Below are 54,308 nucleotides of genomic sequence, written 5' to 3' on the forward strand. Positions count from 1 at the left end.
GAGATGCACCTCTTCGCAGAGCCGCCGTTCCGACCGGATGCCCATCGTATAACCGACCAGAAGCATCCGGACCATCAACTCCGGATCAACCGACGGCCTCCCGGTTGAACTATAGAAAGGGGCAAGGTGCTGGCGGATACCGGACAGGTCGACGAACCGGTCCACCGCTCGAAGCATGTGATCCTGCGGGACATGATCCTCAATCGAGAACTCGTAGAACAGTGCGCCCTGCGCTTCCTGCCGCGGTCCCATCATTGCCATGCACTCCACTTGCCTCGCGGCAAGTGAATCAGCGCGCCGCCCGCCAGACAACCAGAGCTTTTCAACGGAATAAGCTCATCAGCGACATTCGATCAGTTCGCAACAAAGCACTTCATTCGCTCGTGCGGTGGAGCGCGGCCCAGTGGCTGCTTCGCCGCGCTCTCCGGAGCAGCCGTTCAGTTTACTGGCGGCGAGCACCCGGCCTGAATAGTGGCGACGCGAGAATAACAAGTCGCTCGTCCCCGTCCTCGAAGTCGTTACTCATTACCTCCTGTAATGCAGGCCAGCTTTCGTCTCTTTTAGTCTCTGACGATTTGCTTCATCACCGCCGCACCGAGATCTTTCAATGCTGCGTTGCGGGTTCCGAAATCGGCTTCCGTGTCCGAGATCGACAGGCTGACGAAGATCGGGTCTTCGCTCGGCGGGGTCAGCATCGCGATCAGGTTGCGCGTATTGTTGCCACTGCCCGACTTGTCGACCACGTCCCACCCGTTTGGCACTGCGGGGCGGATGAGATCGCCGGTCACGCCACCGGGGCGCATCCACTCGGCCAGTTGCTCTTGATCCTGCTCGGACAGGCCGTCGCCGACAAGGATCGCGCGCAGCGTGTCGATCATCGCTTTCGGGGTGGTCGTGTCGCGCGGATCGCCAGCCGAGAAGATGTTCAGCCCCGGCTCAATACGGTCCGAGCGCGTGACATCATCCCCAATGCTGCGGAGAAATTCCGTCAGCTGCTCGGGTCCACCCAAACGGTCGAACAAGATGTTCGTCGCGGTATTGTCGCTCTGATCCAATGCAGCAAGGCACAGATCCGCAATGCTCATTTCGGTCCCGACACGCTTTTCCGTGACAGGCGCATATTCGAGGATATCCTCAGCGCGGACCGGCAAAGTTTCCGTCAGATCGATGTCGTCGCGTGACAGAATGGCGGCGCAAAGCGGCGCCTTGACCGTGCTGTTCATCAGGAAACGTTCATCTCCGCGATGCGTCCAATCGCTTCCGGTATTGCTGTCGTGAATGGCTACACCGACGCGCGCGCCGAGTTCGCTTTCGATCCGGTCAATCGTCTGATCCAGTGGCTCTGCATGGGCAGCCAGCGGCAGGACAAGCGCGGCTACAAGCAGAGCGGGAAGAGGAAATTTCATGGGGTTTCTTTCCATTGTGGTTGCCATGCGGGTGATATCGAAGGTGAAAGTTGGAGAGCAGACGACAAAGGATTGAATACAGTATAAGCTCAGCTCATGCCTGATCGCCCCGACATCCCCTTGAACGCACTACGCACCTTTGAGGTGGCCGCCCGGCAAGGCAGCTTCACCCGCGCCGCTATCGAATTGCGCGTGACACAGGCTGCCGTCAGCCATCAGATCGCGCGGCTGGAGGATATTCTGGGCGTAATCCTGTTCCATCGTACGTCGGCGGGGCTCGTGATGACTGACGCCGGACAGTCGCTGTTCCCGGTGATGGAACGGGGCTTGGACGACATCGCACGCATGTTGGACCGCGTAGCCGGCGGTCAACCGGCCGAGGTGCTGAACATCGGCGTGGTCACGACCTTCGCCGCGGGCTGGCTTATCCCCCGGCTGGAGGAGTTCGCCAAAACCCATCCCGGTATCACGCTGCGCCTGTCCACGAACAACAACCGCGTGGAGATCGCGCGCGAGGGGCTGGACGCCGCCATACGTTTCGGCACGGGAAAATGGCCAGGCACAGAGGCGCATCACATCATGGATGCGCCCATGTCGCCCCTCTGTGCCCCCGCCGTGGACCTGCGCTGCCCTGCCGACCTGCGGCGGCTCAGACTGTTTCGCAGCTATCGTGCCGACGAATGGCCCGCCTGGTTCGCGCAGACCGGCGAGACCTGCCCACCCTTGACGGGGCCGGTTCTGGACAGCTCCGTCGCTATGGCGGACCTGGCCGCCGAGGGGTTCGGCGTTGCTCTGTTGCCGGTTCCGATGTTCGAGCGGCACCTGCTATCAGGCCGCCTGAAGCGCCCCCTCAGTGCTACCGTAACACTGGGCGGCTACTGGTTGACCATTCCGAGGGATCGGCGCATGACATCCGCCCTAACAATGCTACTGGAGTGGATGCGAGGGGCCTGAGGCGAAACAAAATCCGCCACCTGCCAGATACCGTAAAACAGCCAGTCCTCGAAAAACGATGGCTCCGATCACTGGACGCCAAAGTTGGCACATTGCATCCGATACGCGCCTTCATGGGGCGTGGCAATGGCTGCTTTGTTAATGGCTGCTTTGTCCCGCATAGCTGACAGTCGGGCGCTGGCACCTATGCCGGAGTTTACTCAATCCCGATCTCAGCCCGTTCGCGGTCGATCTCCTGACCGCCGCGCAGCAGGCTCACGATGCCGACATAATGGCCTTTGGGCCAGCCGCCCGGCGGTTGCCGCTTGCCGGCGGCGGTGAACAGTTGCGCCTGGGTCTTCTTCAGCCCCTCGCTGTGGGTGATCACCTGGCCGTTGGGGCCGTTGATGGTAATCTCGATCACGTCGCCCTGCCGGCCGCCGAAGGCATAGCCGTAGAGCACCAGCGCCGGCGCCCGGGTATCGAGCGCGGTGGCGGCGGCGGTGCCGGCCTTGACGGCGTCATAGCTCGGCACGCGGGTGGCGAAACCGGCCGCGATCAACCCGCCCGGCTGGTAGGCCGGGGTGTGGCGCCACAGGTCATGGGCGGGCGGGGTCGTGCATGAGGTGCCGTCCGGCGCGAAGGGGTCGATTACCGCACCGTCATGCCGCACCGTGAGATGGACATGGGGGAACTGGGTTCGCCCGCTGAGGCCGACTTGCCCCAGGATGTCACGTTCGGCCACCTGTTGGCCCTCGCGCACGGTGATCGAGCCGGATTTCATGTGGCAATACTGGGTTTCCCACCCATCGCCGTGGTCAATCAGAACGCCGTTGCCGCATTCGCGCCCGGCGATCTGTCCGGCGGTGGCTTCGCTGGCAAGACGGTCGGGCATGCCGTCGCGCAGGGCCTTGACGCGGCCCGGGGCGGCAGCCAGCACATCGACGCCCGCCTGCATCGCCGCCAGCGAGGGCAGGGCGAAATCTGTGCCCTTGTGACCTTCGTAGCTGAGCGGGCCGCAGCGGAAATCCTGCGCCCCGGCGCCGGGGTCGTCATCGACATATTGCTGGATATGGCAAGTTTCGCCTAGGGTGCAGTCGATCGGCAGCCCTAGAACGATATCGCCCGCCAGAGCGGGCACCGACAGGCCGAAAAGCAGGGCGGCAAACGCCGCCCCGCCAAATATTTTGCGATGTTTCATTCCGCGGTCAGCAACGGCGGCTTGTTCCCGGACAGGCGCTTGTGATCGGGTCCGTCGATCTGCAGGTGGATGTCGCCATTCTTGACGCCGACCTTGACCACACCGCCCTTGGAGAGCTTGCCGAACAGCAGCTCTTCGGCCAGGGGTTTCTTGATGTATTCCTGGATCACCCGGCCCAGGGGGCGTGCGCCCATCTTGTCGTCATAGCCCTTGTCGGCCAGCCATTCGGCAGCCGGGCGGGTCAGTTCGATGGTCACACCGCGATCCATCAGTTGCGCTTCGAGCTGGAGGACGAATTTCTCGACCACCTGCAAGATCACCTCCTTCGGCAGCGGCGCGAAGGAAATCACCGCATCCAGACGGTTGCGGAATTCCGGCGTGAAGGTCCGTTCGATGGCTGCGGTATCCTCGCCCTCGCGCCGGTCGCGACCGAAGCCGATTGCGGCCTTGGCCTGATCTGCTGCACCGGCGTTCGAGGTCATGATCAGGATCACGTTGCGGAAATCCACCGTCCGACCGTTGTGATCGGTCAGCTTGCCGTGGTCCATCACCTGCAGCAGGATGTTGTAGACATCCGGGTGCGCCTTCTCGATTTCGTCCAGCAGCAGCACACAATGCGGGTGCTGGTCGACACCATCGGTCAGCATGCCTCCCTGGTCGAAGCCGACATAGCCCGGAGGTGCGCCGATCAACCGGGAGACGGCGTGTTTCTCCATGTATTCCGACATGTCGAAGCGCAACAGTTCCACCCCGAGGGTTGCCGCCAATTGCTTGGCGACCTCGGTCTTGCCGACACCGGTGGGACCGGCGAACAGATAGTTGCCGATGGGCTTTTCCGGTTCGCGCAGCCCGGCCCGCGCCAGCTTGATGGCGGAGCTGAGCGCCTCGATCGCCTTGTCCTGGCCGAAGACCACACGTTTGAGCGTCTTTTCCAGGTCCTTGAGCACTTCGGCATCGTCCTTGCTGACGCTTTTCGGTGGGATGCGGGCGATCTTGGCGACGACGGCCTCGATCTCCTTGACGCCGATGGTCTTGCGCCGCTTGCTTTCGGCGACCAGGTGCTGTGCCGCGCCGGCTTCGTCGATCACGTCGATGGCCTTGTCGGGCAGCTTGCGGTCGTGAATGTAGCGTGCCGCCAATTCCACCGCCGATTTGATCGCGTCAGAGGTGTATTTGACGCCGTGATGCTCTTCGAAATAGGGTTTCAGCCCCTTGAGGATCTTGATGGAATCCTCGATCGAGGGTTCGTTCACGTCGATCTTCTGGAACCGGCGCGACAGCGCGCGATCCTTTTCGAAATGCTGGCGGAACTCCTTGTAGGTGGTCGATCCCATGGTCCGCAGCTTGCCGCCCTGCAGTGCGGGCTTCAGCAGGTTCGACGCGTCCATCGCCCCGCCCGAGGTGGCGCCGGCGCCGATCACCGTATGGATTTCGTCGATGAACAGCACCGCGTCGGGATGTTCCTCAAGTTCGGTCACCACGGCTTTCAGTCGCTCCTCGAAATCGCCGCGATAGCGGGTCCCGGCCAAGAGCGCGCCCATATCGAGCGAATAGATGGTGGTCTTGGACAGAACCTCGGGCACCTCGCCCTTGACGATCTTGCGCGCCAGACCTTCGGCGATAGCGGTCTTGCCGACGCCCGGGTCGCCCACCAGCAGCGGGTTGTTCTTGCGCCGGCGGCACAGCACCTGGATGCAGCGTTCGACCTCCTGATCGCGACCGATCAGCGGGTCGATATCGCCTTCGCGCGATTTGGCGTTCAGATCGACGCAATACTTGGCCAGCGCGCTTTCCTTGTTGTCGGCGGGTTCGGCGGCGGCACTTTGATGCGTTTCTTCATCGTCCGAGGCGCCCTGAACCGGGCGCGCTTCGCCATAGGCGGGGTTCTTGGCCACGCCATGAGCGATGAAATTCACCGCATCATAGCGGGTCATATCCTGATTTTGCAGGAAATAGGCGGCATTCGATTCGCGTTCGGCGAAGATCGCCACCAGCACGTTGGCACCGGTCACTTCGGTGCGGCCGGAAGATTGCACGTGGATGGCGGCACGCTGGATCACCCGCTGGAAAGCGGCTGTCGGCACCGCTTCGGAGCCGTCGATATCCGTCACCAGGTTTGACAAATCCTCGTCGATGAATTCGACCAGAGTGCTGCGCAATTCGCCCAGATCGACGCTACAGGCCTTCATCACGCGGGTGGCGTCGGGTTCGTCCAGAAGCGCCAGCAGCAGATGCTCCAGCGTGGCGAATTCGTGACGACGTTCATTGGCGAGAGCCAGAGCTGCGTGGATGGCCTGTTCAAGGGTGCTCGAGAATGAAGGCACGTGGGTGCTCCTCTTGATCTGGGTCGGTGAGGGGGGAAGGGGCTGTCAGCCCAGTCCCCGCGCCAACCGTGTCGTTATATTATAGAGTTTGGTTTATCGGGCCCCAGCTTCAAGGGTTTTCTTGTCTGGAACCATCACAAATCCCGCAACCTGCTCTGTTCGGTTAACTTTTAACGCAGGGTAAGGCATCGAAACCTCAACAATTATTGGGATCGGGAGAAATTGTCGTGGGGCGATCGGGCGGGGGCTGCGGATACCCTCGCCTGGGCCTGTGCGGCTTTGCGAGGGGCTGCGGAGGCCTGTAGGCCGAAATCCGGGGATGGCTTCGCCGCATATATGGTTATCGGCCACGCCGGTAGCAAGCACTCGCCGCCGTGGCCTGAAGTTTTCGGTCCGGAACTAGAACTTGTCCTTGCGGCTGCGGATTTCGCCGAACACCTCGGCATCGCTGGCGGTTTCCATGCCCAGATGCTTGCGGATCGCTGGATCGGCGGCGCGCAGGAAGGGGTTGGTCGCAAGCTCCTGCGCCAGTGTCGAGGGCACGGTGGCCTCGCCCCTGGCGCGGGCGGCGGCGATCTCGGCAATGCGGGCGCTCAGCGCCGGGTTACCTGGATCGACGGTTTCGGCGAAACGGCCATTCGCCTGAGTGTATTCGTGGCCGGAATAGACCACCGTTTCGGGCGGCAGCGCGGCCAGTTTCGACAGCGAGGCCCACATCATCGGCAGGGTGCCTTCGAACACTCGCCCACAGCCGAGCGCCATCAGGCTGTCGGCGGTAAAGACGGCATGGCTGGCCGGAAAGAAATAGGCGATATGGCCGACCGTGTGACCGGAGACGTCGAGCACCCGGCCCTGTTCCGCGCCGATGCTGACGGTGTCGCCTTCATGGACCTGGACATCGAGCGGCGGCAGCCGGTGGGCATCAGCCGCGGCGCCTGTGACCTTGGCCTCGGGCCAGGCCTTGAGGATATCGGCCAACCCCTCGACATGATCCCAATGGTGGTGCGTCAGCAGCACCTGCGTCAGCCGCCAGCCGCTGGCGACAAGCGCCTGCAAGATGGGCGCGGCTTCGGGCGCATCGATCAGGGCGGTTTCGCCCGTTGTGGCATCATGGGCGAGGAAAGCGTAATTGTCCGACAGACAGGGGATCGTGAGGATTTCCAGCGGCATGGCCATTCTCCCTTTCATTGGAAAGCGGGCTTGTTAAACTGCCCCGAACTTGGCCGATAGAACGGACGCCCGCAATGTATCTGGACGTGCAGGATCTTCGGAATTTCTATTACCGTAGCACGCTTGGCCGTGCGGCGCAGGCCTCGGTGCGCGCGGCGATGCTGGAGCTCTGGCCCGAGGCGAAGGGGCAGACGGTGGCGGGCTTCGGGTTCGCGGTGCCGTTGCTGCGGCCCTATCTGTCAGATGCGCGGCGTGTTGTCGCACTTATGCCCGGGCCACAGGGGGTGATGCCCTGGCCGGCGGGAATGCCCAATGTCTCGGTCCTGTGCGAGGAAGGTTCTTGGCCGCTGGAGACTGGTCATGTCGACAAGCTGGTCGTGATGCACGGGCTGGAGGCGACGGAACGGCCGACGATGTTGCTGGAGGAGTGTTTTCGGGTGCTGGGCCCGGGGGGCAGGGCGCTTTTCGTGGTGCCCAACCGGGCCGGGCTGTGGTCGCGCAGCGACCGCACCCCCTTCGGCTATGGGCGTCCCTATACGGTGGGGCAGCTTGAGGCGCAGCTTCGTCAACACCTGTTTTTGCCTGAAAGATTGCGGGCGGCGCTGTATCAGCCGCCTTCGGCCAAGCGGTTCTGGTTGCGCGCCGGCCCGTTGATCGAAAAGATGGGGACCCGGCTGCCGACGGTGCTGGCCGGCGGCGTCTTCATCGTCGAGGTTTCCAAGCGGGTGCAGCCACCGCGAGGCAGCGCAGTCAAGGATCTGGCCAAGCGTCCGATCGGGGCACTTGACGGGCTGGCGAAGCCCGCATTTCCGGTTTCCGGTCGGAATTGAGTGCCGAGGAATCGGCTTGGACGGCGGTTTTTTTGTGCCCTTATTTCGCGCAATCCCCTGCACATCGGCTAACCCGGTGAAAACAGGGGCATAATGTCGATCACGGATTTCGTGATAGGTTGTTGCGAGGGGGGGGCTGCTCTGCTACATCCACGCTGATTTTGATGACCTGCGTTTTCGTGGGTTGTTTTTCACGCCCCCGGGCTCTGTTTCGGCGGAACTTCGGGGCCAACTGTCGGAAGGGTGGACGTGTCCGAACCAGCTTCGATTTCCGCAGGCATCGCTGCGCGATATGCCACTGCGATCTTTGAGATTGCGAAAGAGAACAATGACCTCGGCGGTCTTGAATCCAGCCTCAACGATCTGGCCGCCGCACTGGGCGAAAGCAGCGATCTGCGCGACCTGATCTTTTCGCCGCTTTATTCGCGCGCCGATCAGAGCGCGGCGATCACCGCTGTGGCGTCGAAGATGAACCTGGCGCCGCTGGTGGCGAATGCGCTTGGTCTGATGGCGCAAAAACGTCGCCTGTTCGTGCTGCCGCAGCTGATCGACGCTCTGCGCGATCTGATCGCGGATGACCGTGGCGAAGTGGCGGCTGAGGTCGTCTCGGCCAAGGCCCTGACCAAAGCGCAGACCGAAAAGCTGGCGAAGACCCTTACCGCGCGTGTGGGTAAGACCGTGAACGTGAATGCGACCGTCGATGAAAGTCTCATCGGCGGTCTTGTCGTTAAAGTGGGCTCGAAAATGATTGACACCTCGATCCGTTCGAAACTCGCTTCCCTTCAGAATGCAATGAAAGAGGTCGGATAAATGGGTATCCAAGCAGCAGAGATTTCTGCGATCTTGAAGGACCAGATCAAGAATTTTGGTCAAGAGGCTGAGGTGGCCGAAATCGGCCGTGTCCTCAGCGTCGGTGACGGTATCGCCCGTGTCTACGGCCTCGACAATGTCCAGGCTGGCGAGATGGTCGAATTCCCCGGCGGCATCATGGGCATGGCGCTGAACCTCGAAGCCGACAACGTCGGTATCGTGATCTTCGGCACCGACCGGGACATCAAGGAAGGTGACACCGTCAAGCGCACCAACTCGATCGTGGACGTGCCGATCGGTCCCGAGCTGCTGGGCCGCGTTGTCGACGGTCTGGGCAATCCGCTGGACGGCAAGGGCCCGATCAACACTGCCGCTCGTGGGGTTGCCGACGTCAAGGCACCGGGCATCATTCCGCGGAAATCTGTGCATGAACCGATGGCCACCGGCCTGAAATCGGTCGACGCCATGATCCCTGTCGGCCGTGGCCAGCGCGAGCTGATCATCGGTGACCGTCAGACCGGCAAGACCGCGATCGCGCTCGACGCCATCCTGAACCAGAAATCCTATAACGAAGCCGCCGGAGACGATGAAAGCAAGAAGCTTTACTGCATCTACGTCGCCGTGGGTCAGAAGCGCTCCACTGTCGCCCAGTTGGTGAAGAAGCTGGAAGAGACCGGCGCCATCGACTATTCGATCGTCGTGGCGGCAACCGCGTCCGAGCCGGCGCCGATGCAGTATCTGGCCCCCTATACCGCGACCGCGATGGCCGAATACTTCCGGGACAACGGCAAACACGCGCTGATCATCTACGATGACCTGACCAAACAGGCCGTGTCCTATCGCCAGATGTCGCTGCTGCTGCGCCGTCCGCCGGGGCGTGAAGCCTATCCGGGCGACGTGTTCTATCTGCACTCCCGCCTGCTGGAACGGTCTGCGAAGATGAACGAGGATTTCGGTGCCGGCTCGCTGACCGCGCTGCCGATCATCGAAACCCAGGCAGGCGACGTTTCGGCCTATATTCCGACCAACGTGATCTCGATCACCGACGGTCAGATCTTCCTGGAAACCGACCTGTTCTATCAAGGTATCCGTCCGGCCGTGAACACCGGTCTGTCGGTGTCGCGCGTGGGCTCCTCGGCCCAGACCAACGCGATGAAGTCGGTTGCTGGCTCGGTGAAGCTGGAACTGGCGCAATACCGCGAAATGGCGGCCTTCGCTCAGTTCGGTTCGGATCTCGATGCCGCCACTCAGCGTCTGCTGAACCGTGGTGCCCGTCTGACCGAGCTGATGAAGCAGCCGCAATATGCGCCGCTGACCAACGCGGAAATCGTCTGCGTCATCTTCTCCGGCATCAAAGGCTATCTGGACAAGCTGCCGGTGGGCGATGTCGGCCGGTTCGAAGCCGGGCTGCTGAACTTCCTGCGGACCAAGAAGGCCGATCTGCTGCAGTGGATCACCGACGAGGATCCGAAGATCAAGGGCGAGGCGGAAGACAAGCTTAAGGCTGCGCTGGACGAATTCGCCGCTGACTTCGCTTGAGGGGAACTAGGCAATGCCCAGTCTCAAGGACCTAAAAACCAGGATCGAGTCGGTCAAATCGACCCGCAAGATCACCAAGGCCATGCAGATGGTGGCCGCCGCGAAACTGCGGCGGGCACAGGAATCTGCCGAAGAGGCCCGCCCCTACGCCGAACGGTTCCATGCCGTTATGGCGGACCTGGCGGCCTCGGTCGGAGGTAGCGATACCGCGCCGCTCTTGCTGCGCGGCACCGGCAGCGACCAGGTTCATCTCCTGGTCGTGATGACGGCGGAACGCGGTCTCTGCGGTGGCTTCAACGGCAACATCGCCAAGTTGGCGCGCAATCACGCGCACCGGCTGCAGGCAGAAGGCAAGACGGTCAAGATCCTCACCGTCGGCAAGAAGGGCCGCGACGCCATCAAGCGTGACGTCGGTGACCTTTTCGTCGGCCATGTGGATCTGAGCGAGGTGAAGCGGCTGTCCTATGCGGATGCGCAGGGTATCGCCCAGCAGATCCTCAGCAGCTTCGATGCCGGCGAATTCGACGTGGCGACGATCTTCTACTCGAAGTTCGTCAACGTCGTGACGCAGGTGCCGACGGCGCAGCAAGTCATTCCCGCCCAGTTCGACCGTGGCGAGGATGAAGGCGCGGCCGGTGGGCTCTATGACTACGAGCCGAGCGAAGAAGCCATCCTGGCCGAGCTGCTGCCCAAGGGCGTGGCGACCGCCATCTTCAGCGCGCTGCTGGAGAACGGGGCCTCGGAACAAGGGGCGCGGATGTCCGCCATGGACAACGCTTCCCGTAACGCCGGTGAGATGATCGACAAGCTGACGATCGAATATAACCGTTCGCGTCAGGCCGTGATCACCAACGAGCTGATTGAAATCATTTCGGGCGCCGAAGCCCTGTAATACGAACCGGAGACGAAACAATGGCAAACAAAGAAGGCAAGATCACTCAGGTGATTGGCGCCGTTGTGGACGTTCAGTTCGACGGCCACCTGCCGCAGATTCTGAACGCCCTCGAAACCGACAACAACGGGAAGCGTCTGGTGCTGGAAGTTGCTCAGCACCTGGGCGAAGGCACCGTTCGTTGCATCGCCATGGACGCCACCGAAGGTCTGGTGCGTGGCCAGGCCGTGTCCGACAGCGGCGCACCGATCTCGATCCCGGTTGGCAACGCCACCCTGGGCCGGATCCTGAACGTCGTCGGCGAACCGGTGGATGAAAAGGGCCCGCTCGCAGCGACCGAGACCCGTGCCATCCACCAACCGGCCCCGACCTTCGCAGAACAGGCGACGGAATCGGAAATCCTGGTCACCGGCATCAAGGTCATCGACCTGCTGGCTCCCTACGCCAAGGGCGGTAAGATCGGCCTGTTCGGCGGCGCCGGCGTGGGCAAGACCGTTCTGATCATGGAACTGATCAACAACATCGCAAAGGTGCACTCGGGCTTCTCCGTGTTCGCCGGTGTTGGTGAGCGGACCCGTGAAGGGAACGACCTCTATTACGAAATGATCGAATCCAACGTTATCAAACCCGATAACTTGGAAGAGAGCCAGGTGGCCCTGGTCTACGGTCAGATGAACGAACCGCCGGGGGCCCGTATGCGCGTTGCCCTGTCGGGTCTGACCCTGGCTGAGCAGTTCCGCGACCAGTCCGGGACCGACGTTCTGTTCTTCGTCGACAACATCTTCCGCTTTACCCAAGCTGGTTCCGAAGTGTCGGCGCTGCTGGGTCGTATCCCTTCCGCTGTGGGTTACCAGCCGACGCTGGCCACCGACATGGGTGCGATGCAGGAACGCATCACCTCGACCAAAGCCGGTTCGATCACCTCGATCCAGGCCGTCTACGTTCCCGCGGACGACCTTACCGACCCGGCGCCGGCAACCACCTTCGCCCACCTCGACGCCACCACGGTGCTGTCGCGGGCGATCTCGGAACTCGGCATCTATCCGGCTGTGGACCCGCTCGATTCCTCCTCGCGTCTGCTTGACCCGCAGGTCATCGGCGAAGAGCATTATCAAGTGGCCCGCGACGTTCAGGGTATCCTCCAGCGCTACAAGTCGCTGCAGGACATCATCGCCATCCTCGGGATGGATGAACTGAGCGAAGAGGACAAGCTGACCGTGGCCCGTGCCCGGAAAATCCAGCGCTTCCTGTCGCAACCGTTCGACGTGGCGAAGGTCTTCACCGGCGCCGACGGCAAGCAGGTTCCGCTGGAAGACACCATCTCGTCGTTCAAGGCGGTTGTGGCCGGTGAATACGATCACCTGCCGGAAGCGGCCTTCTACATGGTGGGCGGCATCGACGAAGTGATCGCCAAGGCGGAAAAGCTGGCGGCTGAAGCCGCCTGAGGAGAAGCCTGATGGCAAACACGATGCAATTCGACCTCGTCAGCCCGGAGCGCCGCCTGGCGTCGCTCCCGGTCAGCGCGGTCCGGCTTCCCGGCGCGGAAGGCGAGATGACGGCGATGCCTGGCCATGCGCCTGTCATCACGACGCTTCGCCCCGGGGTGCTGCGGATCGAGAGCCCGGAGGGCACCTCCGAGTTCGTCGTGACCGGCGGCTTCGCTGAAATCGGCTTTGAGTCGATGTCGGTGCTGGCCGAAAAGGCCGTGCCGCTGGGCGAGATGACCCGTGCCCATATGGACGCGCTGATCGAGGAAGCCCGCGCTGCGCATGCTGCCGCCAAGGCGGCGCCGGAGGTGGAAGCCAACATCGTCGACGAGGCAGCCAAGCTGCTCGCCGACATGGAGGCTCTCGGGACCCATATGTCGCTCTGACCGGCCCTCGGGCCTGAGGCGAGAGACCAGAAACCGGCCCCCTTGCGGGCCGGTTTTATTTTGACAAGACGATATCGAAAATGCTTTGCTCCCCGAGTTTCGCAGGGGGCGAGAGAGAAATGAAGAAATTGCAAAACCACCTGATCGGGGTTGATCAGGGTGATGTGGCGCTATTTGCGGATTTCGAGGATGGCGGTCTGATGTGGACCGGCACCGGCCCCCGTGAAAAGCGGCGCACGGTGCAGTTTTCCGAACCGTTCCGATCAATACCGGCGGTGCATCTGACCACCTCTCTTCTGGATGCCGATACCCACTCTGCAGTTCGGGTGGAGCTGACGGCGCGGAACATAACGCCCCAGGGTTTCGACATTCTTTGCCGCACATGGCTCGACACCCGGATCGCACGGATGCGGGTGTCCTGGATGGCGATCGGATCGCTGTCGCACGAAGACGATTGGGACGTCCAGTAGGCGAACTGACCTTGCCGTGGGAGGCTTTCCTTACGGAAAGGCACCGCATCGCGGGTGGTATGGGGATTCGATCATCCATAAGGTGAGTTATCGAGACGAACCGATGGAGGACTCCCTTTGAAATTTGCCTTTTCGATCACTCTTGTCGGGGTTGCTGCGCTGTCCGCTTGTGGGGGCGTGAATCCCGTCAAAACCCCGAACTCCTTCATTTACCGGATGAATGACGGCGTCTTGCAGGGCAGCTACAACCCGTCAGGGTTCAGCACTGAGCAAGTCAAGCTCTATGCTAAACAATACTGTAGCGAGGCCAAGCTCGCCTCCTATGCCGAGTCCGCCCCGGGGGGCGATGGGCTGGTGGCATTCCGGGCAACCTGCCGGGGTGAGATGCCGAATGGGCATGCCATAATTCTGAAGCGTGAGGATGGCTCGGTGCTGCTCGAATCCACCCTGTCAAAGGACGGAGAACTCCACTTTGACCAGAAAGCGTTCTAATTGGCGGCAGGGATCAGGGCGTGGCGCCAGGCTGCTGTGCCGCGAACTGCTCGGAATGCCCTCGTAAAAAAGCCCCATGCAAGGCAATGCACGGGGCCCTTGAATCTCGCTTCGGCTAGGTGTCAGTCCATCGCGTAGAGGGATTCGTAGATCGGCGTCAGGGTGCTGTCTTCGAACAGAGACGACACGCTGGTGCCGTACCAGATGTTCAGGATCGCCTGAGAGAAGATCGGGGCGGTGGGCACGATACGGATGTTCGGTGCCGCCTTGACCGCCTCAGAGGGCTGGATCGTGTCGGTGATCACCAGCGACTTCATCACCGAGTTGGTGACCCGCGTCACGGCGGGGCCGCTCATGACCCCGTGGGTGATATAGGCGTGAACTTCCCAGGCGCCGTTCTCCAGCAGCACTTCGGCCGCCTTGCAGAGCGTGCCGGCGGTGTCGCACATGTCATCGACAATGATACAGATCTTGTCGGTCACATCGCCGATCACCGTCATCTCGGCGACTTCACCGGGCTTTTCGCGGCGTTTGTCCACGATCGAGAGGGGAGAGTTGATCCGCTTGGCCAGTTCGCGGGCGCGGGCCACGCCGCCAACGTCGGGCGACACGACCATCAGGTCATCCATCTGGCCCTTGAAGTTCGATTTGATGTCCAGCGCGAAGATCGGCGAGGCATAGAGGTTGTCGACCGGGATGTCGAAGAACCCCTGAATCTGCGCAGCGTGCAGATCCATGGTCAGAACCCGTTCGATCCCGGCCTGGGCCAGAAGGTTCGCGACAAGCTTGGCCGAAATCGGTGTGCGTGCCTTGGTGCGGCGGTCCTGACGGGCATATCCGAAATAGGGGATCACGGCGGTGATCCGCGCCGCCGACGACCGGCGCAGCGCGTCGGTCATGATCAGCAGTTCCATCAGATTGTCATTCGCCGGGTTAGACGTCGGCTGGATGATGAACATGTCCTCGCCGCGGACGTTTTCATAGACCTCGACGAAGATCTCGCCGTCATTGAATCGCTCGACGCGGGCATCGACCAGACCGAGCTGAACGCCCCGGTTCATGCTCATGCGGCGTGCGATGGCTTCGGCAAGCGGAAGGTTGGCGTTCCCAGCGATAAGCTTGGGTTCGTTCATGGTAGCCATATGCTGGTATCCCCGGGCAGCAATGTCTGTGACAGATTCGTGATGTTGACACCGCTTAACATCTCCTTACGGTCGCGCAAAGCGCAGGGCGGGAGAAAAGCTAACATGCCACATCATATCGACTATTTCTTTACGACATTGTCGCCCTATGTCTACCTTGCCGGGACCCGGCTTGAGGAGATCGCGACAAAGCATGGCGCGACGATCACATATAAGCCCGTCGACCTGCTGTCCCTGTTCGGTCGGACCGGGGGAATCAAGCCCGCCGACCGTCATCCCTCGCGGATGGAATACCGCGCACAAGAGCTGACGCGGCAGGCGAAGAAACGCGGCATGCCTTTTCACCTGAGACCGGCGCATTGGCCGGTGAACCCCGCGCCATCGGCCTATGCGATCATCGCGGCACAGGCGGCGGGCGGCGGCGATCTGGGGGCGCTGGTGCACAGTTTCGCCCGGGGCTGCTGGGCCGAGGAAAAGGATATCTCCGACGACGCAGTGATCCGCGCCTGCCTCGAGGCTGCCGGCTTTGATCCGGCGCTGGCCGACAAGGGGCTGCTGGCCGGGGCCGAGACCTATGCCGCCAACCTGGAAGAGGCCGCTGCGCGCGGGGTTTTTGGCGCGCCGTTCTACATCACCGGGGATGATGAACGGTTTTGGGGACAGGATCGGTTGGACGATCTCGACGCGTATCTGGCGGGCGGTCTGTGATGGATCTTGCAGTTTTGCCGCAACCGGTCTTTTCCCGCGACTTCGGGGAGGGCGCGCGCCGCGCGCTGGCGATCCATTGCACCCTGGCCCATTCCGGCGCCCTGCGCGGGTTGGCTGCTGCGCTGGGGGATGACCTGACGATTACCGCTTTCGATCTGCTCTCGCACGGGCAGAGCCCGGATTGGGACGGGCAGGGGGATATTTACGAGCGCCATATCGCCATCGCGGAGACGTTTCTGACCGAACCGATGGATCTGATCGGCCATTCCTTCGGCGCCACTGTCGCGCTTGGGTTGGCTGCGGCCCACCCCGAAATGGTGCGCAGCCTGACCCTGATCGAACCGGTCTATTTCGCCTTCGCCGGGCTGCAGGCGCCGGAGCTGCTGGCCCAGCATGAAGCTGATGCGCTGCCGTTTTCCGAAGCTTTGTTACGCGGTGATATCGAGACCGGCACGCGCCTGTTCAACGCCATGTGGGGCGGTGATGCAGGGCCCGGTTGGGAGGCTCTGCCAGAGCGCGCCCGCGTCGGGATGATCCGTGGCATACCGCTGGTGCCGGCCTCGCAACGGGCACTTTTCCACGATGCCGCCGGGCTCACGGCGCCGGGCGCGCTGGACGCGGTGAGCATGCCGGTGCTGTTGTTGCGGGGAAGCGACAGCCATCCGGTGGTTTCGGCGATCCACGCGGGACTCGCCGCGCGCCTTGCCGATGTGCGCTCTGAGGTGGTCGAAGGGGCGGGGCACATGCTGCCTATCACCCATCCCGAACAGGTGGCGACGCATCTGCGCGCCATGCTGGCCCGGACAGAGGCCTAGCAGAGAGGCAGGCGCGCTGTCGTCGCGAAACCGGGGAGTGTTCAGCCCTTTGCCAGTTCTATGAACTGGTCGATCAGCGCGTCGCTGATCGACCAGTCGCAGACCAGCCGGCAGCCCAGCATCTCTTCCCCGTCGCGGCCCTCGAGCGGGCCGTCTTGCAAATAGTACATCGCACCAGCCTCCAGCAGCCGTTCATGCACACGACGGGGCAGGGCGGCGAAAATGATATTGGCCTGCGGATCGTTCAGAAGCTCGGCCTCCGTCCCGCGCAGTCCCTCGGCCAGACGGGCGCAATTGGCATTAGCGCGGGTGGCCATCTCAAGCCAGAGATCATCGGCCAGATAGGCCTCCATCTGTGCCGAGAGATATCGGTGCTTGGACAGCAGGTGCGCCCCGCGCTTGCGGCGCAGTTCGAATTCCCAGGAACGTGCCGGATCGAAGAAGATCACCGCCTCGACCCCCATCAGCCCGTTCTTGGTGCCGCCGAAGGACAGCGCGTCTATGCCCGATTCCCAGGTCATTTCGGCAGGGGTGCAACCAAGGGTCACCAGCGCATTGGTGAAGCGTGCCCCGTCCATGTGGGTTTTCAAGCCGAAGTCGCGGGCCACCGCGCTCAATGCTCGGAGTTCGGCCAGATCATAGACCGATCCCCGTTCGGTGGCCTGGGTGAGCGACACCGGCCCCCGCTGCGGGCCGTGAACGCCACGGTTGCCTTCCCGCTCGATGGCGCTGCGCAGCGCTTCGGGTGTCATCTTGTCGCCACCCGGCACCAGCGTCAGCTTGGCCCCGCCCGAGAAGAACTCGGGCGCGCTGCATTCGTCTTCGTGGATATGCGCAACCGGAGAGCAGAACACCGTCTCGTAAGGCGCGGTGAGCGAGGCCAGGGCCAGGGAATTGGCGGCAGTGCCTGTGGTCACCAGATGCACCGCGGCTTCGGGTGCCTCGAACAGATCACGCAGCCGGTCGCGGACGCGATCCATCGCCGCATCGGCGCCATAGCCGGGGGCGAACCCTTCGTTGGCCTCTGCCAATGCCTCCATGACTTTCGGGTGAACGGGACCGGCGTTGTCGGAGGCAAAGAACATCAGACGGGCTCCTCTATGATATAGTCTTCCCAATCTTCCTCGGGGACTTCGAATTCGGGCACGGTTCGATGGCGGATCGACACGCCGGCGGCATGCACGCTGGCGGGATCGCCGGTGATCAGCGGGTGCCAGTCATACAATGGCCGGCCTTCCCACAGCAGCCGATAGGCGCAGGTCTCCGGCATCCAATAGGCATGCTCGTCAATGTTGTCAGGCCGCAGCACGATACATTCCGGCACGAACTGGTGGCGGATTTCATATTGCGCGCACAGGCAACTGTCGTCGTCCAGCAAGCGGCAGGCGACGCAGGTCAGGGCGACCTCGCCGGTTTCCTCGTCCTCAAGCTTGTTCAGGCAGCATTTGCCGCAGCCGTCGCACAGCGCCTCCCATTCCCTGTCGTTCAGCTTGCGCAGGGGTTTGCGTTCCCAGAACCGGGGCGACAGGTCTTTGCGGTCGATATGGTTGCTCATAGCGCGGACAGGATATCACGGGCGCGGGCACAATCGGCATTCATCTGGTCGATCAATGCCTGCAACCCGTCGAATTTCATTTCCGGGCGCAGATAATCGACCAGCGCGACCGACAGCGTTGCACCATAGAGATCGCCAGTGAAGTCGAACAGGAAGGTTTCGATATTCGGCACCTCGCCGTCGAACATCGGCCTGACCCCCAGTGAGGCGGCACCGTGATAGCTGCCCTTGTGCGGTCCGTCGAGCACATCGACCAGTGCCGCATAGACGCCGAAGGCGGGCGGGTGCAGCCCTTCGATCGACATATTGGCAGTGGGGAAGCCCAGGTCGCGGCCACGTTGTTCGCCGCCGATCACCGGCCCTTCGATCCGGTGCCAGTGGCCCAGCATGGCAGCCGCGTCACGCGGGCGGGCCTCGCTCAGCGCGGTGCGGATGGCGGTGGAGGACACCGTATGTTCGGATTGTTCCAGCAGCGGCGCGATGGTGACGCCAAAGCCCATCTCGTGACCGAAACGCACCAGATCCTCGGCATTGCCGCTGCGCTTCTTGCCGAAGCAGAAATCGGCGCCGACGACCACATGGCGCAGGCCCAGCCCGTCCGAGATCACATTGCGGGCGAATTCCTCGGGGCTGAGCCCGGCCAGGGCGGCGTTGAAGTTCAGTTCGTACAGCCGTTCCACCCCCAGCTTCTCCAGCCGGTGGGCGCGGGCGCCGCGCCGCATCAGCCGGAATGGCGGGCTTTGGGGGGCGAAGAATTCGCGCGGGTGGGGTTCGAAGGTGACAACGCCCAGGGGCGCGTCGGGGTCGGCCTGATGGGCCAGACGGATCACCGACTGGTGGCCGATATGCACGCCGTCAAAATTGCCGATCGCGGCGCTGGCGCCACGGTCCTGGGGTTCGACGAATTGGTAGTCCCGAATGATCCGCATGGGCGATGCCTAGCGCCCCGCGTCGGCGGGCGCAAGACACCTGCGCCCGCGGTTTGCGATCTCAGTCGAACTTGCGGCTGGGGGCCAGCACTGTCGCTTCGCCGATCAGCACTTTCTTTCCCTCGACCGAACAATGGCAGTCCAGCTTGACCCGGCGCTTGGCGACGTCGATGTCGATCACCTTGACCTCGGCATAGACCATATCGCCGGGGCGCACCGGGGCGAGGAACTTCAGCGACTGGCCCATGTAGATGGTGCCGTGGCCGGGAAGCTGTTCGCCGATCACCGCCGAAATCAGCCCGGCAGTCAGCATGCCGTGGGCGATGCGGCCTTCGAAGATGGTGTCCTGAGCATAGGCATCGTCCAGGTGCACCGGGTTATGATCGGTCGACACTTCGGCGAACAATTCGATATCGCGATCCGTCACCTGTTTGCGCAGGTAACGGGTCATCCCCATTTCGATGTCTTCGATGCAGATCGTTCCGCGGGGCAGATTGTCCAACATGTCGTCCTCTTGCTCTCATCGGCGCGGTAATAAAAAACCTTGAGTCGCCGCGTCATCGGCAACTTTATTACTTCGCAACCGCAGAAAATCAAGAGAATTCTTGTGTCAGCGCAACCGGCCAATGGCATAGGTGGGCGCGCGCATTTCCTTTTTGATATAAGTGCTTAGCGCCGCTTCATCCGGTTGGTGGTCGGTTTTCGTCTCGTCCGCCGCGAGGCCTCCGGTAATGAAAAGGGAATCGATATCCTCTCCCATCGCGCCGGCGACATCGGTGTGGATGCCGTCGCCGATCGCCAGAATCGAGGCTTGCGAGACCTCGACGCCCAGCGATGCCAGACGGCGGCGGGCCAGGTCATAGATCGGCGGATGCGGCTTGCCGAAATAGAGGCTTTCGCCGCCCATGTCGGTATAAAGGCTGGCCACCGCGCCGGCGCACCATTCGCGCACCTCGCCGCGGTCGACGATGATATCGGGATTGGCGCAGAGAAGCTTCATCCCCTTCTGTTTGGCGAACAGCAGTTGCGGCCGCAGGATCTCCGGGTTCTCCTCGGGGTCGAAGGGACCGCAGCAGACGATGCCCTCGGCCTCCTCCAGCTCGACCCTGGTGATCTCAAGCGGATCGTCCAACACATGGATCGGTTCGAAAAAACCCTGGTCGCGGTCCCACTCGCCCATGAACCAGACCTTCTGGCCGACCACGCCTTCGAACATCGCGGCCCGCGCGCTGTCGCCGCTGGTGGCGATGGTGTCATAGGCATCCTCGGGCACGCCGAAGACCTTGAGCTGCTCGGCCACGCCGGCACGGGGTTTCGGCGAGTTGGTGACCAGAACGACCACACCGCCGGCTTTCCGATAGGCCTGCAAGGCGGCGACCGCCTCGGGGTAGGCGGTGACGCCGTTATGCACGCAGCCCCAGAGATCGACGAACATCGCGTCGTAGTTCTGGGAAATCTTGGAAAGCGCGGTGATGATCTGGGTCATGGAAAGCCGTTTGCTGTGATCTGGAGGGGCAGAACGGGCCAGGGCGGCGGTGCGCCGGGGCCAAGGATGAGCTGCGCCTACTAACACCGGTTTGTGACAGAATGACAACGGCAAACCGTGCGACGCTGCCGTTGCGGTCGGCTTGACATCGGTCGTAATCTCATCGGTATTGCGAGGGCTTGCAATCCAGAGGAGAGCTCATGGGCCGAATTTCCCGAGCCGCCGCTGTGCTTGGCATTTGTCTTGTCGCCGCATCCTGCGGCACCAGCCGGAACTTGGTGCGGGGCAGTCGGACACTGCCGCGCGGATGTTCGCTGAGGCGCGCGCCGAAGGACCTCGGCGGACGCTGTCGGCCGCTGCGGCGGAAAGCCGGTTCCAACGGGTTGCCGCGCGGATCCAGCCGACCGGTCGCAGATATTGTGAAAGCCTGGCCGGTGAGCGCAGCAATCTGAATTGCAACGTCATGTTGCAGATTGATCGCGAGATGAAGCAGCGCAACGCCTATTTCACCTATGACGGCAAAGAGCCGGTGATCCGTATTTCGATGCCGATGCTACAGGACAGTGCCAGTGACGACGAGGTGGGGTTCATCCTCGGGCACGAATATGGCCACCTTATCGGGCGGCATATTCAGAAGCAGCAACAACAGGCGTTGGCCGGGGCGCTGCTCCTCGGGGTGATCACGGCGGCGGCGACGGTGAATTCGGCCTCCTACAATCCGAATACCGTGAGCCAGAGCATGGATGTCGGGGCGGCTGCCAGTGCGATGGCCTATTCCCAGACCTATGAGCTGGAGAGCGACACGCTGGGAACGCGGATCGCCCGTGCGGCGGGCTATGATCCGGTCAAGGGGGCGAAATTCTTCGCGCGGGCCGAGGCTGCACGGACCTCTGCCGGCAATTTGTCGTTCTGGGGTACCCATCCGCCCGACGCGAAGCGGCTGGCGACCGTGCTCGCGACGATGCAGCAGATCGACGCCAAAATCGGCTTGCAGAAAGCGCAGTAGAAAACGTCGGCACCGCGCCGCTTTGTTGCCACTGGGGGGCAGGCGCATTTACCGTCCCGTTGCCGGGCGTTAGATCAGTGTCATGCAGAATCTCGCAATCCTTCTGGCCACCGTCGCCCTTCTGGGCATCCTGATACTGCCCCGGGTATCCGAGGCGCGGCTCTGGCGCGCAACCGTCACGCCCTTGGCCTCGATCATCGGCAGCGGGTTTCTGGTTCTGGGGCCGATCCTGGATGACGCCTACGGGCGTTATGCGCCGCTTGCGATGGTGGCGCTCTGCATCGGGGCCTGGGCTTTCGGGGCGGCGGTGCGGTTCAATATCGCCGCGATCGAACACTCCAAGGGCCAGCGCAGTCTGGCCGAGGAGCGGATCGAACGGCTTGCCTCCTGGGCGCTGGCTTTCGCCTATGTGATTTCGGTGTCCTATTACCTGAACCTCTTCGGCGCCTTCGCGGTCAGCCTGACCCCGCTCAGAGGGGCGGAACATGCCAGAGAGGTGACGACAGCGGTTTTCCTGGTGGTGCTGATCGCCGGCTGGGGCCGGGGATTTGGCGCGTTGGAGCGGATGGAGCAAGTCGCGGTCAGCCTGAAGCTGGCTATCATCCTGGGGCTTCTGGTGGGGCTGGCGCAATATGTTGCGCATCATGCCGCGGCGGGCGATCTGGTGCTGAACAAGCCGGGGTTGAGCGGTTGGCCGGCGGTGACGCTGGCCTTCGGGCTGATCGTCACCGTGCAGGGGTTCGAGACCACCCGCTATCTGGGCGAGACCTATGATGCGCGGATGCGGATCCGGGCGATGCGGCTGGCGCAGGGGTTGGCGACGCTGATCTACATGATCTATATCTGCCTGCTGGCCTTCGATTTTCCTGCCGACAAGGTGGCGCTCTCGGAAACCGCGATCATCGACCTGATGCAACTGGTGGCGCCGATCCTGCCGGCGCTTCTGGTCGCCGCGGCGCTTGCCGCGCAGTTCAGCGCCGCGGTGGCCGATACCGCCGGGTCCGGCGGGCTGGTGGCGGAACTGACCGGCGGAAGGATCAGTTCACGCCAGTCCTATGCGCTGTTGGTGGCAATCGGCATCCTGCTGACCTGGAGCGCCGATGTCTTCCAGATCATCTCCTATGCCTCGCGCGCCTTCGCGGCCTATTATGCGCTGCAGGCGGCGATCGCGGCGCTGGCGGCGCGGGGCCGGCCGGGGGCCACTTGGCGGGTGCCGGTCTTTTCCGTCCTGACCCTGCTGGGGCTGGCCATCGTGATCTTCGGCACCCCGGTGGAATAGGACGGATTGTCGGGCCGCTTGTCGCGGGACATGAAAAATCCCGCCGGCAGTGCCAGCGGGATGATGAATGGCCGGGGATGTGTCCCGCGATCAGACCTTGAGGTTCGGGATGATCTGCTTCTTGCGGCTCATGATGCCGGGCAGGACCACGGTGTCGCCCTCGACGGTGGCGCCAAAGCTCTTCTCGGCGACGGTCTTGACCAGATCGTTCGGCACCAGCAGCGTGGCTTCTTCATTCAGGATGTCGATGACGAACAGCAGGACCTGATCGGCGCCGTCTTCCTTGGCGACGTCCACCATCGAGTTCATCAGGCTGTCCTTGCGGTCCAGCACGATCTTCGGCGCGGTGGTTTCCAGCACGGAGACGCGGAATTCAGTGCCGTCGATGTTGTATTCCTTCGAATCCATCCGCAGCAGCTCGGCGTCGGAGAAGGCGGAGACGTCGGATTTCGCCTCGAACAGCTCTGCGGCATAGGACGGGATGTCGATGCCCAGTTCGGTCGCCAGTTTCTGCGCCACGGCCTTGTCGTGATCGGTGGTGGTGGGGCTGCGGAATTCCAGCGTGTCGGACAGGATGCAGGACAGCGCCGCGCCCTTGATCGCCTCGGGCATCTTGTCGGCGTCATCGCCCATCAGGTCGATCAGGATGGTTGCGGTGCAGGCCAGCGGACGCACGGTGATGTCGATCGGACCCTTGGTTTCGATCCCGCCGACCAGCTTGTGGTGGTCGATGATGGCGCGGATATCGGCGGCATTGATGTCGGCCGGCAGCTCAGCCGGGTTGTTGGTGTCGACGATCACCACCGGCGCGCCGGCCTCGACGGCCGAAATGATTTCCGGTTTGTCCAGGTTCCAGCGCTTCAGCACGAAGGCGGCTTCGGTGTTGGGCTCACCCAGCAGCTTCGGCGCGGCGGCTTCGCCTTTGATCTCGTTCAGATACCAGGCCCAGACGATGGGCGAGCCGGTGGAATCTGTATCAGGGGATTTGTGGCCAAAGACTTGAATGGTCATAACGGAGTCCTGTTCAACGATGGAATTTTGCGCGCCTTATAGGCGTGACGGCTGCTCTTGTCACGGGGCCTGTCTCTGTCACAAGGGCGCAAGGGACATGCGGGCGATATTCCGCGGCGGGGCGGGACGAAAGGAGGCCGTTTGATGCGAGAGGAAGACCTTTATCCGCCCGTCAAGGCGTTACTGGAACGCCAGGGCTATGAGGTGAAGGGCGAGATCGGCGCTGCCGATGTCGTGGCCCGGCGCGGCGAGGAGCCCTTGGTGATCGTCGAACTGAAGCTGCGCTTCTCGCTGGGTCTCTATCATCAGGCGGTGGCGCGGCAGGCAATCAGCGATCTGATCTATCTGGCGGTGCCGCGTCCGGCGGGAAAGACCGCGCGGCGGGCGCTAAAGGACAATCTGGCGATGTGCCGCCGGCTGGGACTGGGGCTGATCTTGGTGCGCCTGAACGGCAAGGGCGACGCGCTGGCCGAGGTCCTGTGCGATCCCGGGCCTTATGCGCCGCGCAAGTCGAAGACAAAGCAGGCGCGGCTGCTGCGTGAATTCGACCGGCTTGTGGGTGACCCCAACAGGGGTGGCAGCACCCGCGGCGGCATCGTGACTGGATATCGCCAGGACGCGCTGCGCTGTGCGGCCTATCTGTCGGGGCGCGATCAGGCGCGTGGGGCCGAGGTGGCGCGCGAGACCGGGGTGATCCATGCGACGCGGCTGATGCGGGACAATCATTATAGCTGGTTCGACCGGCTGGGCACGGGGGTCTATGCCCTGACCGAAGCCGGGCGCCACGGGTTGGCACATTGGGGCGGCGGTTGACAGGGCAGGGCGGGGGCGGCACCGTGCCGGGGCTGTCCTGCCCTGGTTCTCCAAGATGATTTCGCACCCGCTCAAGACGCTTTTCGTCCATATCCCCAAGACTGGCGGGCAGAGCATCGAATCGGTTTTCCTGAAAGATGCAGGCCTCTCCTGGGCCGAGCGCGGGCAGCTTTGTCTGGGGCGGAACCGTGATCCGGCGCGGGGGCCGACGCGGCTGGCACATCTTTATGCGGACGAATATGTTCGCTGCGGCCATATTTCCGGCGCGGCGTTTGATGCCTATCTGAAATTCGCCATCGTCCGGCATCCCTATGAGCGGGTGCTTTCCGAATACCGTTATCGTGCGGCGGCGCGGCGCAAACGGGGCGATCCGCCGGTGTCCTTCGATGCGTTCATCCGCTTGCGGCCAGAGGACGAGCGGCTTGATCTGGCGCGTCATCTGGTGCCGCAAAACCGCTATGTCAGCGATGCCGGCGGGCGCCTTCTGGTCGATAGGGTGCTGCATCTGGAGCGTCTGGAGGAGGAGGTCGCGCCGCTTTTTCAGAAGATTTTTCGCCGCATGGTGCAGTTGCCGCATCAAAACGCCTCTGCCGCCGGGGATGGGCCGCGCCGCGCCGATCTGAGTACGGATCAGAAGCGATACCTGCAGGAGCGCTATGCCGAGGATTTTGCCGCTTTCGGCTATGAGGGCTGAGCAAAAAAAACTGACGGGAGAATCGCAAGAGAACGGTTGACAGGTCTGGCGGCTCTGCCTAGCTAACTGCCGTTATCACTCGCTTGGTGTGAGTGATAATGCTCCCCCGGAGGAGGGGGAGGGATGAATGAAAACGAACTTTGAGCCTCAAGGAGCTGCAAAGATGGCATTCAAACCGCTTCATGACCGTGTGCTGGTCAAGCGCGTCGAAAGCGAAGAGAAAACCGCCGGTGGGCTGATCATCCCTGACAGCGCGAAAGAAAAGCCGAGCGAAGGCGAAGTCATCGCCTGCGGTGAAGGCGCACGCAAAGACAGCGGCGAGCTGATCCCGATGGCCGTCAAAGCCGGGGACAAGGTCCTGTTCGGCAAATGGTCGGGCACCGAGGTCACCGTCGAAGGTCAGGAACTGCTGATCATGAAGGAAAGCGACATCATGGGCATCATCGAGTAAGCGCCAGGCGCTTCTCTGATCCCAAGACACGCTGACTTCACGCAAAAATTCTCAAGGAGAAACTGACATGTCTGCTAAGGACGTCAAATTCAACACCGAGGCCCGCAACAAGATGCTCAAGGGTGTGAACATCCTGGCTGATGCGGTGAAAGTGACCCTGGGCCCCAAAGGCCGCAACGTGGTCCTGGAAAAATCCTTCGGCGCCCCCCGGATCACCAAGGATGGTGTCTCGGTTGCCAAGGAAATCGAACTGGAAGACAAGTTCGAGAACATGGGCGCGCAAATGGTGAAAGAAGTCGCCTCGCGCACCAATGACGAGGCCGGCGACGGCACCACCACCGCGACCGTTCTGGCCCAGGCCATCGTGCGCGAAGGTCTGAAATCGGTTGCCGCCGGCATGAACCCGATGGACCTGAAGCGCGGCATCGACCTGGCAACCGCCAAGGTCGTCGAAGCCATCAAGGCTGCAGCCCGTCCGGTGAACGACAGCAACGAAGTTGCACAAGTCGGCACCATTTCGGCCAACGGCGAAGCCGAAATCGGCCGTCAGATCGCTGACGCGATGCAAAAGGTCGGCAACGAGGGTGTGATCACCGTCGAAGAAAACAAAGGCCTGGAAACCGAGACCGACGTGGTCGAGGGGATGCAGTTCGACCGTGGCTACCTGTCGCCCTACTTCGTGACCAACGCTGACAAGATGATTGCGGATCTGGAAGACTGCATGATCCTGCTGCACGAGAAGAAACTCTCGTCGCTGCAGCCGATGGTGCCGCTGCTCGAGCAAGTGATCCAGTCGCAAAAACCGCTGCTGATCATCGCCGAGGACGTCGAAGGCGAAGCGCTGGCGACCCTGGTTGTCAACAAACTGCGTGGCGGCCTGAAGATCGCTGCGGTCAAGGCTCCGGGCTTCGGCGATCGCCGCAAGGCCATGCTGCAGGACATCGCCATCCTGACCGGCGGTCAGGTGATCAGCGAAGATCTGGGCATGAAGCTCGAGTCCGTCACCATGGACATGCTGGGCACCGCCAAGAAAGTCACCATCACCAAAGATGAGACCACCGTGGTCGACGGTGCTGGCGACAAGGCCGAGATCGAAGCCCGCGTGGCCCAGATCCGCACCCAGATCGAAGAAACCACCAGCGACTACGACCGTGAAAAGCTGCAAGAGCGTGTTGCGAAACTCGCCGGCGGTGTGGCCGTTATCCGCGTTGGCGGCATGACCGAAGTCGAAGTGAAAGAGCGTAAGGACCGCGTCGACGACGCCCTGAACGCAACCCGCGCTGCCGTGCAAGAAGGCATCGTAGTCGGCGGCGGTGTCGCCCTGGTGCAAGGCGCCAAGGCTCTGGTGGGTCTGGAAGGCGAAAACAGCGACCAGAACGCCGGCATCAACATCGTCCGCAAGGCGCTGGAAGCTCCGCTGCGTCAGATCGCTGAAAACGCTGGTGTCGATGGTTCGGTCGTGGCCGGCAAGGTGCGCGAATCCGACGACCTGAAATTCGGCTACAACGCGCAGTCGGACGAATATGGTGACATGTTCGCCTTCGGCGTGATCGACCCGGCCAAGGTGACCCGGACCGCTCTGGAAGATGCGGCCTCGATCGCCGGTCTGCTGATCACCACCGAAGCCATGGTTGCCGACAAGCCCGCCAAGGAAGGCGCGGCCGCAGGCGGCATGCCCGACATGGGCGGCATGGGCGGCATGGGCGGCATGATGTAAGACGCCGACTTCGCTGCGGCGAAGTCTGGCCGGGGGCCAAGCGGCCCCCACATCAGACCCAAGGCTTTTGCAAAGGCGTCCTCCGGGGCGCCTTTGTTTCGTTGGGCGGGTCCCCTCTAGGCACAGTTCCATCCGCGCTGTAGCATTCGGGAAATCAATCCCGGCGTGTGGAGAGTGGAAATGCGGTTTCTCTTTGGGCTGATGATCACGTCCCTTCTGGCAACGGTCGCCGTCGCCGAAGAGGATGACGGCTGGTTCTCGATCGGCTCCGACATCTTTCGTGCCAGCCAGAGTGTCAGCGTGGATGCCGCGGGACTATCGGATCTCTTCCTCGCGGGGGAGACGGTAGTATCGACGGCCGATATCGTCGGCACGGCCCATGTTGCCGGTCGCTTTCTGACGCTCTCGGGCCGGATCGGTGGCAATGCCTATGCCATGGGCCAGAAAGTGGCCCTGACCGGGCCGGTGGCGGGCAATGTCACGCTCCTCGGGCAGGAGGTCACGGTGGAGGCGCCGGTGATGGGAAACCTGCGCGCCACCGCCTCGGAACTGGCGGTGACGGGGGATATCGGCGGCTATGCGCTGCTTGTCGGTGAGAAGGTCGCGCTTGACGGACCGGTCGACGGAGATGTGACCCTGACTGCGCGCGAGGTCGATTTCGGCACCAAGGCGCGGATCGGTGGCAAGCTGATCCTCTACGAAAGCTCTCCGGGCAGTGTGACGGTGCCGGCGGCGGTGGTGCCTGCCGAGCGGGTCGAGCGGCATCTTTCCGACGGCTGGGATCAGGATCGCGGCTATGGGATGCGTATCTTTTCCTGGCGCGCCGCGCTGGGGGGCTTTGTGGCGGGCGTTCTGGTGATTGCGGGGATTGCGGCGCTGATCGCATTGCTCGCCCCCGAGATGCTGGCGGCGATGCGGCGGCGCATTCTCGACCGGCCCGGGCGGACGCTGGGCCTGGGCTTTGTTTCCCTGTCGGCGATCTGCGGTGCCGGGCTGGTGGTGGCGCTGACCGGCATCGGCATCCTGCTGACCCCGGCTTTCTTGGTTCTGGCCTTGCTGGCCGGGTTCTTCGGCTATGTCATCGGCGCCTATGCCCTGGGGGTAGCGGTGCTGCGCGCCGCCGGACGGCATCTGCCCGAGGCGATTGGCGACCGGGCGCTGGCGGCCGGGGTCGGCGCCACGCTTGCCGGGGTGATCGCGATGGTGCCCTTGCTGGGTTGGCTCTTCGTATTGGCTCTGGTGTTGACCGGTCTGGGGGCGCTGGCTGCCCGATTGCTGCCCGATCACCTCTCTGGCACACCGCGATACTGAGGACGGCGGATGCCGTTTCTTGTCGCGCTGACCATGATTGCCTTCGCGGCGAATTCGCTGCTGACCCGGTGGGCGGTGGAGAGCGGCGCGATTTCGCCAGTGGGCTTTGCCGCGATCCGGGTGGCGGCGGCGGCGGCGATACTGGTGCCCTTGGCCTGGTTGCGCGGGTACCATCTGCCGCTGACGCAGCGGTACCGCTGGATCGGAGTTCTGTCGCTGGCGGCCTATATGATCGGGTTTTCACTGGCTTACCGCACGCTTGACGCCGGGGTCGGGGCGCTGGTCCTGTTCGGTGTGGTGCAGATTGCCATCTTTGCGGGGGCGGCGCTGATCGGGGCGCCACTGGGGATGCGCCAGATGCTGGGGGCGGTGGTGGCTTTTGGCGGGTTGTTGTGGGTTCTGTGGCCGGCGGGCGGCGCCGGGGTGTCGCTGGCCGGTGCGGCGGCGATGATCGTGGCAGGGCTCGGCTGGGGGGTCTACACATTGGCCGGTCGCGCCGAGGCTCAGCCGCTGGCCGGAACTGCGGCGAATTTCCTGTTGGCGCTGCCGCTTTGCCTGCTGCCGTTGGCACTGGGGCTGGGCGGGGCGTCGCTGGCGCCACTGGGTATCGTGCTGGCAGTGATCTCGGGCGCGGTGACCTCGGGGTTGGGCTATGCGCTCTGGTATGCGCTGCTGCCGCGGCTGGCGGCAAGCACGGCGGCGACGGTTCAGCTTTCGGTGCCTGTGATCGCGCTGATCGCGGGCGCCGCCCTGTTGGGCGAGGTGCCGGGGTTGCGGTTGCTGCTGGGCGCCTCGGTGGTGCTGGGCGGTATCGCGCTGGGGCTGCCGCGCCAGGCCCGGCAACGGCCCTGAGCGGGCTTTCCCGGCGCGGGAAAACCGCTTATCTGCCGGGTATGAGCGTTGCATTCCTCTTCCGATGGGCGGCCCTGCGAGGCGGAGCATGATTGAATTCGATCTGGTCGGGGCAAAGGTCTTGCTGCCGGAAGGTGAGCCGGTGCCGGCGCGGCTGTCCGTCTCCGGCGGGCGGATCGTCACCGCGCCGGTGGGGCGGCCGGTCGATCTGTCGGGCTGTCTGATCCTGCCGGGGATCGTCGATCTGCATGGAGACGGGTTCGAACGTCACGTGGCGCCAAGGCGCGGAGCGATGACCGACCCGGAAGAGGGGATCGTCACCGCGGCCTCGGAACTGGCGGTCAATGGCATCACCACCGGGGTCCTGGCGCAATTCTATAGCTGGGAGGGCGGTCTGCGCGGCCCGGAGTTCGCGGCCCGGGTATTCGGGGCCATTGCCGCGGCCCGGCCCCGGGTGGTGCCGGATCTGATCCCGCAGCTACGATTCGAGATCGCGATGCTCGACGATTACGGCACCTTGCCGGCAAAGCTGGCGGCCTGGGAAATTCCCTATGTCGTCTTCAACGATCATCTGGCGCATGACCGGCTGGCCGCCGGGCGCAAACCGCCCCGGCTGACCGGACAGGCGTTGAAGGCGGGCTGCAATCCCGAGGTCTATTTCCAGCGCATGCTGGCGCTGGAGGCGCGTATGCCGGAGGTGTCGGCAGCCCTTGACGGCCTGTGCGCAACCCTGGCCGGGCAGGGGGTGCGAATGGGCAGCCATGATGATCGTACGCAGCGCGGGCGGGAAGAATGGCGCGGGCGCGGTGTGCGGATTGCCGAATTCCCCGAAACGCTGGTGGCGGCCGAAGCCGCGCGGGCCGGGGGCGACGCGGTGGTCATGGGGGCGCCGAACGTGATGCGCGGCGGTTCGCACAACGGCAATGTCTCGGCCCGCGATCTGGTCACTGCGGGGCTCTGTGATGCGCTGGCCTCGGATTATCATTACCCCTCGCTGTGCCGCGCTGCGCTGAGCCTTGCGCGGGAGATCGGGATGGCGGCGGCCTGGCGGCTGGTCTCTTCCGGACCTGCGGAGCTGCTGGGGTTGACGGATCGCGGCAGGCTGACGCCGGGGCGGCGCGCCGACATATTGGTGCTGGAGCAGGCGACGGGGAGGATCGTCGCGGTTTTCGCTGCTGGCCGGGTGGCACATCTGAACGGCGATCTGGCCGGGCGTTTCCTGATGGCCTGAGGCCGACCGCAGGGCCCGGTTCTGCGGGCCGGGCGCCGGAGACCTGTGTCGGAGCCTCCGGCGGGGATATTTTAGCCAGAAAAAGGCGCGGGTCAGGAGAAGAGGGCGGCCCGGATCAGCGCGGCGCGCGGATCACCCGGTTGACATGGCCCATCTTGCGGCCCGGCTTGACTTCGGACTTGCCATAGAGATGCAGTGCCGTGTCGGGCTGGCGGGCCAGATCGGGCACCCGGTCCATGTCGTCGCCGATCAGGTTCTCCATCACCACATCGGCATGGCGCTGCCCGTCGGCCAACGGCCAGCCGGTCACGGCGCGGATGTGTTGTTCGAACTGGTCGACGGCGCAGCCGTTCTGGGTCCAGTGACCCGAATTGTGGACGCGCGGCGCGATCTCGTTGACCAGGAGGCCTTGGGGGGTCACGAAAAGCTCCACCCCCATGACGCCAACGTAATCCAGCGCATTGAGGATCTTGGCGGCCAGCAGCACGGCGTCCATCCGCTGTGCTTCGCTCAGCCGTGCCGGCACGGTGGTGCGGCGCAGGATGCCAGCCTCATGCATGTTTTCGCCGGGATCGAAACAGGCGATGTCGCCCGAGAGGCCGCGGGCGGCGATGACCGAGATTTCATGGCTGAAGGTCACGAAGCCTTCGAGGATCGAAGGGGCGCCGGCCATATCGGCAAGCGCCTGGGGGGCGTCCTCGGCAGACATGATGCGGGCCTGGCCCTTGCCGTCATAGCCGAAGCGGCGGGTCTTGAGGATCGCCGGGGCGCCGATTTCTTCCAGCGCTTCGGCCAGGTCGATGTCGTCGTCGACGGCGGCGAAGGGGGCGGTGCGGAGACCCAGGTCGGTGAGAAAGGCCTTTTCGGTCAGCCGGTCCTGGCTGACCTTCAGCGCCTTGCGATTGGGCCGGATCGGGCGCAGCGGTTCGAGAATGTCGAGCGCTTCGGCCGGGATATTTTCGAATTCATAAGTGATGACATCGACGGTTTCGGCAAAGGCGCGCAGTGCCTCGACGTCGTCATAGCCGGCCGTGGTTACCCGTGCAGCCACCTGGCCGGCGGGCGGGTTGGCGCCGGGTTCGTAGATATGGGTGCTGAAGCCCAGTCGGCTGGCGGCGACCGAAAGCATGCGGCCCAGCTGGCCGCCGCCGAGAATGCCGATCACGGCGCCGGGGGCGAGAGGGGCATCAGTCATCGACGGGTTCCTCCGGGATCGAGGCAGAAAGCGCAGTGCGCCAGTCGTCCAGCCGCTTTGCCAGCGCCGGGTCCTGCAGTGCCAGGATAGCCGCAGCCATCAGCCCGGCATTGGCGCCTCCGGCGGCGCCGATCGCCATGGTGGCCACCGGGAACCCCTTGGGCATCTGCACGATGGAATAAAGCGAATCGACACCCGACAACGTGCGCGTCTGGATCGGGACGCCAATCACCGGCACCCGGGTTTTCGACGCCATCATGCCGGGCAGATGCGCGGCCCCGCCGGCGCCCGCGATAATCACCTGCAGCCCGCGCGCCACGGCGCTTTTGCCGTAGTCCCACAGCCGGTCCGGTGTGCGGTGGGCCGAGACGATCCTGGCCTCATAGGGGATTTCGAGGGTGTCGAGGATTTCCGCGGCGAGTTTCATGGTGGGCCAGTCGGACTGGCTGCCCATGATGATACCGACGGGCGGGTTGGCGGGATTGTTCATAAGCTGAGCGCCCCAAGCTGTGCCGTAAGCGGCGGAGGAGCGCGCACTATAGCCAAATCGGTCCTGCAGGCAATGTGTCTTGCCGGCCACTGTGGCCGGAGGTCCGCAAAGGCCCGCAGAGGCGTGATCAGGCGATGATATCGGGGGTCAGCCGGTCCTCGATCAGCGCGATCATGTCCTTGAGCCGCAGCTTCTGCTTTTTCAGGCGCTGCACGGTAAGCTGGTCGGCGGTGCCACGGTCGACAAGGGCGATGATCGCCTCATCCAGGTCGCGGTGCTGGCGGCGAAACACCTCGAGTTCGACCCGCAGAACCTCATCTGTTTTCATGGAGATATCGCTGCGGGCGTTCATGGCGACTCACGTGGCTGGGAAAGTGATTGTCAAAAAACACAATACGATGCCCGGCGGTTTTCGCCTAGCCCTTGTTAATGATCGGCATTCTGCCCATATTCAATACAGTAGCGGCCGCCGGAACGGGACCGCATGCTCCGTCGCTTTGGTAAAAGGACGAAAGACGTGTCGAAACTTACCTTGGGATCCTACCCGCATCTGCTGGGGTTCGAGCAGCTTGAACAATTGCTGCAACGCTCGGCCAAGTCGGGAAATGAGGGATACCCGCCGTATAACATCGAACAGACTTCCGATTACTCCTATCGCATCACTCTGGCAGTGGCCGGGTTTGGCGAGGATGATCTGTCCATCACGGTCGAGGATCGCCAATTGGTGATCCGCGGCCGCCAGAGAGATGACAGCGATGGGCGCGTGTTCCTTCATCGTGGTATCGCCAGCCGTCAGTTCCAGCGCATGTTCGTGCTGGCCGATGGGGTCGAAGTGGGCGAAGCCGTCATGGAGAACGGTCTGCTGCATGTGGACCTGACCCGTGCTCTCCCGGAAACCGTGGTGCAGACCATCAACATCAGAAAGGGGTAATGCACATGAACACGCCTTTTGATTTCAACCAGGACGCCCGCCGGATCGTTTACGTGAAGGCGGTGGATGTCGCCGATCTGCCGGCCGAGGTTCAGGCCGGGGCGCAGGGGCTGGATCACCTCTATGCGGTGCACGATGCCCAGGGCCAGCAACTGGCGCTGGTGGCCGATCGGCGGATGGCCTTCATTCTGGCCCGTCAGAACGATCTCGAACCGGTCACCGTGCATTGAGCCGCTTCGCCTTCGACTGGGTGGATGCCTTCACCGACCGTGCCTTTGGCGGCAACGGATGTGTCGTTGCCCACCAGGCCGATGGTCTGAGCGTCGCGGAGCGGCTGGCGCTGGTCCGCGAGACATCGCTTTCCGAATGCGCTTTCGTGGTGGCCTCGGAGATCGCTGACTTCGGTGCGCGCTATTACCTCGCCGACAAGGAAATCCTGATGGCGGGCCACCCGACGGTGGCGACTGTGGTGTCGCTGGTCGATCGCGGGCTGGTGACGTTGGAGGATGGCCGGACCGAGTTCACGCTGGAGGTCGGCGCCGGGGTTCTGCCGATTACCGTCACGCGGCACGACGGCAAGCTGAACGTCGTCATGACCCAGGCTGCGCCGCAGTTCGGCCTGGCCTTCGATCCGGCTGAAATCGCGGCGATGATGTCGCTGGCGCCTGAGGATATCCTGGGCACCCCGCAGGTGGTCTCTACCGGGTCGCCCTTCTGCATCACCGTGCTCGAGAACAAGGATGCGCTGCGGCGGGCCCGGCTCGATACCGATCTGTTTTATGCGATGAACCCGCCAGGCACCCCCCGGGCCGAGGTGGTCGAACCCTTTCTGGTTACCCTGGGCGGCGAGACCGAGGCGGGGGATACCTTTTCGCGCCTGCTGCTGCCGCCGCCGATGCCGGCGGAGGATCCCTTTACCGGCTCGGCCACGGGATGTATGGCCGGTTACCTGTGGCATCACAATCTGATCGACAGGTCACGCTTCCGCGCCGAGCAGGGGCATTGGATGGGCCGCCCCGGTCTGGCCGAGGTCGAGGTTCTGGGGCCGCGATCCGCGCCCACCGGCGTCAAGGTCGGCGGTCAGGGCTATGTGTTGATGCGCGGAGAGCTGGAGCTGCCGGCGGCCTGATCCGGGCCGTCGCAAGAAAGACAGGACTGCCCGATGACCGAGCCCGCAATCGCCATCCTGCCCTACGGGCGTCGTCTGGGGCCGGCGCTGTCGGCCCTGCCGGTTACCGATCTGATCTGGCCTCTTGGCTGTCCGGATCGGTTGAAGGGCGGCACCGTCGGCGATCTGGGGCCACAGGATCATCTGCTGGTCTATCCCCGCACCGACATCCATTTCCGCCTGCGCCGCGGCACCAAGGCACGGATTTCGCTGATCATGGCGGAACCCGAGGTGATCCATCGCAAGCACCTGCGCCTGCTGCGGCTGAGCTGGCGGCGATTCTATCGCATCCTCACCTTCAACGAGGGGCTGCTGAACGCGGTGCCCAACGCGGTGCTGTTCCCTCTGGGCACCACCTGGGTGCCGGAATGGCGCGATCTGCCGCTGGACAAGACCGCGATGTGTTCGCTGATCGCCTCGGCCAAGCGGGATTCCGAAGGCCACAAGCTGCGCCATGCGATGGTCGACTGGTCGCGCGTCAGCGGGCAGGACGTAACGGTTCTGGGGCGTGGCTATACCCCTTTCGAGGCCAAGGCCGAGGGGCTCGCCCCCTATCGTTATTCCATCGTCATCGAGAATGTGCAGGAGACCAACTATTTCTCGGAAAAACTGATGGACGCGGTGCTGTGCAATACGGTGCCGATCTATTGGGGCTGTCCCAATCTGGACCGCTTCATGAACCCCGAGGGCATCATCCAATGTCAAACCGAAGCCGATCTGCGCGCGGCGGTCGCCGCCATGTCGGTTGAGGATTTCGAGGCGCGCCTGCCGCAGCTTCGCCGTCTGCAGGGCGAGCTGGAGCAATATATCGACATCGACGTCCGCGCCGCCGAGGTCATTCGTCAGAGCCTTTGAGCCAGGTTTCGCGGCGAATGGTCCGCCGCCTTGCTTTTGCTGGGGCAAAGCTGTAAGTCCCCCGCCACACCGGTCGCAGCCTACCCGGTTATCAAAACAAGGACTGAAACGATGAAAACTGCTGTTGTCTGCTCTGGCGGACTTGATTCCGTGTCGCTGGCTCATGTGCTGGCGGCGGAAAACTCTCTCACACGACTGATCTCTTTCGACTATGGCCAGAGGCACCGGAAAGAGCTGGACTTCGCCGCCGCCTGTGCGGCGCGTCTCGGGGTGCCGCATCATGTGATCGACCTGCGGTCTGTCGGGGCGGCTCTGACCGGCTCGGCGCTGACCGACGGGCTGGATGTGCCCGATGGGCATTATGCGGAAGAGACCATGCGCATCACCGTGGTCCCGAACCGCAACGCCATCATGTTGACCATCGCCTTCGGCATTGCCGCGGCGCAGGGGGATGATGCGGTGGCCACCGCCGTGCATGGCGGCGATCACTTCATCTATCCCGATTGCCGCCCGGCCTTTACCGAGGCCTTCGACGCGATGCAGCGGGCGGCGCTCGACGGTTATGCCGATGTGCGCCTGTCGACCCCCTTCGTGCACCGCAGCAAGGCCGATATCGTCTCCGCCGGCGCCAAGGCCGGCACACCCTTTGAACAGACCTGGTCCTGTTACAAGGGCGGAGAGGTGCATTGCGGCCGATGCGGCACCTGTGTCGAGCGGCGCGAGGCCTTCGATCTCGCCGGGGTCGAAGACCCGACCACCTATGCCGATCCCGATTTCTGGCGTGCGGCCGTCGCCGCGCGGGGGGAGGCGTGATGTATCGGATCAGCAAGGAGTTCCACTTCTCCGCCTCGCATCAGCTTTCTCACCTCGCTCCCGATCACCAATGTGCCAGGCTGCATGGGCATAATTACATCGTGGTGGTCGAGCTGGCGGCGGCTGAGTTGAACGCGGACGGTTTCGTGCGTGATTATCACGAGCTGGCGCCGCTGAAGACCTATATCGACGATGCCTTCGATCATCGTCACCTGAATGATGTGTTGCCGATGGCCTCCACCGCCGAGAACATGGCACGGCATTTCTTCGACTGGTGCCGCGCGCGCTGGCCCGAGGTGGCGGCGGTCAAGGTTTCCGAGACGCCCAAGACCTGGGCCGAGTACCGGCCATGACCCTGCGGATATCCGAGATTTTCGGCCCCACCATCCAGGGCGAGGGGGCACTGATCGGCGTGCCCACGGTTTTCGTGCGGGCGGGGGGCTGCGATTACCGCTGTGTCTGGTGCGACAGCCTGCATGCGGTCGACAGCGCCTATCGAAGGGATTGGGCGCCGATGACGCCTGACGCGATCTGGGCCGAGGTGAAACGGCTGTCCTCCGGTCAGCCGCTGGTGGTCTCGATCTCCGGTGGCAATCCGGCGATCCAGGACTTCGGGCCGCTGATCGCGCTGGGGCGGGCCGAGGGCTATGGCTTTGCCTGCGAAACCCAAGGCTCGGTTGCGCGCGACTGGTTCGCCGATCTCGATACGCTGGTCCTGAGCCCCAAGCCGCCGTCGTCGTACCAGGTGGTCGATTGGGCCGCTTTTGACGCCTGTCTCGCGGCGGCGGGGCTGGGGCCGCAGGTGGGGATGAAGATCGTGATCTTCGACGAGGCGGATTATCTCTGGGCCCGCGAGGTGGCGGAGCGTTACCCCGACCTGCCGCTCTATCTGCAACCCGGCAACCCCGAGGTCGACCCGGATCGCCCGGTCGATCTGACTGCGGCGCTGGCCCGGCTGGAAGGGCTGATCGACCGGGTCACCGCCGATGGATGGTTCCGCCCGCGTGTGCTGCCGCAGCTTCACATGCTGGTCTGGGGCAACAAGCGCGGCGTTTGACGACAGTTCAGGAGACAGATCATGACCAATTCGATCTACAAGGACCTCAAGCAATTGGGCGGCGCCACCGTGCTGCCCGCCAATCCCGATGCGGCGGAGCTGGAGCGGGTGCAGAACCCGCAGGCCGACGTGGCCTATAACGTGCGCTTCACCGCGCCCGAGTTCACCTCGCTCTGCCCGATGACGGGGCAGCCCGATTTCGCCCATCTGGTGATCGACTATGTGCCAGGTGATTGGCTGGTGGAAAGCAAATCGCTGAAGCTTTACCTCGGTGCCTTCCGCAACCATGGAGCCTTTCACGAGGATTGCACCGTGTCGATCGGCCGGCGGCTGGTGGAATTCCTGGCGCCGCAATGGTTGCGCATCGGTGGTTACTGGTATCCGCGCGGAGGTATCCCGATTGATGTCTTCTGGCAGACCGGGCCGATGCCCGAAGGCGTCTGGATTCCCGATCAGGGCGTGCCGCCCTATCGTGGCCGGGGATAAACAGGGCCGCCCTTCCTCAAGAAAAAAGGCCCGGAGCAGTGCTCCGGGCCTTTTCTCTTTCTTCAGGGAACCGCGATCAGCTCAGGCCGATCAGCCCCATGCTTTCCAGTTTCAGCAGCACCTGATGCGCGCAATTATCGACATCGGTGCCTTCGGTTTCAAGCCGCAGCTCGGGGTTCTCGGGGGCTTCGTAAGGGTCGGAGATCCCCGTGAATTCCTTGATCTTGCCTTCGCGGGCGAGCTTGTAGAGCCCCTTGCGGTCGCGACGTTCGCATTCCTCGATCGAGGTGGCGACATGCACCTCGACGAAGGCGCCATAGGCTTCGATCATCTCGCGCACGGCGCGGCGGGTCGCGGTATAGGGCGCGATCGGTGCACAGATGGCGATACCGCCATTCTTGGTGATCTCGGACGCGACATAGCCGATCCGTTTGATGTTGATGTCGCGGTGCTCTTTCGAGAAGCCCAGCTCGGAGCTGAGGTGTTTACGCACCACATCGCCATCGAGCAGGGTGACGGGGCGGCCGCCCATCTCCATCAGCTTGACCATCAGCGCGTTGGCAACCGTCGATTTCCCCGAACCGGAGAAACCGGTGAAGAACACGGTAAAGCCCTGCTTGGCGCGCGGCGGCTTGGTCTTGCGCAGCTCGGTCACCACCTCGGGGAAGGAGAACCACTCGGGAATTTCCAGGCCTTCGGCCAGGCGGCGGCGCAGTTCGGTGCCCGAGATGTTCAGGATGGTGACGTTGTCGCGATCCTCGATCTCGTCATTCGGCTCGTACTGGGCGCGCTCTTGCACATAGACCATGTGCTTGAAGTCGACCATTTCGATGCCGATCTCGTCCTGATGCGTGCGGAACAGCTCCTGTGCATCATAGGGGCCATAGAAGTCCTCGCCGGCGGAGTTCTTGCCGGGGCCGGCGTGGTCGCGGCCGACGATCATATGGGTGCAACCGTGGTTCTTGCGGATCAGACCGTGCCACACGGCCTCGCGCGGGCCGGCCATGCGCATCGCCAGGTTCAGCAGCGACATGGTGGTGGTGGATTGCGGATATTTGTCCAGCACTGCCTCATAGCAGCGCACGCGGGTGAAGTGATCGACGTCGCCCGGCTTGGTCATGCCGACCACCGGGTGGATCAGCAGGTTGGCCTGCGCCTCTTTCGCGGCGCGGAAGGTCAGCTCTTGGTGGGCGCGGTGCAGCGGGTTGCGGGTCTGGAAGGCGACGATGCGGCGCCAGCCCAGCTTGCGGAAGTAGGCGCGCAGTTCGTTCGGGGTGTCGCGGCGGGCCTTGAAGTCATAATGCACCGGTTGCTGGATGCCGGTCACCGGGCCGCCAAGGTAGATCTTGCCGGCGGTGTTGTGCAGGTAGTTGACGGCCGGATGCGCCAGATCGTCGGCACCGAACACCATTTCGGCCTCGCGCGATTTGTTCGGCTCCCAACGGTCGGTGACGGTCATGGTCGCCAGGATCACGCCTTCCTGATCGCGCAGCGCGATGTCTTCGCCCAGCTCGAGCCCGGCAGCGAATTCTTCCGACACGTCCAGCGTGATCGGCATCGGCCAAAGCGCGCCGTCGGCGGTGCGCATGTTTTCGACGACGCCGTTATAGTCGGCTTCGCTCAGAAACCCCTTGAGAGGGAAGAAGCCACCATTCATCAGCAGTTCGAGATCGCAGATCTGGCGCGGGGTAAGATCGAAGCTTTTCAAGTTGGCTGCTTCGAATTTCAATTTTTGGGCGGAATCATAGGATACGTAAAGCTCGGGGATAGGAGCCAAATTGCTAAGCATCGTCATTTCAAATCTCTCGACTTCGGTTGTTCGGGCCGGCCCGCGCTCGGGTCGTCGGCGGCATAGCCTTGCTCTTTATGAGATGTCCAGTGGCCGCAGGGGATTTATACCGGGAATGGAAAATTCTGGCACAGTTTTCGCGGCTTTTCGCCAGTTTTCCATGGGGTGATGTGGGAAGGACGCGTGATTTGCGCCCTGGTTTGGCCCTGGCTTGGCCCGGGGGGCTAGCCGTCGGTGTCTTGTATCAGCCGTTTCAGCGCGGCCCCGTCGGCCAGGGGCAGCGCCTTCAGCGGCAGCGGCCTGCCGCGCAGACGCAGCTCCATCAGGGGCAGCGGAGCGATGTCGATCCCGGCCGCCTCCAGCAGTGGCGCCGATATCAGCAGCTCAACCCCCAGATCCTTGGTGCGCCCTTCCAGCCGGCTGGCCGTATTGACCGCATCGCCGATGATGGTGCGCGGCGCATTGCCGGCGGCGCCGATTTCCCCCAGAACGAGGTCGCCCAGATGCAGCCCGGCACCGATGCGCACCGGGGGAATGCCCTCGGTTGCGAGCGTGGCGTTGAAGGCAGCGAGCGCATCGCTCAGCCCGCTTGCAGCGGTCAGCGCCTCTCGGGCGGATGTCTGGGCGTCTTCGGCCTCGAACACCGCCATCAGCCCGTCGCCCAGGTATTTGTCGACGCTGCCGCCGGCATCCTGGATCGGTGGCACGATGGCATCGAAGAAGCGGTTCAGCAGGAATACCACGTCATAGGGAAGTTGTCCGGTGGTGCGGGCGGTGAAGCCGCGCATATCGAGAAACATGATCGCCAGCCGCCGTTCCTGTCCGCGACTGGCATGGGCCCGGTCACGCCGTCCGTCGGGGCGGAACACGCGAAACACCGTCAAGGGGTCTGTCGGGCGGATCTGGCAGGCCAGCCGGGTATTGGGGCCGGCATTCACCGCCCTCAGGCTGCTGGTCTCGGACGGGCTGGGCGGCGGCAGCGTTTCGCCGCCCTCTTCGACGACGACGCGGCAGGTGGTGCAGCGACCGCGCCCGCCGCACAGCGAGATATGCGGCACGCCATGCAACTGCGACATTTCCAAAAGCGTCAGCCCGCGCGGCGAGACGATTTCCGGGCCATTGACATAACGGACGCGCACCGAGCTGCGCCGGCGGTTCAGCCTGCGTAGCAGGTGAATAGCCAGGGTCAGCAGGAGCAGGGCCAGAAAAATCAGCTCTCCGCGTTGCGTGATCTCGCTCAGACGCTGCAGACTCTGCGGATTGGGCCAGTGAAATCGGGCCATTTCAACCTGTCGGGCAGAGGGATCGGCGAAGACGGCGGAGATCCGGCGCCCTTCGATCATGAAGCCGGCAAGAGCGAAGGCCGGGATCAGCACCGCCAAGCCGCTCCACAATGGGGCCAGAGGCGACCACCAGGTCTTGGACCGCAACCAGAAATGTAGCCCGACGCAACCATGAAACCAGACCGTCAGCAGCAGCAGCGCCTGGAACCAGCCGTCGGGGGTGTTCCAGATCAGCGCGATCAGATAGTCCATCTGGTCGTTCACGCCATAAAGCGTGTGGGCCAGCCGGGTGTGGATGATATGCTGGATGAGCAGAAGGGGGATCGCCAGGCCCGAGACGAATTGCAGCCAGTTCCACCAGGGCATTCGCAGGGTGCGCCGTGAGGCGAGGGAAAAAAGCGCCAGCGCGGCGTGGACGCTGAAGGCGGCATAGAGGATCACGGTGCCGGGCAGGCTGCGGCTGATGGCCAGGCGCAGTTGCTGCGCCTGATCCATCCAATATGGAGAAAACAGCCCCAGACCGATATTGAGGAAATGGAGCAGGGCGAAGATGAAAAGTACCAGACCGCTGACGATCCGTGCCTTTGTCATCCAGTTGCCCCGCCAGAGCTGTGCGGTCACCGGGTCTCTCCGTGGCTTTTGCGACTGCAGAAAACACTGCGTGTGGCGGAACGCAGGGTCAACTGCCGGGATCGCACAGAGGCCGTGCGGGATGCAAAGACCGCAACGGCCGGCTCCTCAACCCTGCTGGGGCGATCGAAATACATCGTTCGGATAGGCTTCGTCCTGAATGCGGAAATGGGTGGTGCCCAGCCGTTCGAACCCCTGGGACAGATAGAAGCCGATGGCGGGCGTATTCTCGGAATTCGTGGCGAGCCAGAGCGACGGGCCTCCGACGGCACGGGCATGATCCAGAGCGGCACCCAGCAGGGCCTTGCCGATCCCTTTGCCATGGTGGCGCGGCTGAACGTAGAGGGTGGAAAGCTCAATCGTTGAACCGCCGGCGACCGGTGCCGGGCGGTCCCGGGTGACGCGAGCGAACCCGTCGATGCCATCCTCGTTCTGGGAGACAATGAAATGCTCGTCGGGATCGTTCAGAAGCGCCCTGAATTTCTCGGCGGTGAATTCACTCAGGGCGAAATCGGCGAAAAAGGCATTCACGCCGCGGCGGATATAGGTCTCCAGCCAGACCTGGATCGAAATGGCGGCGAGACTGGAGGCATCGGAGAGGTGGGCGATTCGCAGGGTCATTTGATCTCCGATCCGTTGGGTCTGGTCACGGGCAATCGAAGGACCCCCGCGATGGGGACGGGCAGGCAGTCGCGCCCGTGGGCGTCCCTGCCTGCGCTTTCTCTCTCCGGATGAACCCCGCCGGAGGTGGGGCGCACAAGTGCCCCATCGCGTCGGGATCAGTCGTCCTGTGCCGCCAACCAATGTTCGGCGTCGAGCGCGGCCATGCAGCCCATGCCGGCCGAGGTCACCGCCTGGCGGTATTTATGATCGGTCAGATCACCGGCGGCGAAGACACCGGGCACCGAGGTGGCCGTGGAACCTGGCAGGACCTTGACATAGCCGCCGTTGTGCAGCTCGAGCTGGTCCTTCACCAATTCGCTGGCCGGGGCATGACCGATGGCGACGAAAACGCCCTTGCAGGGGATTTCGCTGATCTCTCCGGTCTGGACGTTCTTCACCTTGATGCCGGTGACGCCCTTGGGATCGTTTTCGCCCACGACCTCTTCCAGCTCGTGATGCCACAGCGGGTGGATCTTCTCGTTCTTCATCAACCGGTCGATCAGGATCTTTTCCGCCCGCAACTCGTCCCGGCGATGGATCAGGGTCACTTTCGAGGCGAAGTTGGTCAGGAACAGTGCCTCTTCCACGGCGGTGTTGCCGCCGCCGATCACCACGATCTCCTGACCGCGATAGAAGAAGCCGTCACAGGTGGCGCAGGCAGAGACACCGAAGCCCTTGTAAGCCTCTTCCGAAGGCAGCCCCAGCCATTTGGCGCGGGCGCCGGTGGCCAGGATCACGGCGTCGGCGGTATAGGCGGTGCCGCTGTCACCCTTGGCGGTGAAGGGACGTTTCGACAGATCCAGATCGGTGATGATGTCTCCGATGATCTCGCAGCCCATGGCCTGGGCATGCTCCTGCATCTTCACCATCAGATCGGGGCCCTGCACCTCGGTGAAGCCGGGGAAGTTCTCGACCTCGGTGGTGGTGGTGAGCTGGCCGCCGGGTTCCAGCCCCTGCACGAGAATCGGCGAGAGCATGGCGCGGCTCGCATAGATGCCGGCGGTATAGCCCGCCGGGCCCGAACCAATGATCAGAACCCGGGTGTGGCGTGAGTCAGTCATGATATCCCCATAGATTTCCGCGCGGCGCTCTGGCCGCCACCGTTGTCTTGGGATATAGCCGCGCCGGCAGCACGCTTAAAGCCCCCACGGGCAACGCCTTTTGATCACGCCGGGCCGGGCCCGGGTGGGCAGCGTGCACAGCTTCGCGGCAATGATCCTTCAGAACCATGGCGCAATTCGGCGTTATGGCGAAATATTATTGCGCGCAGCCGGCGCGCTGCTATAAGAAACGCAACTTCAGGGGAGCATTTCATGGCGACCACACGACTCGATCCGATTGATCGCAAGATCCTATCGGAACTTCAGGCCGATGGCCGGATGACCAATGTTGAGCTGGCCAAACGCGTCGGCATTTCGGCGCCGCCCTGCCTGCGGCGGGTACGCACGCTCGAGGAATCGGGGCTGATCCGCGGCTATCACGCCGAGGTCAATGCCCGCGAGCTGGGGTTTGAGGTTCAGGTCTTTGCCATGGTCGGGCTCGACAGCCAGGCCGAGGTCGAGCTCAGCGCTTTCGAGGAACGCTGCCGTAACTGGCCGCTGGTCAGGGAGTGTCACATGCTGAATGGCGAGGTCGATTTCATCCTGAAATGCGTCGCCCCCGATCTGAGCAGTTTCCAGAGCTTCCTGACCGGTGAACTGCTGACCACGCCGAACGTGGCCAGTGTCAAGACATCGCTGGTGATCCGGGGCGCCAAGGATGAACCTGGCGTCCCTTTTGACGTTCTCGAAGAACGGCTGAGCCGCAGCGCCTGAGGCTGGCTCAGCCGGTGATCGTGCTAAGCTCGCCATCACCGATGCGTGCGAAGGCCTGCGGGCCGAAATCACGCAGTTCGCGCAGATGCGGGAACAGGGACAGGAAGATGTCGCGCATCGCCGGGCTGGTGGTGCGGAAGGCGTTGGTTCCAGGGTGGTAGGTTTCGAATTCAAGCCCGCCGACGCGGATCACCGCATGGCGCGGCAGCAGCAGGTGATAGACTTGCACCGGGGTGGGTGGCGCGGTCTCGATCACATTCATCCCGTCGACGAATTCCTGCACCGGGGTCAGCAGCGGATTGCCCCCCGCCAGGGTGCGCAGATGAAACGGGGTCTTCAGAATGCGAGCGGCAGGGCCGATCAGCACGTCGGTCATCGGCGCCTGCATGCCGAAGCTGTCGGCCATGATGCGCATCAGCCGGTGATAGCGGCCCTTGGCGTCGGGGCGGCCGGGAACGATGGTGGTACACCCTTTCCACATCAGCGGCTGGGCGCCGTTGTCACGGGTGACGATACGGTCGCCGGGCAACAGATCCTCGACCGCGACGGTCCCACAGTCGGTTTCGACCATCGAGTGGCGGGTAAAGGCGCAAAAGGCATTCTCGAACAGGGACAGCGCGGGGGCGATATGATTGCTGTCTACGATGTCGCCGTTCGGTGCGAGCGTACTGATCTCATAGCGGCGCAGTTGCGGACGGGCGCGTGCGCGCATCGCGGCGGGATCTTGAAGCCGCGGGGAAACCTCCGTGGCGCTTTTCGCGGCGCGCGCCAGGGATTGGGGGATAATCGTCATAACTTACCGGCCCTCTTTCACAGGGTCGCATCTCTCGTCGGCCCCCACCGACAACGACAGACGGACACGAATTAACATGGTCACCATCTGTAACGGATACGTTTTTGCCAAAATTTAGATAGAATTGTCAAAGAATTGCCGACACCTCGGTTAACGCGGTGACCAATGTGTTGGATTCCTTGGAAATTGTTTCGGGGCGGGCTGCAAGTTCCGCCACATTTTCATCATGATCCGCTTTGTTGATCGATTCTGTTGCGTGGGGGCTCCCGGCCTGGCGTCTGCCGTCAGACACCGGCCTGAGGGGCGGGTCAGGCCGCACCCGCCTGCGGCGGCGTGCGGGCCCAGGGCAGCACCACATCGGTGGATTTCGACGCCTCGATGACGGATTTGATGAAGCGGGTCTTCTGTTTCATGCTTGGGTTGCTCCTGACTTGCGGCGCGTGGAGATGCGCATCCGATGGGGCAGACAGTCGCGTTTCAATCGGGCGTCGATGCGGCGGATCGGAGGAAATTTTCGTGGCAATTGCGGCAGTGCTGCCGCAATTGCCATCACAGCCGGATGGCCGAGATCAGCCGACCGTAATCAGCTTCGCCCTGATGGGTGGCGCGGCGATATGAATAGAAGCGCTCGGGGTCGGAATAGGTGCAATGACGGGTCCATTCCGCCTCTCCCACGCCGGCGTTGCGCAGCCGGTAAAGCCCGAATCCCGGCAGATCGAAGAGATATCGGTCGCCGTCGCCATTGGCGAAGAAGCGGGCGGCGTCGGGGTCTTCCATGGTGAAGGTGTCGAAGAACTCGGGCCCGACCTCATAGGCGCGCTGGGATATGGTGGGACCGATCACCGCCACGGTATCGGCACGATCGGCGCCAAGCGCCTCCATCGCGTCAAGCGTCGCTTCCAGCACCCCTTCGAGCGCCCCGCGCCAGCCGGCATGGGCGGCGCCGATGACGCCGGCCTTCCGATCGGCGAAGAGAACCGGCTGGCAATCGGCGGTCAGCACCGTCAGGGCGATGCCCGGCGTGGCGGTGACCAGCGCATCGGCGCGCGGCTTGTCGGCGCTGGGGGCGGTGACGGTGACCACATTGGCCGAATGCACCTGATGCACCGCGGCGAGCGCCAGGGGATCAAGGTCCAGCGCCTGGGCGACGCGGCTGCGGTTGATCGAGACCGCTTCGGCCAGATCGGAAGATCCGGGGCCGCAGTTCAGCCCGGCGAAAACGCCGGAAGAAGCGCCGCCACGGCGGGTAAAGAACCCATGGCGCAGCGGTTGCAGGGCAGGGGAGGTGAGAATTTCCAGGGTCATCATTCCAGTCCGGGCGGTGCAGGGCTCCGGGGCGGGAAAAGACCCAGAACTTTGAACAGGTTTCCCATTTCCTCGGGGTGCGTCAACCGGCGATGTGCGGCGACAAGCTGATCGAGCGCCGGGCCGGAACATCCGCGCGCCAGCGCTTGCGCCCGCGCGGTGATCCCCAGCCGTTCGAGGAAAACCCCCTGCGTCGTCAGGTGGCTATGGGCGGCGCCGGCGCCGGTTGCACTGCGGGCCAGGACTTCGAAATCGACATGGGCCGTCAGATCCGCATTGCCGGGATCGCTCAGGACAGAGACGGGTTCATGGGCTTTCAGCGCTTGCAGCGTATCCCCCAGCGAGCTCCAGCCGCCATAGTCGACGATCAGCGCGGCGCCGCCGTGGGCGGCGATTCGCGCTGCGATCTGCGCGGTGATCAGGGGGGCGGTCTCGCAAAGCTCGACCAGATCGCCGTCCCGGGTGTCATCCAGGCGCTCGGCCAGCGCCGGTTGCGCTGCCTGCGCGCCAAGGCCAAAGGACAGGGCCTTGTCGTCGTTCAGCCCGACCAGTCGCTCGCGCCAGCCGCCGCCGTCGCGAATGAACTGGCGGATCGGCAGGGCGTCGAAGAATTCGTTCGCGACCAGATACAGCGGTTGATCGGCGGGCAGGTCGGCCACATCGTCGGTCCAGCGGGGGGCATAGCCCGCCAGGGTTTGCGCCTGCACCTGCCGCAAAGTGGGAGAGGCCTCGACCATCATCACCCGGGCGGCGGCATGAAAGCCGGGCACGCCACGGGTGGCGCGCAGAAGATCGGCCATCAGCGTGCCGCGTCCGGGGCCCATCTCGGCCAGGGTGAAGCGCTCGGGCGATCCCTGATCCAGCCAGCATTGCGCCAGGCACAGCCCGATCAGTTCCCCGAACATCTGGCTGATTTCCGGCGCGGTGATGAAATCGCCCTTGGTGCCGAAGGGATCGCGGGTGGCGTAGTAGCCGTAATCAGGATCCAGCAGGCAATCGGCCATGTAATCCGAAATCCGGATCGGGCCGGAGGCGTGAATACGGGCGCGCAGGCGGTCTGTCAGGCTCATGCCATGCTCCGGCGGGCGCGCCAGATGAACCACAGCCCCAGCAGAATCATCGGCAGCGACAGGCATTGCCCCATGGTCAGCCCATACCCGTTCAGATGTAGCGCCAGACCCAGCGGGTTGCCGGGAGTGACGAATTGGGCATCCGGCTGGCGGAAGAATTCGACGATGAAGCGGGCGATGCCATAGCCGCCGATGAAACTGCCCAGCACCAGCCCGGGCCGCTTGAAGGCTCCGCGCCGATAGACCAGCCACAAGAGCAGCGCGCCGAGGATCAGCCCTTCGAGAGCGGCCTCATAGAGCTGTGAGGGATGGCGGGCGCAAAGGCCGGGCAGCACGCCCGGGCAATCCTGTGCCGCAACGCCGGGAAAGATCACCGCCCAGGGCAGATCCGAGGGACGGCCCCAAAGCTCGGCATTCACGAAATTGGCCAGCCGGCCCAGCATCAGCCCCGGTGGTACGCTTGAGGCGATCAGATCGGCGGCAGGCAGCCGGGCGATGCCCTGTTGCCTAGTATAAGCCCAGGCGGCGATCACCACCCCCAGGAAACCGCCATGGAACGACATGCCGCCTTGCCAGACCATCACGATCTCGACCGGGTGGGTCAGGTAATAGGCGGGCTGATAGAACAGCACGAAGCCCAGCCGTCCGCCCAGAATTACGCCCAGAATGATCCAGGTCAGCAGATCCTCGATCTGCTTCGGTGTCATCGGTGCGCCGGAGGCGGGCCAGAGTGCCGGGCGCTTCACAGCCGTCACCGCCAGACGCCAGGCGATCAGGATGCCCGCGATATAGGCCAGCGCGTACCAGCGCAGCGCGAACTCCATCCCGAAGAGCGAGATCGAGAAGACTTCGGGCGAAAGGTGCGGAAAGGGGATGACTGCCTGCATGTGCGTCTCCTTGCCTCCGGTCGCGGGGGCAAGTCAACCTTGCCGCTTGGCCGCATTCCGCCCATATAGGGGCTAACCGCGACACGGAGACAACAGATGCAAACCCGCAACAAGTTCCTGGACGATTTCTCGCAGCTCATGACCAATGCAATGGGGGTGGCCCAGGGCGCCAAGAACGAGGCCGAGACCGCGATGAAGTCGCTGATGGATCGCTGGCTGGCCGATCGCGATTTTGTGACCCGCGAGGAATTCGATGCGGTGCGGATCATGGCGCAGAAGGCCCGCGAAGAGAATGCCGCGCTCGAGGCGCGGATCGCGGCGCTGGAAGAAAAGCTGTCGAAGTAAGCGCCCATTCGGCCCCGGGATAACATAGGCCAGTTGCGTGGCGGGGCCCGGGGTCAGGCGATCGCGCGCCAGAAGGCGGGGGTGAGCAGGACCAGAACGGTCGCCATCTCCAGCCGGCCCAGATACATGCCGATCGCCAGGATCAGCTTGGATGCGTTGTCCAAGGTGGCGAAATTTCCGGCCGGGCCGATGATTTCGCCGACGCCGGGGCCGACATTGGCCACCGCCGTCAGCGCACCGCTGAGCGCGGTCAGGAAATCCAGACCCAGCATGTTCAGCATCACCGCCATGATCATCACGGTGGCGAAATAGAGGGTGAAGAAGGTGATCACCCCCGAGGTCACATCTGGCCCGATCGGCCGCCCCTCGTAACGGGGGACCACCACCTGGTGGGGCGCCCGGATCCGGGTCACCGCCGAGGCGGCGAGGCGGAAGAATACGATCCAGCGCATCATCTTGGCGCCGCCGGCGGTTGACCCGGTGCAGCCGCCCACGGCGGTGATGCCGAAGAAGACCGCCACCGCGAAGGGCCCCCACAGGGTGTAATCGGTGCTGGCATAGCCTGTGGTGGTGACCACCGAGACGACGTTGAAGGCGACCTGGCGGAAGGTCGGTTCGACCTCCATGTCATTGACCAGCACCAGCCAGGCGGTCAGCCCCAGGGTGACCGTCAGCAGGAATGCCGCCATGACCCTGACCTGTTCGCCCGCCATGTTGCCGCGCAGGATGGCACGGATGTACCAGGCGAAGGGAATGCCGCCGAGCGCCATGAAGATCGTCGCGGTATATTGCAGGAAGGGGCTGTCGAAATGGCCGAAGGAGGCATCGTAATTCGAATAGCCGCCGGTCGACAGCGTGGTCATCGCATGGGTGACGGCGTCGAACAGGCTCATCCCTCCGAACAGATAGAGCAGGAAGCAGATCGCCATCAGCCCGACATAGGCGGTCATCGTCGCCATCGCGAAACGGGCGGCGTTGGCCAGCTCCTTGTCGCCCTGTTCCGAACTTTCGGTGCGGAACAGCTGCATGCCGCCCACCTTCAGCATCGGCAGCAGCGCCACCCCGGTCACCACGAAGCCGATGCCCCCCATCCCCTGCAACAGCGCCCGCCAGAACAGGATACCCCTGGGGGTCTCGTCCAGTCCGCTCATCACGGTGGAGCCGGTGGTGGTGATGCCCGACATCGATTCGAAAAAGGCATCCATCGGCGAGAGCTGCCAGATCATCAGCGGCAGCGCGCCGCACAATGCGGCGGTCATCCAGACGCTGGCGGTCAGCAGGAACCCATGCGCGGGGGCCATGTCATGCGATGATCTTGCCCCGGCCAGTGCGGCGGCGCCGCCAAGAAGGCCGGTCAGGACAAAGGATTCGCCGAAAACGCCGGCAGTGGAAGGGAAGATCAACGCGGTCAGCGCCATCAGCCCGGCCATCGCCAGCATGGCGACGCTATTGATGAAGACGACAAAGCTCATCCGTTGCATGCCGGGCGCCATGAGCGGCCCGATGGTATCCCGCTGTCCGTTACCTGAGAATTCGGTTTTGCCAATAGCTCATTGTTGTCGTCAAATGACAAGATCGGGAAATGCGACAGACTGCGATACTGGTCGTTGTTTCTCGTTTGACGGGAGCTTGACGGGGCTTGGTCGGCTGTAGAGGGCCTCCTGCCTTTGACCGATCCAGAACTATTTCAGGCTGCCGTCGCGATTTTCGCGAATGCGTGGCACTACGCGCAACCCAGGAGGGTGCGGCGGGGCATCGGGGGCGAAGCTCCGGGGGCGCCGGTCGGATCGGCGCCCCCGGGTGAGGATCAGAATTTGACCTCGAGCCGGACATAGGCGGTGCGGCCCGGTTCGTTCACCTGGGTCACGCTGCTGTCGAAGACATTCGTGCGGCTCAGGTGGTTGGCGTAGGTCTTGTCCAGCAGGTTGTTGATGCCGCCGGTCAGCACGACGTTGTCGGCCAGATCATAACTGCCGAAAAGATCGACGGTGGCATAGCCCGGTGTCTTGCCCGGATCGCGCGAGGCGTCGATGCGGTTCTGACCTGTGGCCCAGTTCAGCCGCCCGCCGGCGCGCCAGGCATCTTGCCCGTAAGAGACGCTGATCTTGCCCTGCAGCGGCGGGATCTGTGCCAGGGGCCGGTCATCGCTGCGGTTTTGCCCATGGGTATAGGTGGCATCGCCCGACACCAGCCAGCCGCCGCGCGACCAGCTTGCCTGCAGCTCGGCCCCCGAGAGCTCGGCCGAGACGTTGCGATAATAGGTCAGCCCCGGTTTGGTGAACTGATCGCGCAGGATGAAATCCTCGACCCGGTCGTAATAGGCATTCGCCGTGAGGCTCCAGCTCGCACGGTCCAGCGCGATCCCGAGGTCGAACTGATTGTGCTTTTCGGGCGCGATATCCGGGTTGCCGACCCAGCTGGGCATCCCCATGCTGCCGCGCGCCATGGCACGTTCGTTGGCATCCGCCGTGCGGGTTGACCGCGACAGCCCGGCGAACAGCCTGGTGCCTTGGTTCAGCTCATGCTCCAGCCGGATCAGCCCGCCGAAGTTGTCTTCGGTACGCGGGTTGTCGAAGCTGGTGCCATAGACCGCGTTGTAATAGACATCCGGCACCGTGGCGGTATAGCCCGGCATTCCGTTGGCGGCGCCCGCCTTGGCCTTCACATGATCATAGCGTAGGCCCAGTTTCAGCAGGCTGCGCGGGCTCAGGTCGGTTTCGGTTTCGACATAAAGCCCGGTTTGGGCGATAGTGACATCGGGCCAGCTCAGGGTGGTGGCATTGGCGATGTTCTGGGCCGAGATCACCGGGATCATTCCCATGAACCCATAGGCCATGCGGTTGTTCGATTGGAAATCCACCCCGACCCGGGCGCGGGTGGCGCCGAATTCGAACTGGCCTTCGATCTTGCCGCCATGGGTGTCCGAGGTGGTGGGCGACAGCATCCCCATCGTGCCATGCGGGCGCAGGCTGTAGTTGTCCATCACGTGATCGACGTTCGACACGAAGAGGTTGCCCTCGATCCGCCGCAGGCTGCCCAGGTCGAGATCGAGGCCGCCACGTAGCCGATAGGTCCAGGTCTCGGACAGCGGGCTGTCCATGCCGGCGCCGGCGAACAGTACGTCCTCGGCCCGATCATGTTCGATGTCGAAGGCCAGATCGACCCCGTCCTTGGCATAGCCGAGCGTGAAGCCGGTGGTCTTCTGGTCGAAGCCGCTGCGCACCCGGTCGCCGCTGCCGTCCTTATAGTCGTTGGCGGTCTTGTACTCGGCGGAACCCTCCATGTAGAAGCCGCCGCCCAGATCGTAGGCAAAGCTGCCGGCGGTTTCGAAGCTGGGCCCGTTGCCGGTGCCGCCGATGATGAACTTGCCGGTCAGGCGCTTGTCCTCTTCGAACTCGGGAGCATCACGTTCCAGCCGCACGGTGCCGCCGGTGCCTCCGGGGCCGTTGGTGACGCTGGCATAGCCGCGCTCTACGATCACCCGATCGGCGCGGAAGAAGTTGGCGATGCTGGTCGGCGGGTCCATCCGGTTGGGGCACGCGCCATAGGTGATGCTGCCTGCGTCGATGATGTTGAGCTGATTGCCCTGCTGGCCGCGGATCACGATATCCAGCCCGTGGCCGCCCATCCGGCTGGCGGTGACGCCGGGCACCGCCGTCAGCAATGCGCCGCCGTCCAGCGCCGGGGCGATCGGCAGATCGTCGGGGCTGAATTCGAAATAGCCGGGCGCGGGGGTGCTTTGCGGTCCCTGGATCACAATGGTGTCGAGCGTGAAGGGGGTTCTGGTGTCCGCGCCGGTGTCTTGCGCCAGCGCCAGCCCGGAAATCGAGCACATCAGAAGGGCGGTCACGCCAAGGCGCGCCGTGGAAATACGGGTCATGTTCATTGTCCCAAGACTTATGAGTTCTTATGCGACGACCTCACGCAGCCGATGGGCGCGTGGAGGCCGGGATCGGCGGGCTGCGAAGGCCCGCAAGCTCAGGCGGTCAGGGGAGGGGCGCGGATTTGCCGGACCCGCGGCGCCGGGCGCGGATGCGCCTGGGTCTCATGGGTCAGCCCATAGCGGATGCGGTGATATTCAGCTTTCTGCGCCACCAGTTCGGGCAGGGCGAAACTTCCCGGCAGGCCGACGATGCAAAAAGGACATTTGCCGGTGATCTCGGCGGTGGGCCCGTTGTTCTCCTCGCCGTCCGTCACCTCGCCGTCGGAGAGGTCGATGGTCACCGTATGCAGCCCCTCGGGGCCGCAGATCACCATCTGGATCAGATCGCCATTGGCGGCCTCAAGCGTGACGGGAAAGAAGCTTTGACAGACCTGCAGGCCAAGCAGCACGACCAGACCGGCCGCGATCAAGCGGCGCATCGGGGCGAGCAGGGGCAGGGTTCCAGTCATGGGAGGTGTATCTGGACGATCCCACTGACTCTGGCAATCGCAAATGGCCGCAACGCTCCGGAGAGCGTTGCGGCAAAATGTCAGTGGGCGCCGAACCCGGGGTGGAAGGTGACGGAGCCTGTGGCCCGGGGGCCGTTCAGGACCAACCCCATGAAGTAATGGGCCGGGGCACCGTCGAACCTGAGCCCGGGCAAGGGGCCAAAGCGGGTGTAATAGGCGGGATCGCCCACCAGGACGACGCCGGCGGCGCCCTGGTCCTTCAGTTGCGCCAATCCCTCGCGCAGGAGCGCGCCTCCGATGCCCTGGCGCTGCCGGTCGGGGCGCACCGAAATCGGGCCGAGCCCGTACCAACCGCCCGGCCTGCCGTCGATCTCGACGGGGGAAAAGGCGGCATGGCCAAGGATGTCCTGCCCCTCCTCGGCCACCAGCGACAGGTGCAGCGCGCCGGCGTCGCGCAGGGCGTCGATGATCTCCGCCTCGGTTTGCTGGCTGAACGGGTGGGTGGCGAAGGCCGCCCGGGTGATTCCCCCGATGATCGCGCGATCATCGGGGCATTCGTTGCGGATCTGCATGTGGTGATCCTTTCTGTCAGCGGTTGTCGAGCTGGGCGCGCACCGTGCGCAGCCCTGTTTGCGTGATCCGATAGGGCGCTGAGGCCTGCGAGCGGATCAGCCGTTTGCGGCGCAGCCGCGCGAAGATGTCGAGCGTGCAATTGCTCAGCACATGGCCGTCGCGGGTATAGCATAGCACGTCGGTCACCCGACCGTTTGGGGCGCGATCGAAGCGGATGCAACCACCCTGAGCCAACGCGTGCAACACGCGTTGTTCGTCTTTCGAGATATTCATGAGATAGAGCCTGTTCAGGAATCAAACCGGCACCCACACCCCGACAGGCCGCAGCCTGACGGGCGGATGCAGTTCAATGCCCCGGTTGGACGGGGCATTCAGTGGTTCGAGACAAGCTCCAGCATCTACAATTCCTCAGCCCGGGAACGCCGGGTGCGTGGCTAATATGGGGGGCTTGGCGCCGGGGTCAAGCCGGGCTCAGCGGTTTGTGCCGCGCTGTGGCGCATCGCTGCGTTTCAACAGCTTGCCGCCATTCTGCAGGGTGATCACATCGCCGGGATAAAGCGCGACCGCCCGGGTATAGGCGGCCTCGGCGACGGGAAAGTCGCGACATTGGGCCAGTTCGCGAATGAACTTGCCGGCGGTGGTGTTCTGGACGACGCGGAAGGGATGGACAAAGACGGCCATGGGGCAGGGGGCATTTCCATTGGAACGGCCGGGCCCTTGGGGGACCCGGCCGCGAAATTCATCCGGGCTCTATATTCAGTTTTGCAGCCAGGTTTCCAGCTTGGTCGCATCGGGCAGCCCGCCGGCATGGACCAGCTTGCCGTCGATG

60 protein-coding genes (1 of these 60 running past the window's edge) are annotated in these 54,308 nt (G+C 63.6%); 30 read left to right on the forward strand and 30 right to left on the reverse strand.

What is annotated here, in order from left to right:
• Positions 1–255: IS5/IS1182 family transposase (locus tag G455_RS0115695; protein ID WP_028094567.1), on the reverse strand; the 255-nt coding region annotated here is incomplete at its 3' end.
• A 305-nt stretch (positions 256–560) separates the two neighbouring features.
• Entirely contained in the window at positions 561–1,406 is an 846-nt protein-coding gene (bla, locus tag G455_RS24345) for a class A beta-lactamase (protein ID WP_035366888.1), read from the reverse strand.
• A 96-nt stretch (positions 1,407–1,502) separates the two neighbouring features.
• Here bla and G455_RS0115705 point away from each other — a divergent pair, with 96 nt between their 5' ends.
• Positions 1,503–2,360, forward strand: coding sequence for a LysR family transcriptional regulator (locus G455_RS0115705; protein WP_028094568.1), 858 nt, complete (start codon positions 1,503–1,505; stop codon positions 2,358–2,360).
• Positions 2,361–2,556: 196 nt separating this feature from the next.
• On the opposite strand, the gene G455_RS0115710 is transcribed toward G455_RS0115705, so the two are convergent.
• The 3 genes from G455_RS0115710 to gloB form a co-directional block, all read right to left on the reverse strand.
• Positions 2,557–3,540, reverse strand: a complete 984-nt coding sequence (locus G455_RS0115710; RefSeq protein WP_051312564.1) for a M23 family metallopeptidase — start codon at positions 3,538–3,540, stop codon at positions 2,557–2,559.
• Entirely contained in the window at positions 3,537–5,864 is a 2,328-nt protein-coding gene (gene clpA / locus G455_RS0115715) for an ATP-dependent Clp protease ATP-binding subunit ClpA (RefSeq protein ID WP_028094570.1), read from the reverse strand. The genes G455_RS0115710 and clpA overlap by 4 nt, the downstream gene beginning before the upstream one ends.
• A gap of 399 nt (positions 5,865–6,263) precedes the next feature.
• On the reverse strand, positions 6,264–7,034 hold the full coding sequence (gene gloB, locus G455_RS0115720; RefSeq protein ID WP_028094571.1) for a hydroxyacylglutathione hydrolase: 771 nt from the start codon (positions 7,032–7,034) through the stop codon (positions 6,264–6,266).
• Between the two features lie 74 nt (positions 7,035–7,108).
• Here gloB and G455_RS0115725 point away from each other — a divergent pair, with 74 nt between their 5' ends.
• The 8 genes from G455_RS0115725 (at position 7,109) to G455_RS0115760 (ending at position 13,940) form a co-directional block, all read left to right on the forward strand.
• Complete coding sequence (locus tag G455_RS0115725) at positions 7,109–7,864, forward strand: class I SAM-dependent methyltransferase (RefSeq protein ID WP_028094572.1); 756 nt, start codon at positions 7,109–7,111, stop codon at positions 7,862–7,864.
• Between the two features lie 249 nt (positions 7,865–8,113).
• Positions 8,114–8,674 (forward strand): F0F1 ATP synthase subunit delta, encoded by a 561-nt coding sequence (locus G455_RS0115730; RefSeq protein ID WP_028094573.1) that lies wholly within the window; start codon positions 8,114–8,116, stop codon positions 8,672–8,674.
• Entirely contained in the window at positions 8,675–10,213 is a 1,539-nt protein-coding gene (gene atpA / locus G455_RS0115735; protein ID WP_028094574.1) for a F0F1 ATP synthase subunit alpha, read from the forward strand.
• A 13-nt stretch (positions 10,214–10,226) separates the two neighbouring features.
• On the forward strand, positions 10,227–11,105 hold the full coding sequence (locus G455_RS0115740; RefSeq protein ID WP_028094575.1) for a F0F1 ATP synthase subunit gamma: 879 nt from the start codon (positions 10,227–10,229) through the stop codon (positions 11,103–11,105).
• Between the two features lie 20 nt (positions 11,106–11,125).
• Positions 11,126–12,550 carry a F0F1 ATP synthase subunit beta gene (atpD, locus tag G455_RS0115745; RefSeq protein ID WP_028094576.1) on the forward strand — a complete coding sequence of 475 codons (1,425 nt, stop codon included), beginning with the start codon at positions 11,126–11,128 and terminating at the stop codon, positions 12,548–12,550.
• Positions 12,551–12,561: 11 nt separating this feature from the next.
• A complete protein-coding gene (locus G455_RS0115750) occupies positions 12,562–12,978 on the forward strand; it encodes a F0F1 ATP synthase subunit epsilon (RefSeq protein WP_028094577.1) in 417 nt (138 codons plus the stop codon).
• A gap of 119 nt (positions 12,979–13,097) precedes the next feature.
• Positions 13,098–13,448 carry an H-type lectin domain-containing protein gene (locus tag G455_RS0115755; RefSeq protein ID WP_028094578.1) on the forward strand — a complete coding sequence of 117 codons (351 nt, stop codon included), beginning with the start codon at positions 13,098–13,100 and terminating at the stop codon, positions 13,446–13,448.
• A gap of 117 nt (positions 13,449–13,565) precedes the next feature.
• Positions 13,566–13,940, forward strand: a complete 375-nt coding sequence (locus G455_RS0115760; protein WP_028094579.1) for a hypothetical protein — start codon at positions 13,566–13,568, stop codon at positions 13,938–13,940.
• Positions 13,941–14,062: 122 nt separating this feature from the next.
• Here G455_RS0115760 and G455_RS0115765 read toward each other — a convergent pair whose 3' ends face one another.
• Positions 14,063–15,082, reverse strand: coding sequence for a ribose-phosphate pyrophosphokinase (locus tag G455_RS0115765; protein WP_028094580.1), 1,020 nt, complete (start codon positions 15,080–15,082; stop codon positions 14,063–14,065).
• Between the two features lie 105 nt (positions 15,083–15,187).
• Here G455_RS0115765 and G455_RS0115770 point away from each other — a divergent pair, with 105 nt between their 5' ends.
• The gene (locus G455_RS0115770; RefSeq protein WP_028094581.1) at positions 15,188–15,790 is read left to right on the forward strand and encodes a 2-hydroxychromene-2-carboxylate isomerase; all 603 of its coding nucleotides are present in this window, start codon (positions 15,188–15,190) and stop codon (positions 15,788–15,790) included.
• Positions 15,790–16,605, forward strand: coding sequence for an alpha/beta fold hydrolase (locus G455_RS0115775; protein ID WP_028094582.1), 816 nt, complete (start codon positions 15,790–15,792; stop codon positions 16,603–16,605). The genes G455_RS0115770 and G455_RS0115775 overlap by 1 nt, the downstream gene beginning before the upstream one ends.
• Positions 16,606–16,646: 41 nt before the next feature.
• Here the strand turns inward: G455_RS0115775 and G455_RS0115780 are convergent, their stop codons facing one another.
• The 5 genes from G455_RS0115780 to G455_RS0115800 all read right to left on the reverse strand — a co-directional run bounded on the left by G455_RS0115780 (position 16,647) and on the right by G455_RS0115800 (position 20,575).
• A complete protein-coding gene (locus G455_RS0115780) occupies positions 16,647–17,690 on the reverse strand; it encodes a threonine aldolase family protein (RefSeq protein ID WP_028094583.1) in 1,044 nt (347 codons plus the stop codon).
• Positions 17,690–18,160, reverse strand: a complete 471-nt coding sequence (locus tag G455_RS0115785; RefSeq protein ID WP_028094584.1) for a YcgN family cysteine cluster protein — start codon at positions 18,158–18,160, stop codon at positions 17,690–17,692. The genes G455_RS0115780 and G455_RS0115785 overlap by 1 nt, the downstream gene beginning before the upstream one ends.
• Complete coding sequence (locus G455_RS0115790) at positions 18,157–19,089, reverse strand: bifunctional riboflavin kinase/FAD synthetase (RefSeq protein WP_028094585.1); 933 nt, start codon at positions 19,087–19,089, stop codon at positions 18,157–18,159. Before G455_RS0115790 ends, G455_RS0115785 begins: the two co-directional genes overlap by 4 nt.
• 61 nt (positions 19,090–19,150) lie before the next feature.
• Complete coding sequence (locus G455_RS0115795; RefSeq protein ID WP_028094586.1) at positions 19,151–19,594, reverse strand: MaoC family dehydratase; 444 nt, start codon at positions 19,592–19,594, stop codon at positions 19,151–19,153.
• Positions 19,595–19,699: 105 nt separating this feature from the next.
• Positions 19,700–20,575: a TIGR01459 family HAD-type hydrolase gene (locus G455_RS0115800; RefSeq protein WP_028094587.1), complete on the reverse strand. Its 876-nt coding sequence runs from the start codon at positions 20,573–20,575 to the stop codon at positions 19,700–19,702.
• A 307-nt stretch (positions 20,576–20,882) separates the two neighbouring features.
• Between G455_RS0115800 and G455_RS24350 the strand changes: the two genes are divergently transcribed.
• Entirely contained in the window at positions 20,883–21,581 is a 699-nt protein-coding gene (locus G455_RS24350) for a M48 family metalloprotease (RefSeq protein WP_154664406.1), read from the forward strand.
• 82 nt (positions 21,582–21,663) lie between these two features.
• A complete protein-coding gene (locus G455_RS0115810; protein ID WP_028094588.1) occupies positions 21,664–22,860 on the forward strand; it encodes an APC family permease in 1,197 nt (398 codons plus the stop codon).
• A 90-nt stretch (positions 22,861–22,950) separates the two neighbouring features.
• Here G455_RS0115810 and G455_RS0115815 read toward each other — a convergent pair whose 3' ends face one another.
• Positions 22,951–23,871, reverse strand: a complete 921-nt coding sequence (locus G455_RS0115815; protein ID WP_028094589.1) for a manganese-dependent inorganic pyrophosphatase — start codon at positions 23,869–23,871, stop codon at positions 22,951–22,953.
• 141 nt (positions 23,872–24,012) lie between these two features.
• Between G455_RS0115815 and G455_RS0115820 the strand changes: the two genes are divergently transcribed.
• The 7 genes from G455_RS0115820 to G455_RS0115850 all read left to right on the forward strand — a co-directional run bounded on the left by G455_RS0115820 (position 24,013) and on the right by G455_RS0115850 (position 30,940).
• Complete coding sequence (locus tag G455_RS0115820; RefSeq protein ID WP_028094590.1) at positions 24,013–24,684, forward strand: DUF2161 domain-containing phosphodiesterase; 672 nt, start codon at positions 24,013–24,015, stop codon at positions 24,682–24,684.
• Positions 24,685–24,739: 55 nt separating this feature from the next.
• Positions 24,740–25,378 (forward strand): sulfotransferase family 2 domain-containing protein, encoded by a 639-nt coding sequence (locus G455_RS24355; RefSeq protein WP_051312565.1) that lies wholly within the window; start codon positions 24,740–24,742, stop codon positions 25,376–25,378.
• Between the two features lie 163 nt (positions 25,379–25,541).
• Positions 25,542–25,829 (forward strand): co-chaperone GroES, encoded by a 288-nt coding sequence (gene groES / locus G455_RS0115830; protein WP_028094591.1) that lies wholly within the window; start codon positions 25,542–25,544, stop codon positions 25,827–25,829.
• A gap of 67 nt (positions 25,830–25,896) precedes the next feature.
• Positions 25,897–27,546: a chaperonin GroEL gene (groL, locus tag G455_RS0115835; RefSeq protein WP_028094592.1), complete on the forward strand. Its 1,650-nt coding sequence runs from the start codon at positions 25,897–25,899 to the stop codon at positions 27,544–27,546.
• A 180-nt stretch (positions 27,547–27,726) separates the two neighbouring features.
• Positions 27,727–28,857, forward strand: coding sequence for a hypothetical protein (locus G455_RS24360; protein WP_051312566.1), 1,131 nt, complete (start codon positions 27,727–27,729; stop codon positions 28,855–28,857).
• 9 nt (positions 28,858–28,866) lie between these two features.
• Positions 28,867–29,709, forward strand: coding sequence for a DMT family transporter (locus tag G455_RS0115845; RefSeq protein ID WP_028094593.1), 843 nt, complete (start codon positions 28,867–28,869; stop codon positions 29,707–29,709).
• A gap of 88 nt (positions 29,710–29,797) precedes the next feature.
• Positions 29,798–30,940, forward strand: coding sequence for an alpha-D-ribose 1-methylphosphonate 5-triphosphate diphosphatase (locus G455_RS0115850; RefSeq protein ID WP_035366891.1), 1,143 nt, complete (start codon positions 29,798–29,800; stop codon positions 30,938–30,940).
• A 115-nt stretch (positions 30,941–31,055) separates the two neighbouring features.
• Here G455_RS0115850 and G455_RS0115855 read toward each other — a convergent pair whose 3' ends face one another.
• The 3 genes from G455_RS0115855 to G455_RS0115865 form a co-directional block, all read right to left on the reverse strand.
• On the reverse strand, positions 31,056–32,135 hold the full coding sequence (locus G455_RS0115855) for a 5-(carboxyamino)imidazole ribonucleotide synthase (protein WP_028094595.1): 1,080 nt from the start codon (positions 32,133–32,135) through the stop codon (positions 31,056–31,058).
• Positions 32,128–32,625: a 5-(carboxyamino)imidazole ribonucleotide mutase gene (gene purE / locus G455_RS0115860; RefSeq protein WP_028094596.1), complete on the reverse strand. Its 498-nt coding sequence runs from the start codon at positions 32,623–32,625 to the stop codon at positions 32,128–32,130. The genes G455_RS0115855 and purE overlap by 8 nt, the downstream gene beginning before the upstream one ends.
• Positions 32,626–32,752: 127 nt before the next feature.
• Positions 32,753–32,977 (reverse strand): YdcH family protein, encoded by a 225-nt coding sequence (locus G455_RS0115865; RefSeq protein WP_028094597.1) that lies wholly within the window; start codon positions 32,975–32,977, stop codon positions 32,753–32,755.
• A 165-nt stretch (positions 32,978–33,142) separates the two neighbouring features.
• On the opposite strand from G455_RS0115865, the gene G455_RS0115870 reads away from it, so the two are divergent.
• The 8 genes from G455_RS0115870 to queF all read left to right on the forward strand — a co-directional run bounded on the left by G455_RS0115870 (position 33,143) and on the right by queF (position 37,935).
• Entirely contained in the window at positions 33,143–33,556 is a 414-nt protein-coding gene (locus G455_RS0115870) for an Hsp20 family protein (RefSeq protein ID WP_028094598.1), read from the forward strand.
• Between the two features lie 5 nt (positions 33,557–33,561).
• Positions 33,562–33,786, forward strand: coding sequence for a DUF1150 family protein (locus G455_RS0115875; protein WP_028094599.1), 225 nt, complete (start codon positions 33,562–33,564; stop codon positions 33,784–33,786).
• Positions 33,783–34,685, forward strand: coding sequence for a PhzF family phenazine biosynthesis protein (locus tag G455_RS0115880; RefSeq protein WP_028094600.1), 903 nt, complete (start codon positions 33,783–33,785; stop codon positions 34,683–34,685). The genes G455_RS0115875 and G455_RS0115880 overlap by 4 nt, the downstream gene beginning before the upstream one ends.
• Positions 34,686–34,718: 33 nt before the next feature.
• Positions 34,719–35,579: a glycosyltransferase family 10 domain-containing protein gene (locus G455_RS0115885; RefSeq protein ID WP_028094601.1), complete on the forward strand. Its 861-nt coding sequence runs from the start codon at positions 34,719–34,721 to the stop codon at positions 35,577–35,579.
• Positions 35,580–35,690: 111 nt separating this feature from the next.
• Complete coding sequence (queC, locus tag G455_RS0115890; RefSeq protein ID WP_028094602.1) at positions 35,691–36,392, forward strand: 7-cyano-7-deazaguanine synthase QueC; 702 nt, start codon at positions 35,691–35,693, stop codon at positions 36,390–36,392.
• Positions 36,392–36,745, forward strand: coding sequence for a 6-carboxytetrahydropterin synthase QueD (gene queD, locus G455_RS0115895; protein WP_028094603.1), 354 nt, complete (start codon positions 36,392–36,394; stop codon positions 36,743–36,745). Before queC ends, queD begins: the two co-directional genes overlap by 1 nt.
• A complete protein-coding gene (queE, locus tag G455_RS0115900; protein ID WP_028094604.1) occupies positions 36,742–37,449 on the forward strand; it encodes a 7-carboxy-7-deazaguanine synthase QueE in 708 nt (235 codons plus the stop codon). Before queD ends, queE begins: the two co-directional genes overlap by 4 nt.
• Positions 37,450–37,470: 21 nt before the next feature.
• Positions 37,471–37,935 carry a preQ(1) synthase gene (gene queF / locus G455_RS0115905; RefSeq protein ID WP_028094605.1) on the forward strand — a complete coding sequence of 155 codons (465 nt, stop codon included), beginning with the start codon at positions 37,471–37,473 and terminating at the stop codon, positions 37,933–37,935.
• Between the two features lie 76 nt (positions 37,936–38,011).
• On the opposite strand, the gene G455_RS0115910 is transcribed toward queF, so the two are convergent.
• From G455_RS0115910 to trxB, 4 genes are all read right to left on the reverse strand, one after another.
• Positions 38,012–39,730: a bifunctional sulfate adenylyltransferase/adenylylsulfate kinase gene (locus G455_RS0115910; protein WP_028094606.1), complete on the reverse strand. Its 1,719-nt coding sequence runs from the start codon at positions 39,728–39,730 to the stop codon at positions 38,012–38,014.
• 218 nt (positions 39,731–39,948) lie between these two features.
• Entirely contained in the window at positions 39,949–41,628 is a 1,680-nt protein-coding gene (locus G455_RS0115915) for an adenylate/guanylate cyclase domain-containing protein (protein WP_028094607.1), read from the reverse strand.
• 117 nt (positions 41,629–41,745) lie between these two features.
• Positions 41,746–42,258 carry a GNAT family N-acetyltransferase gene (locus tag G455_RS0115920; RefSeq protein WP_028094608.1) on the reverse strand — a complete coding sequence of 171 codons (513 nt, stop codon included), beginning with the start codon at positions 42,256–42,258 and terminating at the stop codon, positions 41,746–41,748.
• A 158-nt stretch (positions 42,259–42,416) separates the two neighbouring features.
• Positions 42,417–43,361 (reverse strand): thioredoxin-disulfide reductase, encoded by a 945-nt coding sequence (gene trxB, locus G455_RS0115925; protein WP_028094609.1) that lies wholly within the window; start codon positions 43,359–43,361, stop codon positions 42,417–42,419.
• Between the two features lie 252 nt (positions 43,362–43,613).
• Between trxB and G455_RS0115930 the strand changes: the two genes are divergently transcribed.
• The gene (locus G455_RS0115930; protein ID WP_028094610.1) at positions 43,614–44,114 is read left to right on the forward strand and encodes an Lrp/AsnC family transcriptional regulator; all 501 of its coding nucleotides are present in this window, start codon (positions 43,614–43,616) and stop codon (positions 44,112–44,114) included.
• A 7-nt stretch (positions 44,115–44,121) separates the two neighbouring features.
• On the opposite strand, the gene G455_RS0115935 is transcribed toward G455_RS0115930, so the two are convergent.
• From G455_RS0115935 to lgt, 4 genes are all read right to left on the reverse strand, one after another.
• Complete coding sequence (locus G455_RS0115935) at positions 44,122–44,907, reverse strand: Hint domain-containing protein (RefSeq protein WP_028094611.1); 786 nt, start codon at positions 44,905–44,907, stop codon at positions 44,122–44,124.
• A gap of 549 nt (positions 44,908–45,456) precedes the next feature.
• Entirely contained in the window at positions 45,457–46,212 is a 756-nt protein-coding gene (gene pgeF / locus G455_RS0115945; RefSeq protein ID WP_028094612.1) for a peptidoglycan editing factor PgeF, read from the reverse strand.
• On the reverse strand, positions 46,212–47,282 hold the full coding sequence (locus tag G455_RS0115950; protein ID WP_028094613.1) for a class I SAM-dependent methyltransferase: 1,071 nt from the start codon (positions 47,280–47,282) through the stop codon (positions 46,212–46,214). The genes pgeF and G455_RS0115950 overlap by 1 nt, the downstream gene beginning before the upstream one ends.
• A complete protein-coding gene (gene lgt, locus G455_RS0115955) occupies positions 47,279–48,169 on the reverse strand; it encodes a prolipoprotein diacylglyceryl transferase (RefSeq protein WP_028094614.1) in 891 nt (296 codons plus the stop codon). Before lgt ends, G455_RS0115950 begins: the two co-directional genes overlap by 4 nt.
• A gap of 96 nt (positions 48,170–48,265) precedes the next feature.
• Between lgt and G455_RS0115960 the strand changes: the two genes are divergently transcribed.
• Positions 48,266–48,514, forward strand: a complete 249-nt coding sequence (locus G455_RS0115960; RefSeq protein WP_028094615.1) for an accessory factor UbiK family protein — start codon at positions 48,266–48,268, stop codon at positions 48,512–48,514.
• Positions 48,515–48,567: 53 nt separating this feature from the next.
• Here the strand turns inward: G455_RS0115960 and G455_RS0115965 are convergent, their stop codons facing one another.
• From G455_RS0115965 to G455_RS0115995, 7 genes are all read right to left on the reverse strand, one after another.
• Positions 48,568–49,995 (reverse strand): TrkH family potassium uptake protein, encoded by a 1,428-nt coding sequence (locus G455_RS0115965; RefSeq protein WP_229861813.1) that lies wholly within the window; start codon positions 49,993–49,995, stop codon positions 48,568–48,570.
• Between the two features lie 326 nt (positions 49,996–50,321).
• Positions 50,322–52,394 carry a TonB-dependent receptor domain-containing protein gene (locus G455_RS0115970; protein ID WP_161629403.1) on the reverse strand — a complete coding sequence of 691 codons (2,073 nt, stop codon included), beginning with the start codon at positions 52,392–52,394 and terminating at the stop codon, positions 50,322–50,324.
• A 98-nt stretch (positions 52,395–52,492) separates the two neighbouring features.
• Positions 52,493–52,906, reverse strand: coding sequence for a hypothetical protein (locus tag G455_RS0115975; protein WP_028094618.1), 414 nt, complete (start codon positions 52,904–52,906; stop codon positions 52,493–52,495).
• A gap of 80 nt (positions 52,907–52,986) precedes the next feature.
• Positions 52,987–53,478, reverse strand: coding sequence for a GNAT family N-acetyltransferase (locus G455_RS0115980; RefSeq protein ID WP_028094619.1), 492 nt, complete (start codon positions 53,476–53,478; stop codon positions 52,987–52,989).
• 16 nt (positions 53,479–53,494) lie between these two features.
• Complete coding sequence (locus G455_RS0115985; RefSeq protein ID WP_028094620.1) at positions 53,495–53,752, reverse strand: YjhX family toxin; 258 nt, start codon at positions 53,750–53,752, stop codon at positions 53,495–53,497.
• A 198-nt stretch (positions 53,753–53,950) separates the two neighbouring features.
• Entirely contained in the window at positions 53,951–54,160 is a 210-nt protein-coding gene (locus tag G455_RS0115990; RefSeq protein ID WP_028094621.1) for a hypothetical protein, read from the reverse strand.
• 75 nt (positions 54,161–54,235) lie between these two features.
• A protein-coding gene (locus tag G455_RS0115995) for a thioredoxin family protein (RefSeq protein ID WP_028094622.1) crosses the window boundary here: on the reverse strand, positions 54,236–54,308 show its final stretch. The gene runs 164 nt beyond the window's last position; the window shows 73 of its 237 coding nt (coding positions 165–237); the start codon falls outside the window, past its right edge — the gene reads right to left on this strand; it ends in the stop codon at positions 54,236–54,238.

Source organism: Pseudodonghicola xiamenensis DSM 18339 (genome assembly GCF_000429365.1).
Taxonomy (GTDB): Bacteria; Pseudomonadota; Alphaproteobacteria; order Rhodobacterales; family Rhodobacteraceae; genus Pseudodonghicola; species Pseudodonghicola xiamenensis.

Coding starts and splice junctions, on each gene's coding strand:
- bla (WP_035366888.1), bottom strand. CDS start 1,406: ATGAAATTTCCTCTTCCCGCTCTGCTTGTAGCCGCGCTTGTCCTGCCG.
- G455_RS0115705 (WP_028094568.1), top strand. CDS start 1,503: ATGCCTGATCGCCCCGACATCCCCTTGAACGCACTACGCACCTTTGAG.
- G455_RS0115710 (WP_051312564.1), bottom strand. CDS start 3,540: ATGAAACATCGCAAAATATTTGGCGGGGCGGCGTTTGCCGCCCTGCTT.
- gloB (WP_028094571.1), bottom strand. CDS start 7,034: ATGCCGCTGGAAATCCTCACGATCCCCTGTCTGTCGGACAATTACGCT.
- G455_RS0115725 (WP_028094572.1), top strand. CDS start 7,109: ATGTATCTGGACGTGCAGGATCTTCGGAATTTCTATTACCGTAGCACG.
- atpA (WP_028094574.1), top strand. CDS start 8,675: ATGGGTATCCAAGCAGCAGAGATTTCTGCGATCTTGAAGGACCAGATC.
- G455_RS0115740 (WP_028094575.1), top strand. CDS start 10,227: ATGCCCAGTCTCAAGGACCTAAAAACCAGGATCGAGTCGGTCAAATCG.
- atpD (WP_028094576.1), top strand. CDS start 11,126: ATGGCAAACAAAGAAGGCAAGATCACTCAGGTGATTGGCGCCGTTGTG.
- G455_RS0115750 (WP_028094577.1), top strand. CDS start 12,562: ATGGCAAACACGATGCAATTCGACCTCGTCAGCCCGGAGCGCCGCCTG.
- G455_RS0115755 (WP_028094578.1), top strand. CDS start 13,098: ATGAAGAAATTGCAAAACCACCTGATCGGGGTTGATCAGGGTGATGTG.
- G455_RS0115765 (WP_028094580.1), bottom strand. CDS start 15,082: ATGGCTACCATGAACGAACCCAAGCTTATCGCTGGGAACGCCAACCTT.
- G455_RS0115770 (WP_028094581.1), top strand. CDS start 15,188: ATGCCACATCATATCGACTATTTCTTTACGACATTGTCGCCCTATGTC.
- G455_RS0115775 (WP_028094582.1), top strand. CDS start 15,790: ATGGATCTTGCAGTTTTGCCGCAACCGGTCTTTTCCCGCGACTTCGGG.
- G455_RS0115780 (WP_028094583.1), bottom strand. CDS start 17,690: ATGTTCTTTGCCTCCGACAACGCCGGTCCCGTTCACCCGAAAGTCATG.
- G455_RS0115785 (WP_028094584.1), bottom strand. CDS start 18,160: ATGAGCAACCATATCGACCGCAAAGACCTGTCGCCCCGGTTCTGGGAA.
- G455_RS0115790 (WP_028094585.1), bottom strand. CDS start 19,089: ATGCGGATCATTCGGGACTACCAATTCGTCGAACCCCAGGACCGTGGC.
- G455_RS0115795 (WP_028094586.1), bottom strand. CDS start 19,594: ATGTTGGACAATCTGCCCCGCGGAACGATCTGCATCGAAGACATCGAA.
- G455_RS0115800 (WP_028094587.1), bottom strand. CDS start 20,575: ATGACCCAGATCATCACCGCGCTTTCCAAGATTTCCCAGAACTACGAC.
- G455_RS24350 (WP_154664406.1), top strand. CDS start 20,883: ATGTTCGCTGAGGCGCGCGCCGAAGGACCTCGGCGGACGCTGTCGGCC.
- G455_RS0115810 (WP_028094588.1), top strand. CDS start 21,664: ATGCAGAATCTCGCAATCCTTCTGGCCACCGTCGCCCTTCTGGGCATC.
- G455_RS0115815 (WP_028094589.1), bottom strand. CDS start 23,871: ATGACCATTCAAGTCTTTGGCCACAAATCCCCTGATACAGATTCCACC.
- G455_RS24355 (WP_051312565.1), top strand. CDS start 24,740: ATGATTTCGCACCCGCTCAAGACGCTTTTCGTCCATATCCCCAAGACT.
- groES (WP_028094591.1), top strand. CDS start 25,542: ATGGCATTCAAACCGCTTCATGACCGTGTGCTGGTCAAGCGCGTCGAA.
- groL (WP_028094592.1), top strand. CDS start 25,897: ATGTCTGCTAAGGACGTCAAATTCAACACCGAGGCCCGCAACAAGATG.
- G455_RS24360 (WP_051312566.1), top strand. CDS start 27,727: ATGCGGTTTCTCTTTGGGCTGATGATCACGTCCCTTCTGGCAACGGTC.
- G455_RS0115845 (WP_028094593.1), top strand. CDS start 28,867: ATGCCGTTTCTTGTCGCGCTGACCATGATTGCCTTCGCGGCGAATTCG.
- G455_RS0115850 (WP_035366891.1), top strand. CDS start 29,798: ATGATTGAATTCGATCTGGTCGGGGCAAAGGTCTTGCTGCCGGAAGGT.
- G455_RS0115855 (WP_028094595.1), bottom strand. CDS start 32,135: ATGACTGATGCCCCTCTCGCCCCCGGCGCCGTGATCGGCATTCTCGGC.
- purE (WP_028094596.1), bottom strand. CDS start 32,625: ATGAACAATCCCGCCAACCCGCCCGTCGGTATCATCATGGGCAGCCAG.
- G455_RS0115865 (WP_028094597.1), bottom strand. CDS start 32,977: ATGAACGCCCGCAGCGATATCTCCATGAAAACAGATGAGGTTCTGCGG.
- G455_RS0115875 (WP_028094599.1), top strand. CDS start 33,562: ATGAACACGCCTTTTGATTTCAACCAGGACGCCCGCCGGATCGTTTAC.
- G455_RS0115885 (WP_028094601.1), top strand. CDS start 34,719: ATGACCGAGCCCGCAATCGCCATCCTGCCCTACGGGCGTCGTCTGGGG.
- queC (WP_028094602.1), top strand. CDS start 35,691: ATGAAAACTGCTGTTGTCTGCTCTGGCGGACTTGATTCCGTGTCGCTG.
- queD (WP_028094603.1), top strand. CDS start 36,392: ATGTATCGGATCAGCAAGGAGTTCCACTTCTCCGCCTCGCATCAGCTT.
- queE (WP_028094604.1), top strand. CDS start 36,742: ATGACCCTGCGGATATCCGAGATTTTCGGCCCCACCATCCAGGGCGAG.
- queF (WP_028094605.1), top strand. CDS start 37,471: ATGACCAATTCGATCTACAAGGACCTCAAGCAATTGGGCGGCGCCACC.
- G455_RS0115910 (WP_028094606.1), bottom strand. CDS start 39,730: ATGACGATGCTTAGCAATTTGGCTCCTATCCCCGAGCTTTACGTATCC.
- G455_RS0115920 (WP_028094608.1), bottom strand. CDS start 42,258: ATGACCCTGCGAATCGCCCACCTCTCCGATGCCTCCAGTCTCGCCGCC.
- trxB (WP_028094609.1), bottom strand. CDS start 43,361: ATGACTGACTCACGCCACACCCGGGTTCTGATCATTGGTTCGGGCCCG.
- G455_RS0115930 (WP_028094610.1), top strand. CDS start 43,614: ATGGCGACCACACGACTCGATCCGATTGATCGCAAGATCCTATCGGAA.
- G455_RS0115935 (WP_028094611.1), bottom strand. CDS start 44,907: ATGACGATTATCCCCCAATCCCTGGCGCGCGCCGCGAAAAGCGCCACG.
- pgeF (WP_028094612.1), bottom strand. CDS start 46,212: ATGACCCTGGAAATTCTCACCTCCCCTGCCCTGCAACCGCTGCGCCAT.
- G455_RS0115950 (WP_028094613.1), bottom strand. CDS start 47,282: ATGAGCCTGACAGACCGCCTGCGCGCCCGTATTCACGCCTCCGGCCCG.
- lgt (WP_028094614.1), bottom strand. CDS start 48,169: ATGCAGGCAGTCATCCCCTTTCCGCACCTTTCGCCCGAAGTCTTCTCG.
- G455_RS0115960 (WP_028094615.1), top strand. CDS start 48,266: ATGCAAACCCGCAACAAGTTCCTGGACGATTTCTCGCAGCTCATGACC.
- G455_RS0115965 (WP_229861813.1), bottom strand. CDS start 49,995: ATGCAACGGATGAGCTTTGTCGTCTTCATCAATAGCGTCGCCATGCTG.
- G455_RS0115970 (WP_161629403.1), bottom strand. CDS start 52,394: ATGACCCGTATTTCCACGGCGCGCCTTGGCGTGACCGCCCTTCTGATG.
- G455_RS0115975 (WP_028094618.1), bottom strand. CDS start 52,906: ATGACTGGAACCCTGCCCCTGCTCGCCCCGATGCGCCGCTTGATCGCG.
- G455_RS0115980 (WP_028094619.1), bottom strand. CDS start 53,478: ATGCAGATCCGCAACGAATGCCCCGATGATCGCGCGATCATCGGGGGA.
- G455_RS0115985 (WP_028094620.1), bottom strand. CDS start 53,752: ATGAATATCTCGAAAGACGAACAACGCGTGTTGCACGCGTTGGCTCAG.
- G455_RS0115990 (WP_028094621.1), bottom strand. CDS start 54,160: ATGGCCGTCTTTGTCCATCCCTTCCGCGTCGTCCAGAACACCACCGCC.